General features: G+C 73.6%; 58 protein-coding genes (2 of these 58 running past the window's edge). 33 read left to right on the top strand and 25 right to left on the bottom strand.

Annotated elements, in window-relative coordinates; genetic code table 11:
- The 6 genes from AB0J24_RS15030 to AB0J24_RS15005 all read left to right on the top strand — a co-directional run.
- Positions 1–291, top strand: partial view of an 8-amino-7-oxononanoate synthase gene (locus AB0J24_RS15030; protein WP_358681017.1) — the 3' end only. It extends 870 nt beyond the left edge of the window; the window shows 291 of its 1,161 coding nt (coding positions 871–1,161); its start codon lies off the left edge, out of view; it ends in the stop codon at positions 289–291.
- Positions 288–1,001, top strand: coding sequence for a dethiobiotin synthase (bioD, locus tag AB0J24_RS15025; protein ID WP_358681015.1), 714 nt, complete (start codon positions 288–290; stop codon positions 999–1,001). Before AB0J24_RS15030 ends, bioD begins: the two co-directional genes overlap by 4 nt.
- Positions 998–2,005: a biotin synthase BioB gene (bioB, locus tag AB0J24_RS15020; protein ID WP_358681012.1), complete on the top strand. Its 1,008-nt coding sequence runs from the start codon at positions 998–1,000 to the stop codon at positions 2,003–2,005. The genes bioD and bioB overlap by 4 nt, the downstream gene beginning before the upstream one ends.
- Positions 2,002–2,220, top strand: a complete 219-nt coding sequence (locus AB0J24_RS15015) for a hypothetical protein (protein WP_358681009.1) — start codon at positions 2,002–2,004, stop codon at positions 2,218–2,220. Before bioB ends, AB0J24_RS15015 begins: the two co-directional genes overlap by 4 nt.
- A 49-nt stretch (positions 2,221–2,269) precedes the next feature.
- Complete coding sequence (locus AB0J24_RS15010) at positions 2,270–2,812, top strand: type II toxin-antitoxin system PemK/MazF family toxin (RefSeq protein WP_358681006.1); 543 nt, start codon at positions 2,270–2,272, stop codon at positions 2,810–2,812.
- A gap of 109 nt (positions 2,813–2,921) precedes the next feature.
- Positions 2,922–4,559 (top strand): ABC-F family ATP-binding cassette domain-containing protein, encoded by a 1,638-nt coding sequence (locus tag AB0J24_RS15005; protein ID WP_358681004.1) that lies wholly within the window; start codon positions 2,922–2,924, stop codon positions 4,557–4,559.
- Here the strand turns inward: AB0J24_RS15005 and AB0J24_RS15000 are convergent.
- Together AB0J24_RS15000 and AB0J24_RS14995 are read right to left on the bottom strand one after the other, a co-directional pair.
- Positions 4,552–5,235, bottom strand: a complete 684-nt coding sequence (locus tag AB0J24_RS15000) for an LON peptidase substrate-binding domain-containing protein (protein WP_358681001.1) — start codon at positions 5,233–5,235, stop codon at positions 4,552–4,554. The two genes, AB0J24_RS15005 and AB0J24_RS15000, sit on opposite strands and share 8 nt — an antisense overlap.
- 4 nt (positions 5,236–5,239) lie before the next feature.
- Positions 5,240–5,968, bottom strand: a complete 729-nt coding sequence (locus AB0J24_RS14995; protein ID WP_358680998.1) for an NUDIX domain-containing protein — start codon at positions 5,966–5,968, stop codon at positions 5,240–5,242.
- A 165-nt stretch (positions 5,969–6,133) separates the two neighbouring features.
- On the opposite strand from AB0J24_RS14995, the gene nadA reads away from it, so the two are divergent.
- The 3 genes from nadA to nadC are packed head-to-tail and all read left to right on the top strand — an operon-like array spanning position 6,134 to position 9,662.
- The gene (gene nadA, locus AB0J24_RS14990) at positions 6,134–7,132 is read left to right on the top strand and encodes a quinolinate synthase NadA (protein WP_358680995.1); all 999 of its coding nucleotides are present in this window, start codon (positions 6,134–6,136) and stop codon (positions 7,130–7,132) included.
- Complete coding sequence (locus AB0J24_RS14985; protein ID WP_358680993.1) at positions 7,129–8,715, top strand: L-aspartate oxidase; 1,587 nt, start codon at positions 7,129–7,131, stop codon at positions 8,713–8,715. Before nadA ends, AB0J24_RS14985 begins: the two co-directional genes overlap by 4 nt.
- Complete coding sequence (nadC, locus tag AB0J24_RS14980) at positions 8,712–9,662, top strand: carboxylating nicotinate-nucleotide diphosphorylase (RefSeq protein WP_358680990.1); 951 nt, start codon at positions 8,712–8,714, stop codon at positions 9,660–9,662. The genes AB0J24_RS14985 and nadC overlap by 4 nt, the downstream gene beginning before the upstream one ends.
- 34 nt (positions 9,663–9,696) lie before the next feature.
- Here nadC and AB0J24_RS14975 read toward each other — a convergent pair whose 3' ends face one another.
- Both AB0J24_RS14975 and AB0J24_RS14970 read right to left on the bottom strand, forming a co-directional pair.
- The gene (locus AB0J24_RS14975; RefSeq protein ID WP_358681088.1) at positions 9,697–10,914 is read right to left on the bottom strand and encodes a winged helix DNA-binding domain-containing protein; all 1,218 of its coding nucleotides are present in this window, start codon (positions 10,912–10,914) and stop codon (positions 9,697–9,699) included.
- 121 nt (positions 10,915–11,035) lie between these two features.
- Entirely contained in the window at positions 11,036–11,626 is a 591-nt protein-coding gene (locus AB0J24_RS14970; RefSeq protein WP_358680987.1) for a Uma2 family endonuclease, read from the bottom strand.
- Between the two features lie 204 nt (positions 11,627–11,830).
- Here AB0J24_RS14970 and hisD point away from each other — a divergent pair, with 204 nt between their 5' ends.
- From hisD to hisB, 3 genes are read left to right on the top strand one after another with little or no spacing between them, the layout of a single operon-like run.
- On the top strand, positions 11,831–13,156 hold the full coding sequence (gene hisD / locus AB0J24_RS14965; RefSeq protein ID WP_358680984.1) for a histidinol dehydrogenase: 1,326 nt from the start codon (positions 11,831–11,833) through the stop codon (positions 13,154–13,156).
- Complete coding sequence (locus AB0J24_RS14960; RefSeq protein WP_358680981.1) at positions 13,153–14,277, top strand: histidinol-phosphate transaminase; 1,125 nt, start codon at positions 13,153–13,155, stop codon at positions 14,275–14,277. The genes hisD and AB0J24_RS14960 overlap by 4 nt, the downstream gene beginning before the upstream one ends.
- On the top strand, positions 14,274–14,873 hold the full coding sequence (gene hisB / locus AB0J24_RS14955; protein ID WP_358680978.1) for an imidazoleglycerol-phosphate dehydratase HisB: 600 nt from the start codon (positions 14,274–14,276) through the stop codon (positions 14,871–14,873). The genes AB0J24_RS14960 and hisB overlap by 4 nt, the downstream gene beginning before the upstream one ends.
- 105 nt (positions 14,874–14,978) lie before the next feature.
- On the opposite strand, the gene AB0J24_RS14950 is transcribed toward hisB, so the two are convergent.
- From AB0J24_RS14950 to AB0J24_RS14925, 6 genes are all read right to left on the bottom strand, one after another.
- Complete coding sequence (locus tag AB0J24_RS14950) at positions 14,979–15,338, bottom strand: hypothetical protein (protein ID WP_358680976.1); 360 nt, start codon at positions 15,336–15,338, stop codon at positions 14,979–14,981.
- 72 nt (positions 15,339–15,410) lie between these two features.
- The gene (locus AB0J24_RS14945; RefSeq protein ID WP_358680973.1) at positions 15,411–16,280 is read right to left on the bottom strand and encodes a rhodanese-like domain-containing protein; all 870 of its coding nucleotides are present in this window, start codon (positions 16,278–16,280) and stop codon (positions 15,411–15,413) included.
- Positions 16,281–16,603: 323 nt separating this feature from the next.
- Complete coding sequence (locus AB0J24_RS14940; protein ID WP_358680971.1) at positions 16,604–17,935, bottom strand: MFS transporter; 1,332 nt, start codon at positions 17,933–17,935, stop codon at positions 16,604–16,606.
- Between the two features lie 5 nt (positions 17,936–17,940).
- Positions 17,941–19,089, bottom strand: a complete 1,149-nt coding sequence (gene dgoD / locus AB0J24_RS14935; RefSeq protein WP_358680968.1) for a galactonate dehydratase — start codon at positions 19,087–19,089, stop codon at positions 17,941–17,943.
- Between the two features lie 17 nt (positions 19,090–19,106).
- A complete protein-coding gene (locus AB0J24_RS14930) occupies positions 19,107–19,697 on the bottom strand; it encodes a 2-dehydro-3-deoxy-6-phosphogalactonate aldolase (RefSeq protein WP_358680965.1) in 591 nt (196 codons plus the stop codon).
- Positions 19,685–20,707 carry a 2-dehydro-3-deoxygalactonokinase gene (locus AB0J24_RS14925; protein ID WP_358680962.1) on the bottom strand — a complete coding sequence of 341 codons (1,023 nt, stop codon included), beginning with the start codon at positions 20,705–20,707 and terminating at the stop codon, positions 19,685–19,687. Before AB0J24_RS14925 ends, AB0J24_RS14930 begins: the two co-directional genes overlap by 13 nt.
- Positions 20,708–20,774: 67 nt before the next feature.
- Between AB0J24_RS14925 and AB0J24_RS14920 the strand changes: the two genes are divergently transcribed.
- The 5 genes from AB0J24_RS14920 (at position 20,775) to hisI (ending at position 24,283) form a co-directional block, all read left to right on the top strand.
- Positions 20,775–21,587: an IclR family transcriptional regulator gene (locus tag AB0J24_RS14920; RefSeq protein WP_358680959.1), complete on the top strand. Its 813-nt coding sequence runs from the start codon at positions 20,775–20,777 to the stop codon at positions 21,585–21,587.
- Positions 21,588–21,597: 10 nt separating this feature from the next.
- Positions 21,598–22,230: an imidazole glycerol phosphate synthase subunit HisH gene (gene hisH / locus AB0J24_RS14915; protein ID WP_358680956.1), complete on the top strand. Its 633-nt coding sequence runs from the start codon at positions 21,598–21,600 to the stop codon at positions 22,228–22,230.
- 156 nt (positions 22,231–22,386) lie between these two features.
- The gene (gene priA / locus AB0J24_RS14910; RefSeq protein ID WP_358680953.1) at positions 22,387–23,133 is read left to right on the top strand and encodes a bifunctional 1-(5-phosphoribosyl)-5-((5-phosphoribosylamino)methylideneamino)imidazole-4-carboxamide isomerase/phosphoribosylanthranilate isomerase PriA; all 747 of its coding nucleotides are present in this window, start codon (positions 22,387–22,389) and stop codon (positions 23,131–23,133) included.
- Positions 23,133–23,906: an imidazole glycerol phosphate synthase subunit HisF gene (gene hisF, locus AB0J24_RS14905; protein WP_358680950.1), complete on the top strand. Its 774-nt coding sequence runs from the start codon at positions 23,133–23,135 to the stop codon at positions 23,904–23,906. The genes priA and hisF overlap by 1 nt, the downstream gene beginning before the upstream one ends.
- 2 nt (positions 23,907–23,908) lie before the next feature.
- Complete coding sequence (gene hisI / locus AB0J24_RS14900) at positions 23,909–24,283, top strand: phosphoribosyl-AMP cyclohydrolase (RefSeq protein ID WP_358681085.1); 375 nt, start codon at positions 23,909–23,911, stop codon at positions 24,281–24,283.
- A gap of 58 nt (positions 24,284–24,341) precedes the next feature.
- On the opposite strand, the gene AB0J24_RS14895 is transcribed toward hisI, so the two are convergent.
- The 5 genes from AB0J24_RS14895 to AB0J24_RS14875 are packed head-to-tail and all read right to left on the bottom strand — an operon-like array spanning position 24,342 to position 28,703.
- On the bottom strand, positions 24,342–25,223 hold the full coding sequence (locus AB0J24_RS14895) for an oxygenase MpaB family protein (RefSeq protein WP_358680948.1): 882 nt from the start codon (positions 25,221–25,223) through the stop codon (positions 24,342–24,344).
- Positions 25,224–25,264: 41 nt separating this feature from the next.
- Entirely contained in the window at positions 25,265–26,737 is a 1,473-nt protein-coding gene (locus AB0J24_RS14890; RefSeq protein ID WP_358680946.1) for a sodium:solute symporter family protein, read from the bottom strand.
- Positions 26,734–27,027 carry a hypothetical protein gene (locus AB0J24_RS14885; protein WP_358680943.1) on the bottom strand — a complete coding sequence of 98 codons (294 nt, stop codon included), beginning with the start codon at positions 27,025–27,027 and terminating at the stop codon, positions 26,734–26,736. Before AB0J24_RS14885 ends, AB0J24_RS14890 begins: the two co-directional genes overlap by 4 nt.
- Positions 27,028–27,078: 51 nt before the next feature.
- On the bottom strand, positions 27,079–27,756 hold the full coding sequence (locus tag AB0J24_RS14880; RefSeq protein ID WP_358680940.1) for a GntR family transcriptional regulator: 678 nt from the start codon (positions 27,754–27,756) through the stop codon (positions 27,079–27,081).
- 53 nt (positions 27,757–27,809) lie between these two features.
- Positions 27,810–28,703 (bottom strand): hypothetical protein, encoded by an 894-nt coding sequence (locus tag AB0J24_RS14875; protein ID WP_358680937.1) that lies wholly within the window; start codon positions 28,701–28,703, stop codon positions 27,810–27,812.
- A gap of 107 nt (positions 28,704–28,810) precedes the next feature.
- Here AB0J24_RS14875 and AB0J24_RS14870 point away from each other — a divergent pair, with 107 nt between their 5' ends.
- The 7 genes from AB0J24_RS14870 to AB0J24_RS14840 all read left to right on the top strand — a co-directional run bounded on the left by AB0J24_RS14870 (position 28,811) and on the right by AB0J24_RS14840 (position 35,374).
- Positions 28,811–30,052: a histidine kinase gene (locus AB0J24_RS14870; protein WP_358680934.1), complete on the top strand. Its 1,242-nt coding sequence runs from the start codon at positions 28,811–28,813 to the stop codon at positions 30,050–30,052.
- Positions 30,049–30,705, top strand: a complete 657-nt coding sequence (locus AB0J24_RS14865) for a response regulator transcription factor (RefSeq protein ID WP_358680931.1) — start codon at positions 30,049–30,051, stop codon at positions 30,703–30,705. The genes AB0J24_RS14870 and AB0J24_RS14865 overlap by 4 nt, the downstream gene beginning before the upstream one ends.
- Positions 30,706–30,760: 55 nt before the next feature.
- Positions 30,761–32,335: an anthranilate synthase component I gene (locus tag AB0J24_RS14860; protein ID WP_358680928.1), complete on the top strand. Its 1,575-nt coding sequence runs from the start codon at positions 30,761–30,763 to the stop codon at positions 32,333–32,335.
- Entirely contained in the window at positions 32,332–32,952 is a 621-nt protein-coding gene (locus AB0J24_RS14855; protein ID WP_358680926.1) for a Trp biosynthesis-associated membrane protein, read from the top strand. Before AB0J24_RS14860 ends, AB0J24_RS14855 begins: the two co-directional genes overlap by 4 nt.
- Before the next feature lie 76 nt (positions 32,953–33,028).
- On the top strand, positions 33,029–33,841 hold the full coding sequence (gene trpC, locus AB0J24_RS14850) for an indole-3-glycerol phosphate synthase TrpC (protein WP_358681082.1): 813 nt from the start codon (positions 33,029–33,031) through the stop codon (positions 33,839–33,841).
- Between the two features lies 1 nt (position 33,842).
- Positions 33,843–34,739, top strand: coding sequence for a prolipoprotein diacylglyceryl transferase (gene lgt, locus AB0J24_RS14845; RefSeq protein WP_358680924.1), 897 nt, complete (start codon positions 33,843–33,845; stop codon positions 34,737–34,739).
- Positions 34,736–35,374 carry a DUF2461 domain-containing protein gene (locus tag AB0J24_RS14840; RefSeq protein ID WP_358680922.1) on the top strand — a complete coding sequence of 213 codons (639 nt, stop codon included), beginning with the start codon at positions 34,736–34,738 and terminating at the stop codon, positions 35,372–35,374. The genes lgt and AB0J24_RS14840 overlap by 4 nt, the downstream gene beginning before the upstream one ends.
- 235 nt (positions 35,375–35,609) lie before the next feature.
- Here AB0J24_RS14840 and AB0J24_RS14835 read toward each other — a convergent pair whose 3' ends face one another.
- A complete protein-coding gene (locus AB0J24_RS14835; RefSeq protein WP_358680920.1) occupies positions 35,610–35,945 on the bottom strand; it encodes a VanZ family protein in 336 nt (111 codons plus the stop codon).
- A 147-nt stretch (positions 35,946–36,092) separates the two neighbouring features.
- Here AB0J24_RS14835 and pyk point away from each other — a divergent pair, with 147 nt between their 5' ends.
- From pyk to AB0J24_RS14810, 5 genes are read left to right on the top strand one after another with little or no spacing between them, the layout of a single operon-like run.
- Positions 36,093–37,517: a pyruvate kinase gene (pyk, locus tag AB0J24_RS14830; RefSeq protein WP_358680917.1), complete on the top strand. Its 1,425-nt coding sequence runs from the start codon at positions 36,093–36,095 to the stop codon at positions 37,515–37,517.
- Positions 37,518–37,539: 22 nt separating this feature from the next.
- On the top strand, positions 37,540–38,451 hold the full coding sequence (locus AB0J24_RS14825) for an acyl-CoA thioesterase II (RefSeq protein WP_358680914.1): 912 nt from the start codon (positions 37,540–37,542) through the stop codon (positions 38,449–38,451).
- The gene (locus AB0J24_RS14820) at positions 38,451–39,164 is read left to right on the top strand and encodes a dienelactone hydrolase family protein (RefSeq protein ID WP_358680911.1); all 714 of its coding nucleotides are present in this window, start codon (positions 38,451–38,453) and stop codon (positions 39,162–39,164) included. The genes AB0J24_RS14825 and AB0J24_RS14820 overlap by 1 nt, the downstream gene beginning before the upstream one ends.
- A gap of 24 nt (positions 39,165–39,188) precedes the next feature.
- On the top strand, positions 39,189–40,529 hold the full coding sequence (locus AB0J24_RS14815) for an O-acetylhomoserine aminocarboxypropyltransferase/cysteine synthase family protein (protein ID WP_358680908.1): 1,341 nt from the start codon (positions 39,189–39,191) through the stop codon (positions 40,527–40,529).
- Positions 40,526–41,017, top strand: a complete 492-nt coding sequence (locus AB0J24_RS14810) for a CoA-binding protein (protein WP_358680906.1) — start codon at positions 40,526–40,528, stop codon at positions 41,015–41,017. Before AB0J24_RS14815 ends, AB0J24_RS14810 begins: the two co-directional genes overlap by 4 nt.
- On the opposite strand, the gene AB0J24_RS14805 is transcribed toward AB0J24_RS14810, so the two are convergent.
- Positions 40,995–42,185 (bottom strand): DUF418 domain-containing protein, encoded by a 1,191-nt coding sequence (locus tag AB0J24_RS14805; protein WP_358680904.1) that lies wholly within the window; start codon positions 42,183–42,185, stop codon positions 40,995–40,997. The two genes, AB0J24_RS14810 and AB0J24_RS14805, sit on opposite strands and share 23 nt — an antisense overlap.
- Positions 42,186–42,282: 97 nt before the next feature.
- On the opposite strand from AB0J24_RS14805, the gene AB0J24_RS14800 reads away from it, so the two are divergent.
- Positions 42,283–43,269 carry a malate dehydrogenase gene (locus AB0J24_RS14800; RefSeq protein ID WP_358680901.1) on the top strand — a complete coding sequence of 329 codons (987 nt, stop codon included), beginning with the start codon at positions 42,283–42,285 and terminating at the stop codon, positions 43,267–43,269.
- An 80-nt stretch (positions 43,270–43,349) separates the two neighbouring features.
- Here AB0J24_RS14800 and ugpC read toward each other — a convergent pair whose 3' ends face one another.
- The 5 genes from ugpC to treZ form a co-directional block, all read right to left on the bottom strand.
- Entirely contained in the window at positions 43,350–44,414 is a 1,065-nt protein-coding gene (gene ugpC / locus AB0J24_RS14795) for a sn-glycerol-3-phosphate ABC transporter ATP-binding protein UgpC (RefSeq protein ID WP_358680898.1), read from the bottom strand.
- Positions 44,414–45,748, bottom strand: a complete 1,335-nt coding sequence (locus tag AB0J24_RS14790) for an ABC transporter substrate-binding protein (RefSeq protein WP_358680895.1) — start codon at positions 45,746–45,748, stop codon at positions 44,414–44,416. The genes ugpC and AB0J24_RS14790 overlap by 1 nt, the downstream gene beginning before the upstream one ends.
- Before the next feature lie 47 nt (positions 45,749–45,795).
- Positions 45,796–46,674 (bottom strand): carbohydrate ABC transporter permease, encoded by an 879-nt coding sequence (locus AB0J24_RS14785; protein ID WP_358680892.1) that lies wholly within the window; start codon positions 46,672–46,674, stop codon positions 45,796–45,798.
- Positions 46,671–47,618, bottom strand: a complete 948-nt coding sequence (locus AB0J24_RS14780; RefSeq protein WP_358680889.1) for a sugar ABC transporter permease — start codon at positions 47,616–47,618, stop codon at positions 46,671–46,673. The genes AB0J24_RS14785 and AB0J24_RS14780 overlap by 4 nt, the downstream gene beginning before the upstream one ends.
- A 203-nt stretch (positions 47,619–47,821) precedes the next feature.
- Positions 47,822–49,579: a malto-oligosyltrehalose trehalohydrolase gene (gene treZ, locus AB0J24_RS14775; RefSeq protein ID WP_358680886.1), complete on the bottom strand. Its 1,758-nt coding sequence runs from the start codon at positions 49,577–49,579 to the stop codon at positions 47,822–47,824.
- 84 nt (positions 49,580–49,663) lie between these two features.
- Between treZ and AB0J24_RS14770 the strand changes: the two genes are divergently transcribed.
- A complete protein-coding gene (locus AB0J24_RS14770; protein ID WP_358680883.1) occupies positions 49,664–50,125 on the top strand; it encodes a DUF5709 domain-containing protein in 462 nt (153 codons plus the stop codon).
- Between the two features lie 31 nt (positions 50,126–50,156).
- Here AB0J24_RS14770 and treY read toward each other — a convergent pair whose 3' ends face one another.
- The 3 genes from treY to AB0J24_RS14755 form a co-directional block, all read right to left on the bottom strand.
- Positions 50,157–52,532 carry a malto-oligosyltrehalose synthase gene (treY, locus tag AB0J24_RS14765; RefSeq protein ID WP_358680880.1) on the bottom strand — a complete coding sequence of 792 codons (2,376 nt, stop codon included), beginning with the start codon at positions 52,530–52,532 and terminating at the stop codon, positions 50,157–50,159.
- A gap of 11 nt (positions 52,533–52,543) precedes the next feature.
- Positions 52,544–54,712, bottom strand: coding sequence for a glycogen debranching protein GlgX (gene glgX / locus AB0J24_RS14760; RefSeq protein WP_358680877.1), 2,169 nt, complete (start codon positions 54,710–54,712; stop codon positions 52,544–52,546).
- A 190-nt stretch (positions 54,713–54,902) separates the two neighbouring features.
- Positions 54,903–55,370 carry a PPOX class F420-dependent oxidoreductase gene (locus AB0J24_RS14755; RefSeq protein ID WP_358680875.1) on the bottom strand — a complete coding sequence of 156 codons (468 nt, stop codon included), beginning with the start codon at positions 55,368–55,370 and terminating at the stop codon, positions 54,903–54,905.
- A gap of 56 nt (positions 55,371–55,426) precedes the next feature.
- Here AB0J24_RS14755 and AB0J24_RS14750 point away from each other — a divergent pair, with 56 nt between their 5' ends.
- A complete protein-coding gene (locus AB0J24_RS14750; RefSeq protein WP_358680872.1) occupies positions 55,427–55,852 on the top strand; it encodes an HIT family protein in 426 nt (141 codons plus the stop codon).
- 14 nt (positions 55,853–55,866) lie between these two features.
- A protein-coding gene (locus AB0J24_RS14745; protein ID WP_358680869.1) for a histidine phosphatase family protein crosses the window boundary here: on the top strand, positions 55,867–56,179 show its 5' portion. 284 nt of this gene lie beyond the right edge of the window; the window shows 313 of its 597 coding nt (coding positions 1–313); its start codon is at positions 55,867–55,869; its stop codon lies off the right edge, out of view.

Below are 56,179 nucleotides of genomic sequence, written 5' to 3'. Positions count from 1 at the left end.
GGGGAGGTGCTGCGGGTGGCCGGGGTGCTCGCGTCGGCCACCGGTGCGCCGGTGCCGGTCTCGGCGGTGGTGCCGGTGGTGCTCGGCGAACCGGGGCCCGCCGTCGCCGCGGCCGCGGCCTGCCTCGCCAGGGGCGTGCACGTCGGGTGCTTCCGGCCGCCGTCGGTGCCGCCGGGGACCTCCCGGCTGCGGCTCACCGCGCGGGCCGGGCTGCCCGAGGCCGACCTGCGGCGGGCCGCGTCGGCGCTGACCGAGGTGCTCGACGGGGTCCGCGCCGGGAGCGACCGGTGAGCGACCGGCCGGGCGGGATCGTCGTCGTCACCGGTACCGGGACCGATGTCGGCAAGACGGTCGTGACGGCTGCGCTGGCCGCGGTCGCGCTCGCCGGCGGCGTGCGGACTGCGGTGCTGAAGCCCGCCCAGACCGGTGTCGGACCGGGCGATCCGGGCGACGCCGACACCGTCGCCGCCCTGGTTCCGGGGGTCACCGTTCGTGAACTGGCCCGCTACCCGGACCCGCTGGCCCCGGCGACGGCGGCCCGGCGGGTCGGCCGGGCGCCGGTGACACCGCACGACGCGGCCGCCGCCGCCCGCGAGCTGGCCGGTGACCACGAACTGGTACTGGTCGAGGGGGCGGGCGGGCTGCTCGTCCGGTTCGACGACGACGGCGGCACCCTCGCCGACGTCGCCGGCCTGCTCGGTGCCCCGGTCGTCGTCGTCGCCGCGGCGGGTCTCGGCACGCTCAACCACACCGCCCTGACCGTCGAGGCGCTGCACGCGCGCGGTCTGGCCTGCGCCGGTGTCGTCGTCGGGGCGTGGCCGGACACACCCGACCTGGCCGCGCAGTGCAATCTCGCCGATCTCCCGGCGGCGACCGGGGTGCCGCTGCTCGGAGCCCTGCCCGCGGGTCTCGGCGCGGCACCGCCGGAGCGGTTCGGGATCGTTGCGTGTCACACACTGGGCCCGTCACCGCTGCGGCGCTGGCAGGATGCCGGATCATGACGACCGCCCGGACCGACGTTCTCACCGCCGCGCGCGCCCAGGTCCTCGAGCAGGGGATCGGGCTGACCCCGGCCCAGGTGCGCGAGATGCTGGACCTGCCCGACGAGAGGCTCGACGACCTGCTGGAACTGGCCCACGCGGTGCGGATGCGCTGGTGCGGGCCGGACGTCGAGGTCGAGGGCATCATCTCGCTGAAGACCGGCGGGTGCCCGGAGGACTGCCACTTCTGCTCCCAGTCCGGGCTGTTCGCCTCGCCGGTCCGCTCCGCGTGGCTGGACATCCCGATGCTGGTCGAGGCGGCCAAGCAGACCGCGAAGACCGGCGCCACCGAGTTCTGCATCGTCGCGGCGGTCCGCGGGCCGGACGAGCGGCTGATGGCGCAGGTCGCGGCCGGGGTCCAGGCGATCCGCGACGAGCTCGACATCAACATCGCCTGCTCGCTGGGCATGCTCACGCAGGACCAGGTCGACCGGCTCGCCGAGATGGGCGTGCACCGCTACAACCACAACCTGGAGACCGCCCGCTCGCACTTCCCGAACGTCGTCACCACGCACACCTGGGAGGAGCGCTGGGAGACTCTGCGCATGGTGCGGGCAGCCGGGATGGAGGTCTGCTGCGGCGGCATCGTCGGGATGGGGGAGACCCTGGACCAGCGCGCCGAGTTCGCCGGGCAGCTGGCCGAGCTGGAGCCCGACGAGGTGCCGCTGAACTTCCTCAACCCGCGCCCGGGCACGCCGTTCGGCGACCTGGAGCCGATGTCCGGGCCGGACGCGCTGCGCACCGTGGCCGCGTTCCGGCTCGCGCTGCCACGCACGATCCTGCGCTTCGCCGGTGGCCGGGAGATCACGCTCGGCGACCTCGGTGCCCGCAAGGGTCTGCTCGGCGGGATCAACGCGGTGATCGTCGGCAACTACCTGACGACGCTGGGGCGCCCGGCCGAGTCCGACATCGACCTGCTCGGCGAGCTGGAGATGCCGATCAAGGCCCTGAACGAGACGCTGTGAGCGCGGCGGCCACGGCCCACCCACGGGAGGCGGGCGGGCCGTACTGCGACCAGTGCGGGGAGCCGGCGGCCGCGCCGTCGCACCCGCGCTGTGCCGCGCGTCGCGAGCTGGAGCCACCGCGGTTCTGCCCGACCTGCGCGCGGCGGATGGTGGTGCAGGTCGACCCGGTCGGCTGGAGCGCCCGCTGCTCGCGGCACGGTGAGATCAGCGCCTGACGGCGCGCCCGGCGCCGGGCCCACCGCCCGGTACGGCAGGCTGGTCGCCATGGCGACGAAGTGGGGCCCGCTGCTGCGCAAGGCAGCCGACATGGCGTTCCGGCTGCTGCAGGACTCCCAGAAGCAGCGACCGGAGCAGCAGCGCGAGCAGCACCGACCGAGACAGGACGGCCGCTCCGCGCCGGCCGCGCCGGGCCGGGTCCGTGCCGCGCCGACCGGTGAGCGGGCCCGGCAGATCGTCTACGCGCCGGAGCCGGACGGCGCTGCCGACCCGGGCGAGATCGTCTGGACCTGGGTTCCCTACGAGGAGGACCCGAACCGGGGCAAGGACCGCCCGCTGCTGGTCGTCGGGCGGTCCGGCGCGGACCTGCTCGCCCTGATGCTGTCCAGCCAGGACCGGCGGTCCGGTGACCCGGACTGGGTCTCGATCGGTTCCGGGGCCTGGGACCGTGAGGGCCGCGAGTCCTTCATCCGGCTCGACCGGGTGCTGGAGATCGACGAGCACGGCATCCGGCGCGAGGGTGCGGTGCTCGACCGCAGCCGGTTCGACCGGGTCGCCACGGAGCTGCGGTCGCGCTACGGCTGGCGCTGACACCGGGTGTAGGGTCGACGGCATCATGGAGCTCTGACGACGTCCCCGACCGCGGTTCGCGGCATCATCGCCCCCGCCGGTCGTCCTCCGTTCCCCCGGAGACGTCGTCGTGTCCTCTGCTCCCGATCCCCAGGCCCTCATCGCGCGCGGCCTGGTCCACTCCTACGCCACCCGGGCCGGTCGTCCACCGGTGCTCGACGGTGTCGACCTCACGGCCGCACCCGGCACCCGGCTCGGGTTGATCGGGGAGAACGGTGCGGGCAAGTCCACGCTGCTTCGCCTGCTCGCCGGTGTCGAACGACCGGACGCCGGGCAGGTCCGGGCACCGGCCGATCTGGTGTACCTGCCGCAGGAACCGGTGCTCGACGCCGGCAGCACCGTCGGCGACCTGCTCGACGACGCGTTGCGCCCGCTGCACGACGCGGTGTCCGCGCTGGAGCGGTTCGCCACCGCGCTGACCGAGGACCCGTCCGTCGCCGCCGACTACGACCGGACGCTCGCCTGGGCGATCGCCCACGACGCGTGGGACGCCGACCGGCGCGCCGAGGTCACCGCGGGCGCACTCGGCGTCGCCGGCCTGGATCGTGACCGTCCGGTCGGGACGCTGTCCGGGGGGCAGCGCACCCGGCTCGCGATGGCGGCGGCACTGGTCCGCCGCCCGGCCTGCCTGCTGCTCGACGAGCCCACCAACCATCTCGACGACGGCGCGCTCGACCTGCTGGAACGCTCGCTCACCGAGCTGCCGGGGGTGGTCGTCGCGGCGAGCCACGACCGCACGTTCCTGGACCGGGTCTGCACCGGGTTGCTCGATCTCGACGCCGGCGCGCTCGGCACCGACGGTGACGGAGGCCGTCTGTTCGGCGGGTCGTTCACCGAGTACCTGGATGCGCAGGCCGCGAGCCGGCAGCGCTGGGAGGAGGTGTTCGCCGCCCAGCAGGAGGAGATCGGGCGGCTCCGCGAGCGTGCCCGGGCCTCGCTGTCGGCGATCGCCCCCGGCCGCGGTCCGCGGGACAACGACAGGTTCATCCACGCGTTCAAGGGCGCAGGCGTGGAGCGCACCCGGGCCCGCCGGGTGCACGACGCGCAGCGCCGCCTGGAGATCGCCGAGCGGGAGGCGCTGCCGAAACCACCGCGGCCGTTGCGCTTCACCGGCCGGCTGACCGGCGACGCGGTGGGCGGGCTCGCCGTGCAGGTCCGCCACCTGGTCGTCGCGCATCGGCTGCGGCTCGATCGGCTGGACCTGGCCGCCGGGTCGGGGTTGCTGGTCACCGGCCCGAACGGGTCGGGGAAGTCCACGCTGCTGGCGGTGCTGAACGGGGCCCTCGCGCCGTCGTCGGGGTCGGTGCAGGTGCGCGCGCGGCGGGTCGGGCTGCTCGCCCAGGACCCGCAGGTCGGACCACCGGAGCGCACCGCCGCCGACGCCTACGTCGCGCTGCTGGGACCGGAGCTCGCCGAGCGGGTGCCGCTGCGCGAGCTCGGTCTGCTCCATCCTCGGGAGCACGGTACCCGGGTCGGCGAGCTGAGCCTGGGCCAGCGGCGCCGGTTGGCGCTGGCGGTGGCGATCGCCGGCGCGCCGGACCTGCTGCTGCTCGACGAGCCGACCAACCACATCTCGCTGCGGCTGGCCGGCGAGCTGGAGGAGGCGCTCGGCACGGCACCGGGGACGGTGCTGGTCACCTCGCACGACCGTTGGCTGCGCCGCCGGTGGGACGGGCCGGTGCTGGAACTGTCGCCGGGCGCTAGTTGAGGCTGTGCTCGTCGGCGAACGTCCCGTGCGGCGCCGGGACGGCCCGGAGCCGGTCCAGCAACCCGCGTTCCCGGGCGAGCAGCCGGCGCACCTCGCGCAACCGCTGCACCGGGTCGGTCTGTTCCAGCAGGTCCTGCCGGTCGGTGAGCGGGAGCAGGCAGTCCTCGGCGAGCAGGTGGGCGAGTTCGGCGGTGGGGGTGTCACCGCCCGGCTCGGACCAGTCGCCGGTCCGCCAGGCGGTACTGCAGTAGCTGCGGTGCGCCGCCCGCGCGGCCTGCTCCAGCATCGTCACCAGGCGTGGGTCGGTCCCGCCGGTGGGTGTCCGGTCGGGCAGGAACTCGACGGTCCCGCACATGTACGACCGGCTGTCCCGGTCGACGTCGAGCAGCCGGAACCGGCGCCCGCCGCGGGTGACGATGTCGTAGCGCCCGTCGGGCAGCCGGCGCGCGTCGAGCAGCACGGCGGTGCAACCGACCTGGTGCATCCCGGCCGCGCCGGACCGGTCGGGGGAGTGGCCCTCGCGCACCGCGACGACGCCGAACTCGTTGTCCGGCACCGTGCCGGTGATGAGATCGACGGTGAGCTGCCGGTAGCGGGGCTCGAAGATGTGCAACGGGAGCGCCGCGCCGGGCATCAGCACCGTTCCCAGCGGGAACAGCGGGATCGTCGCGGCCACCGCTTCACGGTAATACGGCTCCGGTCGGCCCGCCCGACCGCCGGTCGGCCCCACCGCGGGCGGGCGGGCGGAGCACGGCGAAGGCGTCGGTGATCCGCAGCGACCGGTCGGTGAACCGGAACAGCGCGGCCGGGCGTCCACCGGCCCGTCCCGGCGGGACCGTGTCACCGGTGGGCTCGAGCAGGTCGCGCCGGGTCAGGACGCGTTGCAGGTTGGTCGCCGACACCGGGTGGCCGAGCGCGGCGACATAGTGCTCGCGCAGCGCCGAGATGGTGAACGCGGCGGGCGCGATGGCGAACCCCAGGTTCGTATAGGACAGTTTGGCGCGCAGCCGTTCCCGGGCGGAGTCGACGATGCCGGCGTGATCGAACGCGGTCGCCGGGAGCGCGTCGATCTCGTGCCAGGCGGTGTCGTCGGGCAGCTCGGGGTCGGCGTCGGAGGGCACCAGGCCCAGGAAGGCGGTCGCGATCCTGCGGGGGCCGGGGGTGCGGTGCGGATCGGAGAAGACCGACAGCTGCTCGACGTGCGCGACCTCGCGGACGTCGACCTTCTCGGCGAGCTGCCGGCGGACCGAGGTCTCGACGTCCTCGTCGGCGGCCAACCGACCACCGGGCAACGACCACCGGCCGGCGTCGGGTTCCAGCGCGCGCTGCCACAGCAGTACCCGCAACCTGCCGTCCCGGATGCCGAGCACGGCGGCGAGGACCTCGTGCAGGGCGGGCGGGGAGGTCACGGGATGAGCCTAGGGGGCGTTGCGGGAAGCACGGGCGGGTGACGACCGGGTAGCCACAAGGTGAGGTCCCGGTCACGCCGTGGGTGCTCGGGCGGCCGGGCCGGTGCTACGATCCGGCTAGTTTCCGCTCAATAGGCGAAAACCTGACCGGCCCGGGAGGGCGAGATGACCGGAACGCTGACGGCGCCGGGATCGACGGCGGTCGACCCGGCCTGGGCCGACGAGGTCCGCACGCTGGCCCGCGAGCGGGACGCCGTGCTGCTGGCGCACAACTACCAGCTGCCCGAGATCCAGGACATCGCCGACCACGTGGGGGACTCGCTCGCGCTGTCCCGGATCGCGGCCGAGGCGGACGCGTCGACGATCGTGTTCTGCGGCGTGCACTTCATGGCCGAGACCGCGAAGATCCTCGCGCCGGACAAGACCGTGCTGATCCCCGACGCGCGGGCCGGCTGCTCGCTCGCCGACTCGATCACCGCCGAACAGCTGCGGGAGTGGAAGGCCGAGCACCCCGGCGCCGTCGTCGTCTCCTACGTGAACACGACCGCTGCGGTGAAGGCCGAGACCGACGTGTGCTGCACCTCGTCGAACGCGGTGGAGGTCGTCGACTCGATCCCGCGCGACCGCGAGGTGCTGTTCCTGCCCGACCAGTTCCTCGGCGCGCACGTGCGCCGGGTGCTCGACCGGGAGAACATGCACGTGTGGGCCGGTGAGTGCCACGTGCACGCCGGTATCAACGGTCGCCAGCTCGCCGATCAGGCGAGCGCGCACCCCGAGGCCGACCTGTTCGTGCACCCGGAGTGCGGTTGCGCGACCTCGGCGCTGTACCTGGCGGGTACCGGCGCGGTGCCGGAGAGCCAGGTCAAGATCCTCTCCACCGGCGGCATGATCGACGCCGCCCGTGCGACCGGTGCGAAGGAGGTGCTGGTGGCGACCGAGGTCGGCATGCTGCACCAGCTCCGCCGGGCCGCACCGGAGATCGATTTCCGGGCGGTCAACGACCGGGCGTCCTGCACGTACATGAAGATGATCACGCCGGAGGCGCTGCTGCGATCGGTGCGGCACGGCACCGACGAGGTGCACGTGGACCCCGATCTCGCCGCGCGCGGCCGGGCCGCGGTCCAGCGCATGATCGAGATCGGATCGCCGGGGGGTGGGGAGTGACCTGGGAGGCCGGCGCCGACCTGGTCGTCGTCGGCTCCGGGGTGGCCGGGCTGACCGCCGCCCTGGACGCGGCCGCCGCCGGGCTGCGCACCGTCGTCGTCACCAAGGACGGGATCGGCGAGGGCTCCACCCGCTGGGCCCAGGGCGGCGTCGCCGTGGTGCTCGGCGACATCGTGGGCGACAGCATCGAGGCACACGTCGCGGACACGCTCGCCGCGGGCGGCGGGCTCAACGACCGCGCCGCGGTGGAGACCGTCGTCCGGGGTGGCCCGGCCGCGGTGCGCAGGCTCCGCGAGCGCGGCGCCCTGTTCGACGCCCGCGGCGGCCGCCTGGAACGCACCCGCGAAGGCGGCCACTCCGCGCTGCGCGTGGTGCACGCCGGCGGTGACGCGACCGGTGCGGAGATCGAACGCGCGCTGGTCCGGGCCGCCCGCTGCGAGGGGTTGACCGTGCTCGACGGGCACATCGCGGTCGACGCGCTGCGCGACGCCACCGGCCGGGTCGTCGGCCTGTCGGTGCTGGACGGGGAGGGGCGTGCCGGGATGCTGCGCGCCCCCGCGGTGCTGCTGGCCTCCGGCGGCTACGGCCAGCTCTACGCCTCCACCACGAACCCGGCGACCGCCACCGGTGACGGTGTCGCGCTCGCCCTGCGGGCCGGGGCGACCGCGTCGGACCTGGAGTTCGTGCAGTTCCACCCGACGGTGCTGTGGTCCGGCCCCGGATCGGACACCGCGGGCAGGCGGCCGCTGGTCACAGAGGCCGTCCGCGGTGAGGGTGCGGTGCTGCGGGACCGGACCGGTCATGCCTTCATGGCCGCGGTGCACGAGCGCGCCGACCTCGCCCCACGCGACGTCGTCGCCGCCGCGATCACCCGGCGGATGGCCGAGACCGGCACCGACTGCGTCTACCTGGACGCGACCGGGCTGGACGGGTTCGCCCACCGGTTCCCGACCGTGCACGCCTCCTGCACGGCGGTCGGGATCGACCCGGCGACCGAGCCGATCCCGGTCACCCCGGCCGCGCACTACGCCTGCGGCGGCGTACTCGCCGACACCGACGGCCGGACCGGTGTGCCCGGGCTGTACGCGGCGGGCGAGGTGGCCCGGACCGGGCTGCACGGCGCCAACCGGCTGGCGTCGAACTCCTTGCTGGAAGGCCTCGTGGTCGGCGAACGCGCGGTCCGGGCGGTGCTCGCCGACCGCGGCCTCACCGCGCTGTCCGAACCGGTCGAGCCCGCCCCCGCACTGCCGGTGGCCGACCGGACGGTGGTGCAGCGCGCGATGAGCGCGTGCGCCGGGATCGGCCGGGACGCGACCGGCCTGGCGACCGCGTCCGACGCGATCGAGGCGGTCACCGTCACCGCGGCCCCGGTCGGGCGTGCCGGTGTCGAGGACGCCGCGCTGACCCTGCTCGCCCAGGCCCTGCTCGCCGCGGCGGGCACCCGGCGGGAGACCCGCGGATGTCACGTGCGCACCGACTTCCCGGACCGCGACGACGTCCACCAGCGGGTCTCGCTGCCGATCCGGCTGGACGGCTCCGGCCGGCCGGTGGTCGTCACCGGCACGCTGGTCGGTGTGGCGTGACGGCCCGGATCGCGGCCGGGGTGGGTGGGAACGCCGAGATCGGCGTCCCCGATCCGGACGATCTCGACCGGGTGGTGCGCACCGCGCTCGCCGAGGACCTGCGCTACGGGCCGGACGCGACGACCAGGGCCACGGTCGGGCCCGACGCCATGGCCGACGCCGCGTTCACGCCGCGCACGGACGGTGTCCTCGCCGGGCTCCCCGCGGTGCACGCGGTGCTGCGCGCCGTGCTCGGTGACGGCGCGGGACCCGGCACCGGTCAGGTGCAGTACGAGGTCGGCTACTCGGTCGTCTCCACCGCCGCCGACGGCGACCGGCTGGTGGCGGGGACACCGGCGCTGGTCGTGCACGGACCGGTGCAGGGGCTGCTCACCGCGGAACGGACCGCGCTGAACCTGCTGTGCCACCTGTCCGGGATCGCGACCGCCACCCGGGCCTGGGTGGACGCCGTCGCGGGCACCGGCGCCCGGATCCGGGACACCCGCAAGACGCTGCCCGGGCTGCGGCTGCTGGAGAAGTACGCCGTCCGCTGCGGTGGTGGGACCAACCACCGGCTCGGGCTGGGTGACGCCGTCCTGATCAAGGACAACCACGTCGCCGCTGCCGGGTCGGTGGGAGCGGCGCTCACCGCGGCCCGCAGCGCCGCCCCGGACCTGCCGTGCGAGGTGGAGGTCGACTCGTTGGAGCAGCTCGACGAGGTCCTCGGCCTGGCGGCCGAGCTGGTCCTGCTGGACAACTTCACGGTGGCCGACACCGCGACCGCCGTCCGCCTCCGGGACGCCGCCGCGGCCGCGTCCGGGCACCGCACGCTGCTGGAGTCCTCCGGCGGGCTGGCCCTGGCGAACGCGCGGGAGTACGCCGAGACCGGTGTCGACTTCCTCGCCGTGGGGGCGCTGACCCACTCGGTGACCGCGCTGGACATCGGGCTGGATCTCGGCCCGGTATGAGCGGTGTCGGCCGGCGCGCGAGCCGCCCGGCCGGTCACCGGCCCGGCGCCGGCTCCGCCCCGCCGAGCAGCTGTGGTTGGACCGGCGCCGGATAGCGGACCGAGAACCGGACGTCACCGAGCAGTTCCCGGATCCGCGTCGCGGCGGCCTCGATCCCGGCGAGCGCCGCGGTGCCCGGGCCGGGATCGACGCAGATCCGGGTGGCGATCGTGCCGTCCGGGCGCTGCACCCAGCTCCCGACGATCCGTCCGTCCACCCAGATCGCCGGGCCACCGTTGCCGTTGCGGTCGAACAGCAGCCGGGCCGCGGCCGGTTCGAGGTACCAGTCGCGGGCCTTCCAGCCCATGGTCGTCGGGTCCAGGCCGGGCAGCAGCGCCACCGACGGCCCCGGGTCGCCGACCGGGTCGGCGTCGTCGGGGAGCAGGTAACCGGTGCCGCCGCCGTCGAGCGACACGGTGACGGCACCGACGTCGGCCAGGGCGGCCTTCGTGGTCGCGACCGTCCAGCCCGCCCACCAGCGCAGGTCGTCGCGGGTCGCCGGGCCGAACGCGTGCAGGTACGCACGCGCCAGCCCGGCCGCAGCGGTGCGCCGGTCGAGCGGCCCGCCCAGCGCACCGGGCAGCCAGTCCCCGGCGGCGGCCCACCGGTACTGCCCGTTGATCCAGGTGCCGGTCGGACGGGCCCGCAGCACCCGGCCCTCGAACCCGAGGACCAGCAGCACCCTGGAGTGCGCCGGGTAGCTGCCCGGGCCGATCGGCAGCACCGTCCCGGACAGCTGCGGCAGCGCGGTGCCGATGTCCCGGGCCGTGGTCGGCCCGCGCTGCGCCAGCAGATCGAGCACGGCCCGGGCGGCCTCGTCGAACCAGGCGGCCGGATCGGCGATCCCGGCGGCCCCGAGCTGGTTCATCAGGTCGCGCCGCTGCACGGCGGCGACGTCGAGGGTGGCGGCGTGATGGGCGAGCGCGGCGTGCCGGCGGCCGAACACCCACAGCGTGCGGCGCATCGCGTGGTGGCGCAGCAGGGTGCGCTCGTCGTACAGCGCGGTCGAGACCGCATCGAGTGCGGGGGAGCGCATCCGCACCGCTGCCGAGAGGTAGACGGTGACCGGGTCGGTGGAGTGCAACGCGACCAGATCGTCGGCGACGGCGACGACGTCGTCGGTGCGGGAGTGCGGCGCCAGCCGGTGCCGGAGGGTCAGCCGGGCCCGGCGCTCGGCATCGCTGACGTGCCGGACGTGCTCAGCGACTTTCATGGTCACCGGTGTTCACGGTCGCCGACGGTCGCGGCCGTCGATCCTCGCGGTCGCCGGGGCTCGTGATCGCCGGTGCTCATGTCCGCCGACGATGCCACGGGGCACCGACAGCGTCGGCGCGTCAGCCGGGCAGGCGGCGGGCGGCCAGCAACGCCGACAGGTTCGCCGTGAGCGGCACCGGGGCGTCGAGCACGAGCTCCTCACCGGGCCGGGCCCTGGCCGTCTCGACCCAGCGGCCGTCGTGCAGCGTGTACCCGGTGGCGTCCGGCCCGGCCGCGGTGAGGTCGATCCGCAGCAGGTGCCCGATCCCTGCGGCCGCGTACAGCGCAGGCTTCACCTGGTCCTCGGTGCGCCGCCGGTTCGCCCCGTCGATCTCGACGACCAGCCGGACGTGGCGGGCCTCCCAGACGACCACGTCCGGGTCGATGCCGGGCCCGGCGTCGACCACCGCGAGATCCGGGATGAGGATCCGGTCCGGGCCGAGCCGCACGTTGACCGCCTCGAACACGTCGAGGTCGTCACCACGGGCACGCTCGAACAGGTACCAGAGCCGGGAGGACAGCTTCTGGTGCGGGCTGCCCGGGCTCGGGCTCACGAGGAGTCCCCCGTCGACCAGCTCGATCCGACGCCGGTCGTCGGGCAGCTGGAGGAAGCTCTCCTCGGTCCAGTGCTCGGGCGCGTCCGGTTGCGGATCGTAGGCGGGTGCGGCCATCGGCGGGTCACCTCCGGGGGGTCGGGGTCCATGGTGGCAGCATCGGCCGGGGGTACGACAGTTCCGACGGCTCGCACGGACTCCACGGACTCCACGGACTCCGGGGGTCCCGGTGGCTCCGCGAGCTCGTCGGCCGGTGGTTGACCCGGCGGTGAGGGCGGCGGGGTCGAGTCGCTGTCGGACCCCCGCCGTATCGTGGGGACCATGCTCCGCCGTCTCGACCTGCGATCCGACGCGCTGCCCCGCCCCGCCGCACTCCGCGGGCTGATGCCGCGCGCCGAGCTGGATGTCGACGGCGCGCTCGCCGCCGTCCGGCCGCTGGTCGAGGCCGTGCGGGAGCGCGGTGCCGAGGCCGCGCTGGAGGCCACCGAGCGGTTCGACCGGGTCCGCCCGGAGACGGTCCGGGTCCCGGCGTCCGCGTTGGCCGGCGCGCTGCGCGACCTCGACCCCGCGGTGCGCGAGGCGCTGGAGACCGCGATCGAGCGGGCCCGGGTGGTGCACACCGACCAGCGCAGAGCGGACGTGGTGACCGGGGTGGTCCCCGGTGGCACGGTCACCGAGCGGTTCGTCCCGGTCCGCCGGGTGGGGCTCTACGCGCCCGGCGGTCTGGCGGTCTACCCGTCCAGCGTGGTCATGAACGTGGTCCCGGCGCAGGCCGCGGGCGTCGAGTCGCTGGTCGTGGCGTCACCCCCGCAGGCCGAGTTCGGCGGCCTGCCGCACCCGACGATCCTGGCCGCCGCCGCGCTGCTCGGCGTCGAGGAGGTGTGGGCGCTCGGCGGGGCACAGGCCGTCGCACTGCTCGCCCACGGCGGCACCGACACCGACGGCGGCGAGCTGGAACCCGTCGACATGGTCACCGGCCCGGGCAACGTCTACCTCACCGCGGCCAAGCGGATGCTGCGCGGCGTGGTGGGGATCGACGCCGAGGCGGGCACCACCGAGATCGCGATCCTGGCCGACGAGACGGCCGACGCCGGGCACGTCGCCGCCGACCTGATCTCGCAGGCCGAGCACGACCCGAACGCGGCATCCGTGCTGGTCACCGCGTCCGAGGAGCTCCTCGCCCTGGTCGAGGCCGAGCTGGAGACCCGGGTCGCGGCGACCAAGCATGCCGAGCGGGTCCGCACCGCGCTGACCGGGGCGCAGTCCGGCGTCATCCTGGTCCGTTCGATCGACGACGGGATCGCCGTGGTCGACGCCTACGCCGCCGAGCACCTGGAGATCCAGACCGCCGACGCGGCCGCGGTCGCGGCCCGGGTGCGCAACGCCGGCGCGATCTTCGTCGGCGCCTACTCGCCGGTGTCGCTGGGCGACTACTGCGCCGGGTCGAACCACGTGCTGCCCACCGGTGGCTGCGCCCGGCACTCCGGCGGCCTGTCGACCTCGACGTTCCTGCGCGGGGTGCACGTCGTCGATTACACGGCCGACGCGCTGCGCGAGGTCGCCGACCGGGTCGTCACCCTGGCGAACGCGGAGGACCTGCCCGCGCACGGTGAGGCCGTCACGGCCCGTTTCGAGGGGGGCGCATGAGTACGCCGGGGGAGAGCGTCCGGCTCGACGACCTGCCGCTGCGCGACGACCTGCGCGGCAAGAGCCCCTACGGGGCGCCGCAGCTCGACGTCGCCGTCCGGCTCAACACGAACGAGAACCCGTACCCGCCGCCCCCCGGGCTGGTCGCCGAGGTCGGCGCCGCCTGCGAGGAGGCGGCCCGCGAGCTGCACCGCTACCCCGACCGCGACGCCCTCGCCCTGCGCGCCGATCTCGCCGCCTACCTGGCCCGGCAGACCGGCGTGGCGCTGACCGAGCGGAACCTGTGGGCCGCGAACGGGTCGAACGAGATCCTCCAGCAGCTCCTGCAGGCCTTCGGCGGGCCGGGGCGCACCGCGCTCGGGTTCGTGCCCAGCTACTCGATGCACCCGATCATCTCCGCGGGCACGCAGACCGAGTTCGTCCCGGTGCCGCGCCGGGCGGACTTCTCGATCGACGTCGACGGGGCGGCGGCGGTGCTCGCGGACCGGGCGCCCGACATCACGTTCGTCACCAGCCCGAACAACCCGACCGGGCAGTCCATCGCTCCCGCCGACCTGGCCCGGCTGGTCGACGCGGCGCCCGGGCTGGTGATCGTCGACGAGGCCTACGCCGAGTTCGCCGAGGCCACCGGGCGGCCCAGCGCCACCACGCTGCTGGCGACGCACGGGCACAAGCTCGTCGTCTCCCGCACCATGAGCAAGGCGTTCGCCTTCGCCGGTGGGCGGCTCGGCTACCTCGCCGCGGCACCGGCGGTCGTCGACGCCCTCCAGCTGGTCCGGTTGCCCTACCACTTGTCGGTGCTGGCCCAGGCCTCGGCGCGGGCGGCGCTGCGGCACGCCGGTGCCACCCTCGGCTCGGTGGCGTTGCTGGCCGCCGAGCGGGACCGGGTCTCGGCGGAGCTGGCCGCCGCCGGCTACGACGTGGTCGGGTCGGATGCGAACTTCGTACTGTTCGGCCGGTTCACCGACGCCGGGCGGGCCTGGAAGGCCTTCCTCGACCAGGGTGTGCTGATCCGCGACGTCGGTGTCCCGGAGCGGCTGCGGGTCACGATCGGCACCCCCGAGGAGAACGACGTGTTCCTGCAGGTTGCAGGCGACCTCGCCATCAAGGAGCTCACATGACACGGGTGGGACGCGTCGAGCGCGTCACCAAGGAGACGTCGATCGTCGTCGAGATCGACCTCGACGGCACCGGGACCACCGACATCGACACCACGGTGCCGTTCTACGACCACATGCTGGACGCCTTCGGCAAGCACGGCTCGTTCGACCTGTCCGTGCGTGCCGAGGGCGACGTCGAGATCGACTCCCACCACACCGTCGAGGACGTCGCGATCGTGCTCGGCCAGGCGATCCGGCAGGCGCTGGGCGACAAGAAGGGCATCCGCCGCTTCGGCGACGCCTGGATCCCGATGGACGAGGCACTGGCGCACGCCGTCGTCGACGTGTCCGGGCGGCCCTACACGGTGTGCACCGGTGAGCCGGAGATGATGCGCGGCTTCGTCGTCGGCGGGCACTACCCGACCGTGCTGAACAAGCACGTGTTCGAGTCGCTGGCCTTCCACGGGCACCTGGCCCTGCACGTGCGGGTGCTGGACGGCCGGGACCCGCACCACATCACCGAGGCGGAGTTCAAGGCGGTCGCCCGCGCGCTGCGGGCGGCGACCGAGTCCGACCCGCGGGTCAGCGGGGTGCCCTCGACCAAGGGTGCGCTGTAGCGGGCGATCGGTGGGTGCCCGACGGCGACGGCACCGACCTCTGGCAAGCCGTGCTGTCCAGACTGCCCCCGCCGCAGTGACCAGCGCGGTCGGGGCGTCGGACGGTCACGCGCGCCGGCAGGAGATCAGCTCGGTCTCGGATCCGGTCGCGAGGTGCTTGTTGACGACGTAGGTCTGCCGGATGTGGCAGACGAGCGGGTCGCCCGAGCGAGCACCGGGGATCAGCTCGATCCGGTCGGAACGGACGAAGCCGGCCGACAGGGCGTCGGGGGGCCCGGGCGGGGACAGGCGTACCGACATGGTTCCGTCGGTCCCGTTGACGTACCTGACCCGGGCGGGGAACTCGCCCTCCCAGTGCTGTTCCCGGTTCAGCACGTACAGCACCACCAGCCCGGCGAGCACGACGGCGGCCGGGAGCACCAGGACGAGCAGGACGGTCCGTGATCGCGGCGGCCGGGCAGGCATGGCCCGTATCGTCCCGGCCCGCCCCGGTGCCGGACTCCGTAGCGGTACCGACACCGGGGCCCGGCAGCCGGGTCAGCCGGTCTCGACCGGGAGTGCGGCGTCGGCGGTCCACTCCGACAGGGACCCGTCGTAGACGGCGACCTCGGCCCCGCTGACGACGTACGCGGCGAACGCGGGCAGCGTCGCGGCGATCCCGCCGCCGCAGTAGGTCACCGCCCGGTCGGCACCGAGGATGCCGGCCTCCTGCAGCTTCGCCGCCAGCGCGTCGCGGTCGAGGAACCGCCCGGTGGCCGGGTCGAGCAGCTCGAACAGCGGCAGGTTGGCGCTGCCCGGGATCCGGCCGCGCCGGGAGTACGGGCTGATCTCCTGTTCGCCCCGGTAGGTGGCCGGGTCGAGGGCGTTGACCAGCACGCCGTCACCGCCGGCGCTGAGTCGACGGACCTCGTCGGTGGTCGCGAGCAGCTCGGGCCGCCAGCGCGGGGTGAACGTGGCCGCGGTCGGCGCGGGCTCACCGGACTCGGTCGGGTGCCCGGCGGCCGTCCACGCACCGAGACCGCCGTCGAGCACGGACACCGCGTCGTGCCCGAAGGCGCGCAGCAGCCACCACAGCCGGGTCGCCCAGGCGTTGCCCGCGGTGTCGTAGGCGACGACGTGGGTGCCTTCGCCGATGCCCAGCGCCCCGGCTGCGGCGGCGAACTGCTCCGAGGTCGGGACGGCGAGCGAGAACGGTGCCCCCGGGTCGGAGAACGCGTTGGGGATGTCGGCGAACACCGCGCCCGGGATGTGCGCGGTGCGGAAATCGTCGATGGCGGGTTCGACCTGGTAGGGCTCACCCTCGGCGGTGTTGGTCAGGCGGGTGGTGGCATCGACGACGAGGACGTCGGGCCCGGCGGCAGCGGCGAGGTCGTCCGCGGAGACGAGCGGGGGCAGGACGGGTGTCACGAGTGCTCCTTCGGTGTGCCGGCCCGCCGGTCCGCGCAGGTGCGTGGCCGGGTACCGGGCCGGTGCTGATGGTGTGCGGGGACGTTCTCCGGCGGCGCGGTCGCGGCGGTCGCGGCGTGCCGGCTCAGCGCGGACAGGCGGAGCCGGCGTGGACACGCATCAGGTCGACCCAGCGCCGCCGGGTGTGACCCGGGTGCCGGCACCGGCCGCGCCGCGGCGCGCGGCGGGAAGGCTGGAGGACGGCCACACGGCGAGGCTATGCCCTGCCGCGCAACACCCGCCAACCCGCGTGACGGCGTTCACGGACGGTCACCGACTCCGGTTCAGGAGACGCCCGCCTTCTCCTCGACCCGTTCCACCGAACCGACCAGCACCACGTAGGAGACGATGCCGGCCAGCGTCACCACGGTCATGTAGACGAACGCCGGGGCGAAGCTCGCGCCGTCCACCAGCAGGCCGATGACGATCGGTGTCGCGATCGACGACAGGTTGCCGATGAAGTTGAACATCCCACCGGTCAGTCCGATCAGCCGCTTTGGGGCCAGCGCGGAGACCAGCGACCAGGTGATCGACGCGAGCCCGTTGCCGAAGAAGGCGACCGACAGGAAGACGATCACCCAGGCCGTCGAGTCGGTGAAGTTCGCGCCGATCATCGCGGTGGTGAGCAGCAGACCGGTCACGATCGGTCCCTTGCGGGCGACCCCGAGCGATCGGCCGCGGCGGAGCAGGGCGTCGGACAGGAACCCGGAGAACAGCACGCCCACCAGGGCCGCGACGAACGGCAGTGCGGCCAGGAAGCCCGACTCGATGTAGTCCATCCCCCGGTAGTCCACCAGGTAGGTGGGGAACCAGGTGAGGAAGAACCACAGGGTCGAGGTCAGGCAGAACTGACCCAGGTAGATCCCCCAGAGCTTCCGGCGCCCGAGCACGGTCGACAGGTCGGCGCGGGTGATCCGGGCCCGCTCGGGCCGCTCGCGTTCCAGGTCGACCAGGCCGCCACCGGAGGAGATGAGCTCCAGCTCGGCGTCGTTCGCCCGGGAACCGCGCGGCTCCCGGTACCAGGCGTACCACGCCAGGCCCCACACGATGCCGATCAGACCGGTCACGATGAACACCCAGTGCCAGGTGAGCACGGCCTGCAGCCAGGACAGGAACGGCGTCAGCATCGCCAGGCCGATGAACTGGCCCGAGGTGTAGAAGCCGACGACGGAGCCGCGCTCCCGTTCCGGGAACCACGCCGTCGCCACCCGGTTGTTGATCGGGTAGGCGGGCGCCTCGAAGACCCCGACCAGCAGTCGCAGCGCGATCAGCGCGACGAAACCGCCGACCACTCCCATCAGCAGGGTGGCCAGCGACCAGAGGATCAGGCAGGCGGCGTACAGCACCCGGGGCGGGACCCGGTCGATCAGCCAGCCACCGGGGATCTGCAGGGCGGCGTAGGTCCAGCCGAAGGCCGACAGCAGCAGACCCTGCTGGGCGGGCGAGAGCTGCAGCTCCTCGGCGATCGCGGGCATCGCGATCGAGAGGTTGGCACGGTCCATGTAGTTGATGACGACGGTGACGAACAGCATCACCGCGATCGCCCACCTGGCCCGGGTGGCGGTGCGGGTCAGGCCGGCCCGGGACGACCCCGGTGTCGTCGTGGCGTCGGTCATGTCGCTCACCACTCGGCCACGGAGCCGTCGGCGTGCCGCCACACCGGGTTGCGCCACCGGTGCCCGACCTCGCTGCGCTGCCGCACGACCTCCTCGTCGACCTCGATGCCCAGACCGGGCCCGGACGGGATGGTGACGAAACCGTCGTCGTAGCGGAAGACCGAGGGATCGGCCACGTAGTCGAGCAGGTCGTTCGTGGTGTTGTAGTGGATGCCCAGGCTCTGCTCCTGGATGGTGGCGTTGTAGCAGCCCGCGTCGATCTGCAGGCACGCCGCGAGCGCGATCGGCCCGAGCGGGCAGTGCAGTGCCAGTGCCACGTCGTAGGCCTCGGCCAGGTGGGCGATCTTGCGCGCCTCGGTGATCCCGCCGCAGTGCGACGGGTCCGGCTGGATCACGTCGACCACCCCGGACGCGAGCACCTGCTTGACGTCCCAGCGGGAGTAGAGCCGCTCGCCGAGCGCGATCGGGATGGGGGAGTTGCGGAGCACGTCGGCGACCGCGTCCACGTGCTCGGACAGCACCGGCTCCTCGACGAACATCAGCCGGTACGGCTCCAGCTCGCGGAGCAGGACCTTCGCCATCGGCTTGTGCACCCGCCCGTGGAAGTCGACGCCGATCCGGACGTCCGGCCCGACCGCGTCGCGGACCGCGGCCACGTTCTCCAGGCAGCGGTCGATCTTGGCGAAGCTGTCCAGGTACTGCAGCTCCTCGGTGCCGTTCATCTTCACGGCCCGGAAGCCGCGGGCCACGACGTCCTTCGCGGCCTGTGCGGTCTGCGCGGGGCGGTCCCCGCCGATCCAGGAGTACACCTCGATCCGGTCGCGGACCCGGCCGCCGAGCAGCTCGTGCACCGGGACCCCGAACGACCGGCCGGTAATGTCCCACAGCGCCTGGTCGATCCCGGCGAGCGCGCTCATGTGGATGCCGCCGCCGCGGTAGAACCCGCCGCGGTACAGGACGGTCCAGATGTCCTCGATCTGCCGGGGATCGCGACCGACGAGGTAGTCGGCGAGCTCGGCGACACAGGCCCGGACGGACTCGGCGCGCCCCTCCAGGACGGGTTCGCCCCAGCCGACGGTGCCGTCGTCGGTCTCGATCCGGACGAACGCCCAGCGTGGCGGGACGGCGAACGTCGTCACTGACGTGATCTTCATGTGTTCCTCTTTCGCACTCAGCGGGTTGCGGCGACCAGGGTGCGCGCGCGGTCGCGGACCTGGACCGCGGTGTCTCCGGGGCGGTACAGGCAGGTGCCCAGCCCGGCGCCGGCCGCGCCGGCGGCCAGCCAGTCGGCGATGTCGGAGGCGTCCACGCCGCCGACCGGCAGCAGCGCGGTGCCGGCCGGCAGCACGGCGCGCCAGGCACGCAGTCCGGCGACGCCGACAGCGCCCGCCGGGAAGATCTTCAGCCGGTGGGCGCCCGCGGCCAGCGCGGTGAAGGCCTCGGACGGGGTGGCGACGCCCGGGTAGGACCTCAGGCCGAGCCGTACGGTCTCCTCGATGACGTCCGGGTCGGTGTTCGGGGAGACGACGATCCCGGCCCCGGCGTCGCGGGCCCGGACGACCTCGTCCGTGGTGAGGACCGTGCCGGCGCCCACCGGCACCGTGTCGCCGACGGCGTCCGCCAGCCGGGCGATGGAGGTGAACGGGTCCGGTGAGTTGAGCGGAACCTCGATCGCGTCGATCCCCTCCTCGACCAGCACGCGTGCGACGTCGACGACCTCGGGCGGGGTGATCCCGCGCAGGATCGCGATCAGTTCGGGCATCGGACCTCCTCGGTCGGGGTGAGCAGCCCGGCCGCGGCGGCGACCGACAGCAGGCCGCGGACGACGACGTCGTCGGGCACCTCCCGGACCCGCACCCCTCGGGTGGCGAGCGCGGTGCGGTAACGGCGGGACAGCCCGGGTGAGCCGCAGACGACGACCTCTCCGCCGTCCGGTGCGTACTCCGGGAGCAGCCCGGTGATCTCGTGGCCGATCAGGACGCCGGAGACGTAGTCGGGCAGTGCGGCGGGGGTGAGGTGCCCGTCGAGGACCAATGCCCGGGCGCCGAACAGGTCCACCATCAGGCCGCGGGACCCGGCCGCCGCGTCGAGCCCGCGCAGGAACGCGTCGTCGTCGCGGATGCGGTGGTCGTCGTGCGGGCCGTGACCGGCGGTCCGCCCCAGGATGCCGTGCGCCATCTCCAGCCCGAACAGCTCGCCGGTCAGGGTGGTGGTGAAACCGGTGACCGTGGAGCCGGTGACCCGGACCCATTTCGTGTGCGTGCCGGGGAGCAGGACGGTCCGCTCGGCGTTCAGGTGGGGGAGTTCGTCGAGGACCCCGAGCACCTGGGTCTCCTCTCCCCGCAGCACGTCGCCGGGACGCCCGCCGTCGGCTGCGACCCGCAGCCCGGGAACGACCCAGACCGCGGTGCCGGGGTGCGGGGCGCGGACCAGATCACCGGGTTCGGGGGCGAGCGCGGCGGGCGTCGTCCGGTAGCCGGCGTCGACCCAGCCCTGAGCGCTGCCGACCATGCCGCAGGCGAGGGCCGGCAGGTCCGGGCGTCCGGCGACCCAGTCGCCGCAGATGGTGCCGAAGGAGTCGGCGTAGGCGCGCGCCCGGGCCGAGGGGTCCGCCGGGTCGAGGTCGGCGGTGGTGTTCAGCAGACCGCCGACGGAGCTGCGGGTGTCGAGCACGCGTCCGGTGCGGTCGAGCAGCCAGGCGCGCTGGTTGGTCGTGCCCCAGTCGAGGGCGACGAGACCCGGCTCGGACGGGCGGTGGTCGGTCGTCGGCACGGCGGACACTCTGCGTACGGCATCCCGATAAAGCGAACACCATCCCGATATGTGCGACACTTCGCCGATGGACGGCACCGAACCCCCTCCCGGCACCCGGACCCTCGCCCGCGGGCTCGCCGTGCTCCGGGCGGTCGCCGCCGGTGCGGGTGACCTGCGTGCCGTCGTCGAGCACACCGGTCTCGGGCGCAGCACCGCGCACCGGCTCCTCCAGCTGCTGACGAGCGAGGGTTTCGTCCGCGGGGGAGGGGCGGCGCCGTACGGCCTCGGCCCGGCGCTGATCGAGCTCGGGTTCACCGCGCTGCACCGCAACCCGCTGCCGGTCGTGGCCCGGCCGGTGCTCGAAGAGCTGTCCGGGCGCGTGCTCGACACGGTCCATCTCGCGGTGGAGGACGGCGGTACCGCGCTCTATCTCGACAAGCTCCCCGGTTCCCGGGGCGCCGAGATGCGGTCCCGGGTCGGACACCGGATGCCGTTGACCCGCACCGGCATCGGCAAGGCGCTGCTGCTCGACACCCCGGACCGCTGGGAGGCGCTCTACGCGGCCGAGTCCGCCGTCGTACCGCAGGCGGCGCGGCTCCCGGAACCGGCGGCGTTCCGGGAGCGGATGAGCGGCTACGCCGAGCAGGACGCGGCGTTCGATCTCGAGGAGAACGAGCCGGGCATCCGGTGCGTCGCCTCCCCGGTCCGGGACGCCACCGGGCGGATCGCCGGTGCCGTCAGCGTGTCGGCGACCAGCCCGTACATGCCCGCCCGGCGGATGCGCGGGCTGGTGCCCGTGGTCCGGGCGGCGGCGGGCCGGATCTCGGCGGGCCTGGGCGGTCCCGGCCCGGCGGGCGGGCGCCCCCGGACCGGCCGGGGCGGCGGGCCTGCCGACTAGGCTGGGGGGCGTGGCACGGATCGTCGTCCTCGACTACGGCTCGGGAAATCTCCGCTCCGCCGAGCGGGCACTGGAACGCGTCGGTGCCGAGGTGACGGTGAGCTCCGACTACGACGCCGCGACCGAGGCCGACGGCCTGGTCGTCCCCGGGGTCGGTGCGTTCGCGGCCTGCATGCGCGGACTGCACGAGGTGCGCGGCCCCCAGATCATCGGCCGCCGGCTCGCCGGTGCCCGCCCGGTGCTCGGCATCTGCGTCGGGATGCAGGTGATGTTCGAGCGGGGCGTCGAGTTCGGCGAGGACACCGCGGGTTGCGGCGAGTGGCCGGGCACCGTCGAGCGGATCCAGGCCGACGTGCTGCCGCACATGGGATGGAACACCGTCCGGGCGCCGCAGGACAGCACCCTGTTCGCCGGTCTCGACGCCGACACCCGGTTCTACTTCGTGCACTCGTTCGGCGTCCGGCGCTGGGAGCTGGAGCCCTCGCACGCGATCGCGGCGCCGAAGGTCACCTGGACCCACCACGGCGAGGACGTGGTCGCCGCGGTGGAGAACGGCGCGCTCGCCGCGACCCAGTTCCACCCGGAGAAGTCCGGCGACGCCGGGGCCACGGTCCTCGAGAACTGGCTGAAGTCGGTCGCCTGACCCCGCTCCGGGCCCGGTCCGCGCGGTTCCGCGCCGTTCGCACGGGATCCGGTCCGGTGCGGACACGCCGGTCCCGTGCGAACGGGACGGCCCGCTCGGGTACCCGCGTCCGACGCCGCCCGACCGGGGCCGGGAGGTCGCTCGTAGGGTGGACCGGTGAGCTTCACGTTGCTTCCCGCGGTGGACGTGGCCGACGGCGCAGCCGTCCGGCTGGTACAGGGCGAAGCCGGTACCGAGACCGGCTACGGCGAGGCCCTGGAGGCCGCCCTGACCTGGCAGCGCGACGGCGCCGAGTGGATCCATCTGGTCGACCTGGACGCCGCGTTCGGCCGCGGCTCGAACGCTGAGCTGCTCGCCGAGGTGGTCGGCAGGCTCGACGTGAAGGTCGAGCTGTCCGGTGGCATCCGGGACGACGCGTCCCTCGACCGGGCGCTGTCCACCGGCGCCGCCCGGCTCAACCTGGGCACCGCCGCGCTGGAGCAGCCGCAGTGGTGCGCGAAGGTCCTCGCCGAGCACGGGGACCGGATCGCGATCGGGCTGGACGTCAAGCTGATCGACGGCAGGCGCCGGGTCGCCTCCCGCGGCTGGACCGCCGACGGGGGGGACCTGTGGGAGACCCTCGCCCGCCTCGACGCAGACGGCGCCGCCCGCTACGTCGTCACCGACGTGTCCAAGGACGGCACCCTCACCGGCCCGAACGTCGAGCTGCTCACCGAGGTCGCGAACGCCACGAGCGCCCCGGTCGTCGCCTCCGGCGGCATCTCCGAGGTGGCCGACCTGGTCCGGCTGGCCGAGGTCGCCGCGAGCGGGGTGAACATCGAGGGCTCGATCATCGGCAAGGCGCTCTACGCCGGCCGGTTCACGCTGCCCGAGGCCCTCGAGGCCGTGCGGAAGGTGGGTTGATGGGCGTCGCGGTCCGCGTCATCCCGTGCCTGGACGTCGACGCCGGGCGCGTCGTGAAGGGCGTCAACTTCAAGGAGCTGCGCGACGCGGGCGACCCGGTCGAGATGGCCAGGGTGTACGACGCCGAGGGCGCCGACGAGCTGACCTTCCTCGACGTCACGGCGTCGTCGGGGGAGCGCGCGACGATGATCGACGTGGTGCGGCGCACCGCGGAGCAGGTGTTCATCCCGCTGACCGTCGGCGGCGGCATCCGCACCCCGGACGACGTCGACCGGATGCTCCGCGCCGGTGCCGACAAGGTCGGGGTGAACACCGCCGCGATCGCCCGCCCCGAGCTGCTGCACGAGATGTCGCGCCGGTTCGGCTCGCAGTGCATCGTGCTCTCGGTCGACGCCCGGCGGGTCCCCGATGGCGAGAAGCCGCAGCCCTCGGGCTACGAGGTGACCACGCACGGCGGGCGCCGCTCCGCCGGGGTCGACGCGGTGGAGTGGGCGGCCCGCGGTCAGGAGCTGGGGGTCGGGGAGATCCTGCTGAACTCGATGGACGCCGACGGCACCCGCGCCGGTTTCGACCTGGAGATGATCGAGGCCGTCCGGAAGGTGGTGGACGTGCCGGTGATCGCCTCCGGCGGCGCCGGGTCGGTGGACCACTTCACCCCCGCGGTCCGGGCCGGTGCGGACGCGGTGCTCGCCGCGAGCGTCTTCCACTTCGGGCAGCTGAGGATCGGCGAGGTGAAGGACGCGATGCGGTCCGAGGGAGTGGAGGTCAGGTGAGCCTGTCCGAGCGCGTGCCGGTGAGCGACTCGAAGCTCGATCCGGCGATCGCGGCCCGGCTCAAGCGCGACGCCGACGGCCTGGTGTGCGCGGTCGTCCAGTCCCGGGCCGGTGAGGTGCTGATGGTCGGCTGGATGGACGACGAGGCCCTGTACCGGACGTTGACCACCGGTCGCGGCACCTACTGGTCGCGGTCCCGCCAGGAGTACTGGGTCAAGGGCGACACGTCCGGGCACGTCCAGCACGTGCACGAGGTCCGGCTGGACTGCGACGGGGATGCGCTGCTGGTGGTCGTGGACCAGGAGGGCCCGGCCTGCCACACGGGGACCAGGACCTGTTTCGACACCGACGTCCTGCTGGTCAGGGACGGCGCATGAGCACGACGTCCTGCTTGCCAGGGGCGGCGCATGAGCACGACGTCCTGCTTGCTCGTGCTCACCCGGTGGTCACCCAGCGGATCCCGGCGGTGATCAGCGTCCCGCCGGCCCGGACGACGGTGGCCTCGGTGACCGGCAGCCAGGGCAGCCGCAGCGGCAGCCGGGCCCAGCGCGGCAGCAGCCCGACCGACGCCGCGGCCAGCACCCCGTAGGGGACCCGGGCTGCGTGCGGCAGCGGCGGGTGCAGCAGCAGGAACCGGGCGGTGTCCCGGGCCTCGGGGGTGCCTGCCAGCTCGGGTCGGTAGTCGGCCAGCTGCTCGGCCAGTTCGGCGACGCTGCGCGGCGGGTCCGGTATCCCGAGCGCCCGGGCGACCCGGGCGGTGTCGGCGACGTAGCTGTCGCGGCCCGCCGCGTCGAGGGGGTCCCGCCCGTAGCGGTCGTGTGCGGCGAGGAAGCTGTCGATCTCCGCGACGTGCACCCAGCGCAGCAGGTGCGGATCGGACGCCGAGTAGCGGCGCCCGTCCGGGGCGACACCCTGCACCGTCGCGTGCACCCGTCTGATCCGCTCGATCACCCGCTGCGCCTCCAGGGCGGGGCCGAACGTGGTGGCGGCGAGGAAGTAGGAGGTGCGCTGCAGCCGTCCCCACGGGTCGCCGCGGAACCCGGAGTGCCCGGCGACACCGGCCATCGCGAGCGGGTGCAGCGACTGCAGCAGCAGCGCCCGGAGCCCGCCGACGAACATCGACGCGTCGCCGTGCACCCGGCGGACCGGGGCGTCCTCGGCGAACCAGCGCGGCCCCTGGGCACCGAGGATCCGGGCCCGCCTGGCGGAGCCCTCGTCTCCGGCGACCCGGGAGAAGACCGCCGCACCGGCCCGCGACCGCAGGGTCGCGAGCCGGTCGGTGACGGCCCCCGGGAGCCGTGGCGTGAGATCGACCATCCGTCCAGTGTGCGTGCCCGGCGCAGGTCCGGCCATGCGGATCAGGCGGCCACCTCGTCGCGGGTGCGGCCGCGGGTGAGCAGCAATGATCCGGCGACCACGATCGTGACGTTCGCGGCCAGTCCGACGAGCCCGGCCGGTACCCCGTAGAACGGGCCCCACCCGATCAGCGTCGCACCACCGGCGACGACGGCGCCCACGAGCATCCCCCAGAACGTCGGTCCGGCGCACATCCGCTTCCAGTACAGACCGAGGATGAACACCGGCGCCAGCTGGACGATCAGCTCGAACTTCAGCACGAAGATGCTGAACAGGGTCCCCGGCGGGTTCCAGGCGATCGCCAGCAGGCCGAACACCATCGCGACCCCGACCAGCTTGCCGACCACCACCTTGCGCCGATCGGAGGCGTCGGGGGCGATGTAGCGGCCGTAGAGGTCGCTCGACACCACCGAGGAGAACGCCAGCACCGCCGAGTCCGCGGTCGAGACGATCGCGCACACGATGCCACCGAACAGCAACACCATCAGCAGGTAGAACAGCACGTTGGTGGCGGCGACCTCGTTGGCGATGAGACCGACGAGCTGCTCGGACGCCGCGGTGTCCAGGCCGGGGAACAGCTGCAGGCCCGCGATGCCGACGACGAACACCACGCCGGTGGTGACCAGCGGCATCCACGCCATCAACGCGAGCGAGCGCTTGAGCGTCCGCTCGCTGCGGGCCGAGTACACGCGCTGGATCGCGTGCGGGTACACGGCGGCACCGAAACCGATCATGACGATCATCGCGAACCAGTTGACCGCGTCCGAGGTCTCCGGCACACCGACCAGCTCCGGTGAGGTCTCGGCCAGGTAGGTCGTCAGCGTCCCGAGCCCGCCGGTCAGGTACACCGCGCCGGCCAGCAGCGCACCGATACCGACGAGCATCGCGATGCCCTGCATGACGTCGGTCATCGCGATCGCCCGCATCCCGCCGGTCCACGAGTACGCCAGCATGACGACGATGAACCCGACCACGCCGACCTCGTAGGGGATCGTCTCCCCGGTCAGTCCCGCGATCCCGTGCCCCATCGCGACCAGCTGTTCGAGGACGTAGTTGCCGAGCCCCCACAGCATCAGCGCGATGGTCAGCAGGCTGAGCCGGGTGCTGCCGAACCGGTCGCGCACGAAGTCGGTCGGGGTGACGAAGCCCTTCTGCTTGGCGAGCACGTAGAGCCGCGGCGCGAAGAGCAGGTAGACCGCGATGACCGCGATCATGAACGGCACCGACTGCCACCAGAGGAAGCCCTCGCGGTAGGCCTGCGGCGGGTAACCGACGACCGAGTTGCCGCTGTACTGGGTGGCGTAGAGGGTGAAGAACAGGGTCACCATGCCCAGGCCGCCACCGGCGGTGAAGTAGCCGCGTGCGGTGCCGGTGCTGCCGCTGCGCCCGGCGTACCAGCCGATCCCCAGCATGATGACGGCGTAGGCGCAGAGGATCGCGATGCCGCTGGGACCGGCGAAGATCAGGTCGTTCACCGGCCCTCACCCGCCTTGCGGGCCGCGTCCGCCGCCGATTCGGCGGGTTCGGCGATGTTCCACCGCCGCATGCAGATCCAGGACACGAACCCGGCGAACGCCAGGGTGCTGGCGACCGAGATCGCGAACCAGAACGGCACTCCGAACACGAGTGGCTCGATCAACCCGGTCGGGTACCAGACCGGTGTCCCGGCGAGCACGATCACCAGCAGGACGGCGAACAGCCACGGTGACCGGACGGGTTCACGTTCCCCGGGCGGGGGCGTCGGTGCGGATCGGCGATGGTCCACGTCAGGTACTCCTCGGCGTCGTCGTCGGGGACTGGGTTGAGGGGGCAGGGTTCAGGGGGAAGGGTGTGCGTTGGTGACTGCGTCCCGGACGACCTCGCGGGCGGCCCGCAGGTGGGCGGTCATGACGGCGCGGGCCCAGTCGGCGTCGCCCGCCTCGATCGCCGCGACCAGGTCGCGGTGCTGGGCGAAGCTGCGGTCGAGCCGGTCGGGGGTGTAGCGCCGGATGGTGCTCTGCACGAGCGGTGCCTCGACGACGCGTGCGACGAGCTCCGGGAGCACCCGCCGACCGCCCGCGCGGTGCACCTCCCGGTGGAACTCCAGGTTGAGCCGGGTGATCGCGGGATAGTCGGGCGGCGTGCGCAGCGCCTCCATCCGGTCGCAGAGCGCGCGCAGGCGGTCGAGATCTGCGCGACCGGAGACGGCGGCACGGGCGGCGGCGTGCCCCTCGAGCACGACCCGCAGGTCGAACAGCTCGTCGAGGTCGTCGGCGTCCCACGCGACGACGACGGCGCCGCGCCGCGGGGCGATCTCGGCGAGGCCGTCGGCGGCGAGCCGGCGGATCGCCTCCCGGACCGGGGTCCTGCTGGTGCCCTGGGCGGCGGCGATCTCCTCCTCGCGCAGCCGGGATCCCGCGGTACGGACCCCGTCGAGGATCTCGGCCCGCAGCGTGGCGTGCACCCGGTCCGCCGCCTGCTCCCCGGCGTTCGGGACGTCGTCGTCCCCGGTCACGCGACCACCTCCATCGTGATTGTGCACAAAGTAAGGTGGCCGGTACCGACTTTTCAACCGTTGACGGCTGGATTACGGTGTGCAGGGGTAGAGATTGTGTACGAAAGTGTGGTGAGTAGCGCGGCAACCGCCAGCGCGAACCCGCCGAGCAGCCCGGTCAGGTCGGCGAACCCACGCAACGCCGCAGCGTTCCCGGCGCCGGCGATGCCCACCGCAGACGCGGTCGCCCACAGCCCGCCGGCGAACGGCACCGCGGTCCCGGTCCAGGCGGCGATCACGGCCACCGGTCCCGACCGGCCGACGGCGAGCGCGAGCACCCCGGCGACTCCGGCCGCGACCAGCACGGCCTGGACCGCCCCCACCACGACCCCGGTGAGCGAGGCCGACCCGGCCGCGTCGGCCAGGTGCAACAGCGCCGACAGCGTCCCGGCGGCGGCGCCGCCACCCGTGGTCGCACCCAGCAGCGGTCGTACCTGCTCCGGCACCGGCCCGGCCGTCACCGCCGCCGTCCACCAACGGTCCCGCGCGAACAGCGCGAACGCGGCGAGCAGGAAGAACCCCTGCCAGGCGAACCCGCCGTAGACCATCGGCGTGACCCAGCCGGCGAGTCCACCGCCCGGGGCGGCGGGGGTGAGCAGGGCGAGCGGGGCCACCACCGCGGCGGGCACCAGCAGCCCGGTCGCGATCCACGCCGGCAGCAGGACGACCACGGCCGGCGCACGTCGGGCCCACCGGGAGCCGAACACGGCGGCCAGCCCGGCCACGCACAGCGCGAGCAGCAGGGTGACGGTGTTGGCGGCCACCCAGGCGTCCTGCTGCAACAGGCCCGGGTCGTCGATCCCGACCGGGTTCCCGGTCAGCCAGGCGATCTTCAGGAACAGGTAGGGCAGCGTGCCCGCCGCGGCGGCGACGCCGAGGGCGCGCCGGACGGTGATCGTGTCGGTCATGCCGTCGAGCCTGCGCGGCACGCGCCCCGGGTGGATCCCGCCTGCGAGGGGATCGGCTCCCTCGCGGGAGGGAGCCCGCGCGGCGGTCGATCTGCCACGATCCTCGGGTGAGAGCTGGACGGGCCGCGCGTCGGGCACTGCACGTCCTGCTCGGCGCGGTGGTGCTGCTGCCCTACGCCGGGCTCGGCCTGCTGCTGGCCGGGATCGCCGATCAGGACTCCGGCGCCGGTCCGGTCGCAGCGGCCCTGCTGACCGTGCCCGCGGTGCTGGTCGGCGCGGGGGTGCTGGTGTTGCCGGGGGTGCGGGAGCTGGCGACGGTCGCCGCCCGCACGCTGCTCGACCCGGCACCGGGCGGGCTGCCCGACCCGGGGCCCGCACCGGGGGCCGCGGGGCGGCTGCGCGCCGCGGCGTGGCTGCTGACCTGCATCGCCTGCGGAGCGGTCGGGGCCGCGACAGTGCTCTTCGTCATCCCGCAGGCGGTCGGCCTGCTGCTCGCCCCCTGGCAGCCCCTCCCGGGCCTGCCGACGGGAGCGGCGGCCTGGTGGACGCCGGTCGCCGGCCTGGCGGTCCTGCCGGTCGCCGCCGTCGTCCCGGTGCTGCTGGGTGGCCTGCAGGCCCGGCTCGCACCGTGGTTCCTCGGCCCCACCCCGGCCGAGCGGCTCACCGCCGAGCTGGAACGCACCCGGCGGCGCGCCGACCGGCAGGCGGCTCAGGCCCGTCTGGCACGCGAGCTGCACGACTCGGTGGGGCACGCGCTGACCGTCACCACCCTGCAGGCCGGTGCCGCGGCGACCGTGCTGGAGACCGACCCGGCGTTCGTCCGGCGGGCCCTGGAGGCCATCGAGCGGACCGGTCGTGCCGCGCTCGACGACCTCGACCACGTCCTCGGCGTGCTCCGCGACAGCACCGACAGCACCGACGGCACCGACAGCACCGACGGCAGCGGGGGCCTGCGCACCCGCCCGGTGCACGATCTGGATGCGCTGGACGGCCTGCTCGCCGACACCCGGACCGCAGGGCTGGACCTGACCGCCGAGGTGGACGGCACCGCGGGGCTCCCGGCCACCGTGTCCCGGGAGCTGTACCGGGTGGCCCAAGAAGGCCTGACCAACGCCCTGCGCCACACCGGCCCGGGACCGGCGAGCCTGCGGCTGGCCCGCACCGGGGACGCGGTGGAGCTCCGGATCGTCAACCCGGTGGGTGACGCGCGGCCCGGTGGCCGGGCAGGGAGCGGGCTGGCCGGTGCCGCGGAGCGGATCACGCTGCTCGGCGGCACGTTCGCCGCCGGGCCCGACGACGGGTGGTGGGTGCTGCACGTGCGCCTGCCCACGAGCCGGGGAGGGACATGACGACCGGGGTGCTGCTGGTCGACGACGAGGAGCTGGTCCGCACCGGCCTGCGGGCCGTCATCGAGGCCGAGCCCGGTCTCGAGGTCCTCGGCGAGGCCGCTGACGGCGCCGAGGTCCCCGGCCTGGTCGGCCGGCTGCGGCCGGACGTCGTGCTGATGGACGTGCGGATGCCCGCGGTGGACGGCATCACCGCCACCCGCGAGCTGCTGCGCCGGCCGGACCCGCCGCGGGTGCTGGTGCTGACCACGTTCGGCCACGACCGCCACGTCTACGACGCGCTGCGCGCCGGGGCCACCGGCTTCCTGCTGAAGCGGACCCCGCCGCGGGACATCGTGCGGGCCGTGCACACCGTCGTGACGGGGGAGTCGTTGCTGTTCCCGGCCGCGGTCCGCGAGCTGGTCGCCGGTTTCGTGAGCGGCGGGGGCGACCGGCTCGCCGGTGCCGGTCTCACCGCCCGCGAGGGTGACGTGCTGCGGCTGGTGGCCAGGGGCCTGTCCAACGCCGAGATCGCCGCCGAACTCCACCTGGGCGTCGAGACGGTGAAGACGCACGTCGCCGGTGTGCTGGCGAAGACCGGTTCGCGGGACCGCACCCAGGCCGTCGTCGCCGCCTACGAGTCGGGCTTCGTCGACCCGCGGTTCCCGGCCGGGTAGCGGCCGGGCCTCACCCCGCCGTGGGCGCCCGGCGGGCTCGGGGACAATGAGGTGCATGACCGCGAGCCCCGCCACCACGTCCGTCCCCGTGGCCGCGTTGGGCGAGGTGAGCCCGAGCCGCGAGGAGTTCCGCGCGCTCGCCCGCGAGCACCGGGTGATCCCGGTCAGCCGCCGGCTGCTCGCCGACGACGAGACCCCGGTCGGGGTCTACCGCAAGCTGGCCCAGGGGGCAGCCGGGACGTTCCTGCTCGAGTCCGCCGAGAACGGGCGGTCCTGGTCGCGCTGGTCGTTCGTCGGGGCCCGCAGCGCCGCCGCGCTGACCGCCGTCGACGGCGAGCTGCGCTGGACCGGTGAGGTCCCGGACGGGCTCCCCACGACCGGTGACCCGCTGGACGCGCTCCGCTCGGTGGTCACCGAGCTGCACTCCGAGCCGCTGCCCGGGTTGCCGCCGCTGACCGGGGGGATGGTCGGCTACCTGGGCTACGACATCGTCCGCCGGGTGGAGCGGATCGCCGACCCGGACGATCCGGCGCTCGACGACCTGCAGCTCCCGGAACTGGTCATGCTGCTGGCCACCGACCTGGCCGCGCTCGACCACCACGAGGGCACGATCACGCTGATCGCGAACGCGATCAACTGGGACGCCACCGACGCCCGGGTCGACCAGGCCTACGACGACGCGGTCGCCCGGCTCGACCGGATGACCGGTGAGCTGGCGGCTCCGGCGGCGAGCACGGTGGCGGTGTACCGGCCCGGTGAGCCGGAGTTCACCCGGCGACGCACGCCGGAGCAGCATCACGCCGCGATCGAGGACGCGAAGGAGCAGATCCGGGCCGGCGAGGCCTTCCAGATCGTGCTGTCCCAGCGGTTCGAGATGCCGTGCCCGGCCGATCCGCTCGAGGTGTACCGGGTGCTGCGGACGACGAACCCGAGCCCGTACATGTACCTGCTGCAGCTGGAGGACGCGTCCGGCGGCGAGCCGTTCTCGATCGTCGGGTCCAGCCCGGAGGCCCTGGTCACGGTGCTCGACGGGCGGGCGACGACGCACCCGATCGCCGGCACCCGCTGGCGCGGGGCCACCGAGGAGGAGGACCGGCAGCTGGAGAAGGACCTGCGCGGCGACGAGAAGGAACGCGCCGAGCACCTCATGCTGGTCGACCTGGGCCGCAACGATCTGGGCCGGGTCTGCGAGCCGGGCACGGTGACCGTCCGGAACTTCTTCGAGATCGAGCGCTACAGCCACGTGATGCACCTGGTGTCGACGGTGACCGGACTGCTGCGCGGGGACCGGACCGCCTTCGACGCCGTTCTCGCCTGTTTCCCCGCGGGGACCCTGTCCGGCGCGCCGAAGGTGCGGGCGATGCAGGTCATCGACCGGCTGGAGCCGACCCGGCGCGGGCAGTACGGCGGCATCGTCGGCTATCTCGACTTCGCGGGCAACGCCGACACCGCGATCGCCATCCGCACCGCGATGATCCGCAGCGGGACGGCGTACGTGCAGGCGGGTGGCGGGATCGTCGCCGACTCGGACCCGGCCGCCGAGGACGCCGAGTGCCTGAACAAGGCCAGGGCGGTGCTCTCGGCCGTCGCGGCCGCGGGCTCGCTGCGGCCGCCCGGGGGCACCCCATGACGGCCGCGCCCGCGGCCCGCGACGACCGCCGCGCACTCGGGACCGTGGTGCTCGGCCTGCTCGCCGGGGCCGCGGCCCTGTGGGGATCCGGTACCGCGCCGTGGTTCACCGTCGACGTGCCCACCGCGACCCGCGGCACGGTCGTGGCGTCGGCGACCGGCGCGCAGCTGCAGCCCGCCGTGACCGCGGTGGCCGCGCTGCTGGTCGCCGCGGTCGCCGCGCTCGTCGCGCTGTCCGGGATCGCCCGCCGCCTGCTGGGGGTGCTCATCGGGCTCGGCGCGGTCGCCGCGGTCGTGCTGACCGTGCGGCTGCTGGCCGTCCCGCCGACCCCGGCCGAGCTGGCCTCCGCGCGCGCCGGCCTGAACACCGGCGGTGCGCCGGAGGGCATCGGTGCGGTGCAGGCGACGCCCTGGCCGTGGCTGGCGGTCGCCGGGGGAGCGGTCGCGATCGTCGTGGCGGCGCTGCTCGTGCTCCGGGAGCGCCGGCTGCCGCGGCTCGGCGCGCGCTACGCCGCACCGGGGGCGAAGCCGCCCGAGACGGACCCGGACCGGGCGGCCTGGGAACGGCTCGACGCGGGCGGCGACCCGACCGTCGGACCTCGTGAGAGCGACAACTAGCATGACGCCGACGACCGGGCGGAGCGCCGGTGGAGGAGGAATCGACGCGGTGGGCCAGAACGAGGACGGCGGGCGCGTGCCGAGCGTACTGGAGTCCATCGTGGACGGGGTCCGCGCGGACCTCGCCGAGCGGGAGCGTGCCGTCGACCTGGCGGAGATCAAGCGCCGGGCCGCCGCGGCCGTGCCGCCGCGGGACGCGATGGCCGCGATGCGCGAGCCGGGCGTCGGGGTGATCGCCGAGGTCAAGCGGGCCAGCCCGTCGAAGGGGGTGCTCGCCGACATCGCGGACCCCGCGGAGCTGGCCGAGGCGTACGCCTCCAACGGCGCCCGGATGATCAGCGTGCTCACCGAGCAGCGCCGGTTCGGCGGATCGCTCGCCGATCTCGACGCGGTCCGCGCCCGGGTGGACGTCCCGGTGCTGCGCAAGGACTTCATCGTGACGCCGTACCAGGTGCACGAGGCCAGGGCGCACGGCGCGGACGTGGTGCTGCTGATCGTCGCGGCGCTGGAGCAGCCGGTGCTCGAGTCGCTGCTCGACCGGGTCGAGTCGCTCGGCATGACCGCTCTGGTCGAGGTGCACACCGAGGAGGAGTGCGACCGCGCGCTGGAGGCCGGGGCGAAGCTGATCGGTGTGAACTCGCGCAACCTGCACACGCTCGAGGTGAACCGCTCGGTCTTCGGCCAGATCGCGCCCGGCCTGCCGTCCCACGTGATCAAGGTGGCCGAGTCCGGGGTCCGCGGCCCGGGCGATCTGCTCACCTACGCCGGATGGGGTGCCGACGCGGTGCTCGTCGGCGAGGGGCTGGTCACCAGCGGTGACCCGGCGGCCGCGGTCCGCGGGCTGGTCGCGGCGGGTTTCCACCCGTCCTGCAGCCGCACCGGAGCCTGAGATGCTGACCGCCGCCCTCGCGTCCATCCCCAGCCCGGACCGCGGGGTGTGGCATCTCGGCCCGATCCCGATCCGGGCGTACGCGCTCTGCATCATCGCCGGTATCGCGGTCGCCCTGTGGTGGGGCGAGCGGAGGCTGGTGGCCCGTGGCGGGCGACCGGGCACCGTGCTCGACGTCGCGGTGTGGGCGGTCCCGTTCGGCCTGCTCGGCGGGCGCCTCTACCACGTCGCCACCGACTGGCACGTCTACTTCGGACCCGGTGGCGACCCCTGGGGCGCGCTGGCGATCTGGAACGGCGGGCTCGGTATCTGGGGTGCGATCGCCCTCGGTGGTGTCGGGGCCTGGATCGGCTGCCGCCGGCACGGCGTGCCACTGCCGGTGTTCGCCGACGCCGTCGCGCCGGGCATCGTGGTGGCGCAGGCGATCGGGCGGCTCGGGAACTGGTTCAACCAGGAGCTCTACGGCGGCCCGACCACGCTGCCGTGGGGCCTGGAGATCTACCGCCGGGTCGATCCGGCGACCGGCCTGGAGGACCCGCTCGCCGGTGTCGCGCTGGACCCGACGCCGATCGCGGTCGTGCACCCGACCTTCCTCTACGAGCTGCTGTGGAATCTCGCCGTCGCGGCGCTCGTCGTGTACGCGGACCGGCGCTTCCGGCTCGGCCACGGCCGTGCGTTCGCCGTCTACGTCGCCGGATACACCTTCGGCCGGTTCTTCATCGAGATGATGCGCACCGACCCGGCCACCCGGGTCCTCGGCGACCTGCGGATCAACGTGGTCGTGTCCGCGGTGCTGTTCGCCGGGGCGATCGCCTACATCGTGCTCGCGCCGAAGGGCCGCGAGGAGTTCTCCCAGGCGGATCCGGAGGAGAGGCCCGCGACCCGGGAGGACGCGTGAACGCCTTCGAGGGCTTCGGTGAGGGCGCCGTCGAGTTCTACGACGGGCTGCTCGCCGACAACTCGAAGGCGTACTGGACCGACCAGCGCGCGATCTACGAGGCGGACGTCCGCGGCCCGATGAACGCGCTGCTCGCCGACCTGGAGCCCGAGTTCGGCCCCGGCAAGGTGTTCCGCCCGCACCGCGACGTCCGGTTCTCGGCCGACAAGACGCCCTACAAGACACACTGCGGCGGTTATGCAGCCCCGTTCTACGTGGAGGTCTCCTCGGAAGGGCTGTTCGCCGCGGGCGGTTACTACCGGATGGCGGCCGACCAGCTCGCCCGGTTCCGGACCGCGGTCGACGACGAGCGCCGCGGCGAGGACCTCCGGGCCCGGCTGATCGCCGCCGAGCGCGACGGCCTGACCCTCGGCGGGGAGACCCTCGCGACCCGCCCGCGCGGCACCGATCCGGCGCACCCACGACTGGACCTGTTGCGGCACAAGGGGATCTTCGTGTTCCGCCGCTGGCCTCCGGACGATGTGCTGCACGGGCCCCGGGCCCGTGACCGGGTTCGGAAGGTCTGGTGCGCCGCGCGACCGGTCACCGAGTGGCTCGACGACCACGTCGGGCCGACGGAGCAGCCGCGCCGCTGAGCGCCGGACGGTCGCTCGGCCCGGACACCACCGGCGGAAAGCCCCCGGGCCGGGCTCCCGGGGTGTGCGTCCGGACGTTTCCGCTCACCTGGTGAGCGGAAACGCGCCGACCGACATTCCCGTCCCGGCCTCGCCGGCTGTCCGGCTCGTCCGCCGGAGCGCCCCCCGTCCGCCGGAGCGCCCCCCCGTCCGCCGGAGCGGCCCGTCCGTGCGCCCGGAGCGCCCGCCCGGGCACTCAGCCGGCTCGTGTCCTGGACCGGTCGAACAGGGCGTACAGGCCGATGCCGAGGACGGCGCCCGCGACGTCGGCGAGCCCGTCCAGCAGGTCCCCGCTGCGGCCCAGCGGCAGCAGCGCCTGCAGCACCTCGGAGGCAGCGGCGTAGACCACCAGACCGGCCAGCAGCGGCCACGCGCGGATGCCCGCCATCCGCCCGGTGACCGCGAGCAGGGCGAACACCGCGAGATGGACGACCTTGTCGGTGCCCGGGGGCGCGGCCGGGACTCCGGCGGCCGGGGTGAACAGCACCACCAGGCTCAGCAGCAGCGCGAGGACGAAGGGCTGGACACGCACCGGCCCAGTCTGCCGGTCGTCCCGGCGGGGCACGCCGACCGGCCCGTTCACCGGCCCGGACACCGTCGGCGCCACGGCCCGCACCGGACACCGACAGGCCGCGTCGAGAGAACCTGATCGTTCCAGAACGGCGCTAGGGTGGGCGCCGTGACACGTCGAACCAAGATCGTCTGCACCATCGGTCCGGCCACCGCGACACCGGACCGGATCCGCGACCTCGTCGACGCCGGGATGGACGTGGCTCGGCTCAACTTCAGCCACGGTGACCGCGAGGACCACAAGCAGGTCTACGACATGGTCCGCGCCGCGGCCGACGCCACCGGTCGTGCGGTGGGGATCCTGGCCGACCTGCAGGGGCCGAAGATCCGCCTCGGCAGGTTCGCCGACGGACCCACCGAGTGGCGCACCGGGGAGGAGGTCCGGATCACCGTCGACGACGTCGCCGGCACCCACGACCGTGTCTCCACCACCTACAAGGGCCTCGCACAGGACGCGAAGGTCGACGACCGGCTGCTGGTCGACGACGGCAAGGTCGGCCTGCGGGTCGTCGCGATCGAGGGCAACGACGTGGTCTGCCGGGTCACCGAGGGCGGCCCCGTCTCGGACAACAAGGGCCTGAACCTGCCGGGGATGAACGTCACCGTGCCCGCGCTGTCGGAGAAGGACATCTCCGACCTGGAGTTCGCGCTCTCGCTGCGGGTCGACGTCGTCGCGCTGTCCTTCGTGCGCAGCCCCGCGGACATCGACCTGGTCCACAAGATCATGGACAACTCCGGCCGCGGCCGGGTCCCGGTGATCGCCAAGCTGGAGAAGCCCGAGGCCGTCGACAACCTGGAGGCCGTCGTCCTGGCCTTCGACGGGATCATGGTCGCCCGCGGCGACCTCGGTGTCGAGCTCCCGCTGCAGAACGTCCCGCTGGTGCAGAAGCGGGCCATCCAGATCGCCCGGGAGAACGCCAAGCCGGTCATCGTCGCCACCCAGATGCTGGACTCGATGATCGCCAACTCGCGCCCGACCCGGGCCGAGGCGTCGGACGTGGCGAACGCGGTGCTCGACGGGACCGACGCGGTGATGCTCTCCGGCGAGACCAGCGTCGGGCGGTACCCGATCAAGACCGTCCGGACGATGGCCGAGATCGTCGAGGCCGTCGAGGCAGGCCCGGCGACGGTGCCACCGCTGAACCACGTGCCGCGGACGAAGCGCGGCGTGCTGTCCTACGCCGCCCGGGACATCGGCGAGCGGCTCTCCGCACGGGCGCTCGTCGCGTTCTCCCAGTCCGGCGACACCGTGCGCCGGCTCGCCCGGTTGCACACCCGGCTGCCGCTGCTCGCCTTCACCCCGGAGCCCGCGGTGCGCAGCCAGCTCGCGATGACCTGGGGGGTCGAGACCTTCCTGGTCGACAAGGTCGACTCCACCGACGCGATGGTCCGCCAGGTCGACCACGCGATCCTGTCCATCGGCCGGTTCAAGCCGGGTGACCTGGTGGTGATCGTGGCCGGTTCGCCGCCCGCCACCGTCGGCTCGACCAACCTGATCCGGGTGCACCGTCTCGGCGAGGACGACCACGCCTGAGGAACCGGCATACTCCGTCCCCGTGAGTGCCGATCCCGGATCCCTGCCCGGACCGACCGCCGTCGACGGTGTCCCGCGTGGCCAGGCCGTGCTCGACGACCTGGTAGCGCTGCTCGACCTGGAACGTCTGGAGGAGAACCTCTTCCGCGGGGTCAGCCCACCGGTCTCGCTGCCCAGGGTGTTCGGCGGTCAGGTGGCGGGGCAGGCGCTCGTCGCGGCCGGCCGCACGGTCCCCGACGACCGCGGGGTGCACTCGCTGCACGCCTACTTCATCCGGCCGGGGGACCCGAGCATCCCGATCGTCTACGAGACCGAGCGGGTGCGCGACGGCCGCTCCTTCACCACCCGGCGGGTGCTGGCCGTGCAGCGTGGTGAGGCGATCTTCGCGCTGTCCGCGTCGTTCCAGCTGGAGCAGCACGGGCTGGTGCACTCCGAGCCGATGCCGGCCGGTGTGCCCGCCCCGGACGAGGTGGACGACCTGGGGGCCCGTGCGCTGCGCGGCGACGGCGGCTGGATGGCCGGCCTGCCCCGGCCGCTGGACATCCGGCTGATCGACGAGCCGCCCGCGTCACACTCCACCGGGCCGACCGAGGAACCGACCCGGCTCTGGCTGCGCGCCGACGGTGAGCTGCCCGACGACCGGCTGCTGCACGTCTGCCTGCTCACCTACGCCAGCGACCTGACGCTGCTCGGCTCCGTCCTCGCCCGCCACGCGAAGCCCACCGGTGAGGTGCAGATGGCCAGCCTGGACCACGCCATGTGGTTCCACGAGCCGTTCCGGGCCGACGAGTGGCTGCTCTACGAGTGCTACTCACCCGCCGCCTCGGGCGGCCGGGGACTGGCCAGGGGGCGGTTCTTCACCGAGGACGGCCGGATGGTCGCGACCACCATGCAGGAGGGCCTGGTCCGGGTCCGGGGCCCGAGGGGACAGTGATGATCACCGAGGCGGACGTGTCGGTCCCCAGCGTCAACGGCGGGCGGCTGCCCGGGTTCCTGGCCCGGCCGGAGGGCGGCGACACGCCCGGGCCGGCCCTGGTGATGATCTACGAGATGCTCGGGATGACCCCGGAGATGCGCCGGATCGCCCGGGACCTCGCCCGTGAGGGCTACACCGTGCTGATCCCCGACCTGTTCGCGCGTGGCCGGGTCAAGCCGCTGTGCGTGGCCTCCACGATGACGACGATGGCGACCGGCCGGGGCGCCGCGCTGGGTGAGTGCGAGTCGGCCCGGCGCTGGCTCGCCGGTCAACCCACCGTGGACGCCGACCGGATCGGCGTCATCGGGTTCTGCATGGGCGGCGGGTTCGCGCTGCTGCTGTCGGGTACCGGGCTGTACCGGGTCGCCGTGCCGTTCTACGGCCGCACCGCCGCCCGGGTGGAGCCGCTGTGCCCGGTGGTGGCCAGCTTCGGCGGCCGCGACCTGGAGTTCGCCGACGGCTATCCGCAGCGGTTGGCGGCCGATCTCGCCGAGCGCGGGATCCCGCACGACGTGAAGGTCTATCCCGAGGCCGGCCACTCCTTCATGACCCGGACACCGGGTGTCACCGGGTCGCTCGCCGCACGGACGCCGATGCACCTGGAGTACCACGAGCCGTCCGCGACGGACGCGACCGCGCGGGTGCTGGCCTTCCTGGGCGAGCACCTGTGACGCGGCCCCGGTGGTGCGGGCAGGATGGGCCGGGTGAGTGAGAGCCAGCAGCAGGACCGCGCCTGGGGGTTCCGCACCCGGGCCGTGCACGCCGGGACGGTGCCGGACGGGGCGACCGGTTCGCGGGCCGTCCCGATCCACCAGACCACCAGCTACGTCTTCCGGGACACCGACGACGCGGCGTCGCTGTTCGCGCTGCAGAAGTACGGCCTGATCTACTCCCGGATCGCGAACCCGACCGTCTCCGCGCTGGAGGAACGCCTCGCCAGCCTGGAGGGCGGCATCGGTGCGGTGTGCACGGCCAGCGGCCAGTCCGCCGAGTTCCTGACCTTCGCGGCGCTCGCCGGTGCGGGGGACCACGTCGTCGCCGCGGCCGGGTTGTACGGCGGGACGATCACCCAGCTCGACGTGACGCTGCGCCGGTTCGGTGTGGACACGACCTTCGTCCCGGGCACCGACCCGGCCGACTACGCCGCCGCGATCCGGCCGCAGACCAAGCTCGTGTTCGCCGAGGTCGTCTCCAACCCCGGTGGTGAGGTGGCCGACATCACCGGGCTGGCGCAGGTCGCGCACGCCGCCGGGCTGCCGCTGATCGTCGACGCGACGCTGGCCACGCCCTACCTGTGCCGGCCGATCGAGCACGGCGCCGACATCGTCATCCACTCGGTCACGAAGTTCCTCGGCGGGCACGGCACCACCCTCGGCGGTGTCGTCGTGGAGGCGGGCACGTTCGACTGGGGCAACGGCAACTTCCCCGGGATGACCGAGCCGGTCCCGTCCTACGGTGGGCTGACCTGGTGGGGCAACTTCCAGGAGCTCGGTTTCCTGACCAAGCTGCGCGCCGAGCAGCTGCGTGACGTCGGTGCGACGCTGTCGGCGCACTCGGCGTTCCTGCTGCTGCAGGGGGTCGAGACGCTGCCGCAGCGGATGGCGGCGCACGTCGCGAACGCGCAGCGGGTCGCCGAGTGGCTGGAGGCCGATCCGCGGGTGTCCTACGTCACCTACCCGGGCCTGGCATCGCACCCGCACCACGGGCGGGCCGCGCGCTACCTGCCGGACGGGCCCGGCGCGGTGTTCTCCTTCGGGGTCGCCGCACCGGCCGGGGGCACGCAGGGGAGCCGGGCCGCCGGTGCCCGGTTCATCGAGGCGGTGCAGCTGTGCAGCCATCTCGCCAACGTCGGCGACGCCCGCACGCTGGTGCTGCACCCGGCGTCGACGACCCACCAGCAGCTCACCCCGCAGCAGCTGGAGCAGGCCGGGGTGCCGGGGGACATGATCCGCATCTCGGTCGGCCTGGAGGATCCCGAGGACATCCTCTGGGACCTCGACCAGGCCCTCACCGCGGCGATCAAGGAGACCACGTGAGCTCGGAGCCGACCTGGGAGAACCCGCCCGCCGTCCGGCGACAGCAGATCCTGCACGAGACCCGCACGGTCGCGGTCGTCGGTGCCTCGGCCAACCCGGCGCGGGCGAGCAACTTCGTCGCGACCTATCTGCTCGCCTCCACCGGGTACGAGGTCCACTTCGTGAACCCGAACGCGACCGAGATCCTCGGCAGGCCGGTGCATCGCTCGCTGGCCGAGCTACCGGTCGTCCCGGACCTGGTCGACGTGTTCCGCAGGCCCGCCGACCTGGCGGGCGTGCTGGACGAGGTGCTGGCCCTCGACCCGCTCCCGCGCACCTTCTGGTTGCAGTTCGGCCTGTTCGACGCCGATCTCGCCCGCCGGGCTGAGGCGGCCGGGCTGGAGGTGGTGATGGACCGCTGCCTCAAGGTCGAGCACGCCCGGTTCGCCGGTGGGCTGCACCTCGCCGGGTTCAACACCGGGGTGATCAGCTCCCGGCGCCGGGGCTGACCGGGCCCGGCCCGGCCCGGCGGCCGTAGGTGAGCGTGCGCAGCAGGGTCTCGGCCGGTCCACGCCGGCCTGCCCGTCCTGACGCGGCCGCGACCAGCACCGTCACCGACCACACCCCGATCCCGCACAGGGTGGCCGCCCACACCGGCAGCCCCGCGCCGAGGCCCAGCGTCCACGCCGGGAACAGGGCGACGAACGCGACCGACTGGGCGAGGTAGGCCGACAGCGACCGCTGCCCGGTGGCCAGCAGCGCCGTGCCCAGCGGCCCCGGCCCGCCCCGCCCGGCCCAGCGGGCCGCGACGAGCCCGGCGGCGGCCGCGTACCCGATCCCGGCGGCGTATCCGGACAACGCCTGGATCGGCCCGGCCAGCAGGCCCCCGAGCGTGCCCGGCTCCCACACCCCGGCCGCGACCAGGGCGAGCGGCAGCCCGCCCAGGAGCCCGGCCGTGATCCCCGCGGTGGCGGCGCCGGCCAGCTTCCGGCGGTACCGGACCGGGTCGTCCCACCACCCGGCGCGGGCCAGCAGGACCCCGATCGCGACCGCTCCGGCGAGCGCGAGCGCGTTGATCGGCAGGAACCCGAAGAGCCATTCGCCGAACCGGGCGGAGAGCGCCGCCGCGGCCGAGTCGGTGACGTTCGACGGGGTGCCCGACGCGACGTCGGCGCTCGTCGTCGCGACCGGCAGGTAGAGCAGGCAGCTGACCGCGATCGTCGCGGCGGCGGTGGCCGCCAGCGCGGCCGTGCTGCCGCGCACCAGCAGCCCGGCGAGCACCATCGCCAGCAGCCCGTACGCGGCGACGATGTCGCCGGACCACAGCAGGATCGCGTGCGCCGCCCCGATCCCGAACAGCGCGGCACCCCGGCGGCGGACCAGAGCGACGACCGGGGCGCCGGCGGGCCGCCCGGGCTCGGTCCGGCGCCGCGCCAGCATCGCGATCCCGTAGCCGAACAGCATGCCGAACAGCGGGTAGGCGCGGCCGTCGACCACCATCAGCTGCACGGCGGCGAGCACGGCGTCCGCGCCGGCCAGGTCCTGCGGGTAGCCGCGCACCCCGATCCCGCGGTCGTGCACGAAGGTGTGGGCGTTCGCCACCGCGATCAGCAGCAGCGCCGCCCCGCGGGCCAGGTCCGGGGCCGCGGAACGCCTCGACACCGGGAGTGCACGCACCGCGCGGACGCTACCGGGTGTGGTTCCGGCCACCTGGAGCGCTCCGGTGTGCTCCCCGTCGCGGCGATCCGGGGCGCACCGGGCTAGGGTCCGGCACGTGTCTGCTACCCCAGTTACCGTCACCGTCACCGGAGCCGCTGGCCAGATCGGTTACGCGCTGCTCTTCCGGATCGCCTCCGGGCAGCTACTGGGGTCCGACACCCCGGTGAAGCTGAACCTGCTGGAGATCCCGCAGGCCGTCAAGGCCGCCGAGGGCACCGCCATGGAGCTCGACGACTGCGCCTTCCGGCTGCTGCGCGGCATCGACATCTACGACGACGCGAAGGCCGCCTTCGACGGCGCCAACGTCGCCCTGCTGGTGGGCGCCCGCCCGCGTACCAAGGGCATGGAGCGGGGCGACCTGCTCGAGGCCAACGGCGGGATCTTCGGCCCGCAGGGCAAGGCCATCAACGACGGCGCCGCCGACGACATCCGTGTCCTGGCCGTCGGCAACCCGGCCAACACCAACGCCCTGATCGCCCAGGCCGCCGCACCGGACGTCCCGGCCGAGCGGTTCACCGCGATGACCCGCCTGGACCACAACCGTGCGCTGGCCCAGCTCGCGAAGAAGCTCGGGGTCGAGCTCGACGAGATCCGCAAGCTCACGATCTGGGGCAACCACTCGGCCACCCAGTACCCGGACCTGTTCCACGCCGAGGTCGGCGGCAAGATCGCCGCCGAGCAGGTCGAGCGGGACTGGCTGGAGAACGAGTTCATCCCGACCGTCGCCAAGCGCGGTGCCGCGATCATCGAGGCCCGGGGCGCGTCCTCGGCGGCGTCGGCCGCGAACGCCGCCATCGACCACGTCTACGACTGGGTCAACGGCACCCCGGCCGGCGACTGGACCTCCGCAGCGATCCCCTCGGACGGCTCCTACGGCGTCCCGGAGGGGCTGATCTCCTCGTTCCCGGTCACCTCCGAGAACGGCGAGTGGAAGATCGTCCAGGGCCTGGAGATCGACGAGTTCTCCCGCGCGAAGATCGACGCGAGCGTCGCCGAGCTCGGCGAGGAGCGCGACGCGGTGCGCAAGCTCGGCCTGCTCTGACCCGTCCGGCCCGGGACCTCCGTTCGCCCCGGCCCGCACCCGCTGCAGCAGGTGCGGACCGGGGCGCTCTGGTGTGCGGCTCAGCCGATCCGGTCGCCGGTCGCCCCGTCGAACAGGTGGGTGCGGGCCGGGTCGGGGACCAGGTGCAGCGTCTCGCCCGGCGCGGGCGGGGTGCGCGGGTCCACCCGCACGACCAGCGGCGTGTCCGAGCCGGTGAGGGTCCCGTAGACGTAGGCGTCCGCGCCCAGTTCCTCGACGACGCCGACGGTGACCGCCAGACCGTCCTCGCCCGAGGAGGTGGGGGCCAGGTGCTCCGGGCGCACTCCGACGGTCACGGTCGGACCGGGGACCGATCGCGGCAGCGGGATCCGGACCCCGCCGAGCGACACCGCGTCCCCGTCCACCGGCGCGGTCACCAGGTTCATCGCCGGTGAGCCGACGAACCCGGCGACGAAGGCGTTCGCCGGGCGGTCGTAGAGCTCGCGGGGTGCCGCACACTGTTGCAGCACGCCGCGATCGAGCACCGCCACCCGGTCGCCCATCGTCATCGCCTCCACCTGGTCGTGGGTGACGTAGACGGTGGTGACGCCGAGCCTGCGCTGCAGCCCGGCGATCTGCGTACGCGTGGACACCCGCAGCTTGGCGTCCAGGTTGGACAACGGCTCGTCCATGCAGAACACCGCGGGCTCGCGGACGATGGCCCGGCCCATCGCGACCCGCTGCCGCTGCCCGCCGGACAGCGCCCGCGGCTTGCGGTCCAGCAGCGGGACCAGATCCAGGATCTCCGCGGCCTGCCGTACCCGCCGGTCGATCTCGGCGCGCGGCCGGCCGGCGTTGGTGAGCGCGAAGCCCATGTTCGCGGCGACCGTCATGTGCGGGTACAGCGCGTAGTTCTGGAACACCATCGCGATGTCGCGGTCCTTCGGGCGGACGTCGGTCACGTCGCGGTCACCGATCCGGATCGCGCCGTCGTCGACGTCCTCCAGGCCGGCGAGCATCCGCAGCGAGGTCGACTTGCCGCAGCCCGAGGGGCCCACGAGCACCAGGAACTCGCCGTCGGCGATCTCCAGGTCGAGCGCGTCGACCGCCGGGGCCGGGGCGCCGGGGTAGATCCGGGTCGCCGACGCGAAGGTGACCGCGGCCATCAGATGTTCGGCTCGACGTCGGCGGCGTAGATGCCTTCCAGCGTGCCCTTGAGGGCGGTCAGCTCGGTCTGCACGTCGGCCCGCTGGTTCAGGATGTTCGCGCAGGTCCGGGCGATCTCCTGGTCGGCACCGGGGAAGAAGGCGCGGGCCCGGTCCTGGGTGCGGGTCACCTCCAGCTGGTCGATCGCGACCTGCCGCAGCGGCGACTCCGCCAGCAGCGACGAGACGTCCGAGGAGTTGCGGATCGGCAGGTAGCCGGTCGCCTGCGACAGCAGCACCGCGTTCTCCGGTGAGGTGAGGAACTTGACGAAGGTGGCCGCCGCGAGCTGGCGCTCCGGTTCGATCCCGGCCGGGATGCCGAGCCCGGCGCCGCCGGTCGGGCAGACCGGGCCGTCGACCGGGCCGGCCGGCAGGAAGCCGGCGCCCAGCTCGAAGTCGGCAGCATTGAGGATGGTGACCAGGCTGCCGGTGGAACCGACGGTGGCCGACGCCGCCCCGGCCGCGAGGTCGGTGGTGCTCTCGGTCCCGGCGACGCCGGCCCACCCGCCGGTGTAGACGGCGTCGGCGAGGAACCCGATCGCGCGGACCGCCTCCGGGGAGTCGCAGGTGACGGTCCAGTCCTCGCTGAACGCACCTCCCTCGCCCCAGAGGTTGTTCTGGAAGGTCCAGCCCGCGTAGTCGGCCAGTGCCGGCAGCTGGAACGCCTTCTGCACCCCCGTTCCGGCGGCCTGCAGCCGCGGCCCCCATTCGCCGAACTCGGCCCAGGTCTCCGGGGCGCGATCGGGGAGTCCGGCGGCGGCCCAGTGCGCCTTGTTGTAGTAGAACAGCGGCGTCGAGCGGGCCCACGGGAGCGCCCAGAGCTGGCCGTCGTAGCGGTAGTCCTCGATCAGCTGCTGGCGGTAGTCGGCGGTGTCGATGCCGACGGCAGAGATCAGCGGGTCCATCGGCACGATGGAGCGCTGCATGTAGTAGCGGAACCACCAGACGTCGGAGAGCACCACCAGGTCGGGCAGCGTGCCACCGGCCTGCGCGGTCTGGAAGCGCTGCGCGATCTCCTCGTAGTTGCTGCCCGCGGTCACCAGGTTGACCCGGATGTCCGGGTTCTCCTGGTGGAACGCTTCGATGATCTGCCGGGACACCGCCTCGGAACCGCCCGGGTTGTTCGACCACCAGGTGATCTCGCTCGCCGGCTGCACCCCGGAGTAGTCGATCTCCGCGGCGGCGCCACCGGCGTCGTCGGAGGTGGAGGGGCCACCACAGGCGGCAAGCGCGGCGGCGGCACCGGCGATGCCGGCGAACTTCAGGAAGCCGCGCCGGTCGACGGACAGGTTCATGACGGGTGTCCTCTCGGATGGATGTGTGGTGCGGGGAGCGGGTGCGCTCAGTCCTTGACGGCGCCCTGGGTCAGACCGGCGATCACGTACCGTTGCAGGGCGACGAAGACGATCAGTACGGGGATGATCACGGCGACCGATCCGGCCATCAGCTGGCCGTACGCGGCGGCCTTGTTGTCCACGTTGGCGAGCAGGGTGAGGCCGACCGGGAGCGTCATCATGTCCGGCTGGGAGATGATCACCAGCGGCCAGAGGTAGTCGTTCCACTCGGAGACGATCGTGATCAGCGCGACGGTGGCCACGGTGGGCGCCGACACCGGCAGCACCACCCGGGTCAGCCGCCGCCAGTGCCCGGCACCGTCCAGCTCGGCGGCCTCGGTCAGGCTCGGCGGGATCGTCCGGAAGTGCTGACGGAGCAGGAACGTCCCGAACGCGGTCCCGAGGCCCGGGACGATGATCCCCCAGTAGGTGTCCGCCCCGCCCAGCGAGGTGATCAGCGTGTAGTTCGGCAGCAGCGCGACCTGCGGCGGAACCATTAGGGTCACCAGCAGCCCGGCGAAGATGATGTTCTTGCCGGGGAACCGGACGTAGACCAGCCCGTAGGCGGTGCACACGGCCAGCACCACCTTGATCACGGCGCCGACCACGGTGACCAGCACCGAGTTGGCGAACACCCGGGCGAAGGGCAGCCGCTCGGCCGCGGTCGCGTAGTTCTCCCAGGTCGGGTCGACGGGCAGCAGGGTCGGGGTCTGTGTGATGATCTCCGGCAACGGCTTGACCGAGGTCAGGATCATCCACAGCAGCGGGAAGACCACGACCAGCACGGCCAGTACCAGCGGGACGTAGGCCGAGAGCACGGCGTCGAGCAGGCTGCGCGCGGACAGCGCCTCGCGGGCCGTTCTCCGGGGTGTCGTGCGGGTGCTCATGCGTAGTGCACCCGCCGTTCCATCCAGCGCAGCTGCACCAGGGTGAACACGACCAGCAGCACGAACAGCACCGTCGACACGGCCGCGGAGTAACCGGCCCGGTTGTAGGAGCCGAAGGCCTGCAGGTACGCCTCGTAGATCAGGGTGGTGGTGCCGTTGCCCAGCGGGGTCATGATCCGGATCAGGTCGAACGCCTGCAGCGAGTTCAGCACGCTGGTGACCAGCAGGAAGAACGTCGTCGGTGACAGCAGCGGCAGCACCACCCGGACGAACGACCGGATCGGGCCGGCGCCGTCGAGCGCGGCGGCCTCCAGCAGGTCGCGCGGGATCGACTGCAGCCCGGCCAGGTAGATGACGGCCGCGTAGCCCATGTTCTTCCAGACGTAGACCACGCAGATCATGACCAGCGAGAGCGTGGGGTCGTTGAAGAAGTCCGGTGCGGTCCCGCCGAACCCGCGCAGCACCGCCCCCAGCACGCCGATCGTCGGGTCGAACACGAACAGCCACACCAGGCCGACACCGACCCCGGACAGCACGTAGGGGGAGAACACCGCGGCCCGGGCGATCCCGGTGCCGGGCACCCGCCGGTTCAGCGCCAGCGCGATCAGCAGACCGAGCACCATCGAGCCGCCGACGGTCACCACGGTGAACACCAGCGTGGTCCAGAGGATCCCCCAGGACGCCGGCGAGGTGAAGAACCGCACGTAGTTGTCGATCCCGGCCCAGCTCGCGCTGGGGGAGCCGAGGGTCCAGTCCAGCATCGAGTACCGGAGGTTCTCGATCACCGGGCGGTAGGCGAAGACGATGATCAGCGCGACGTTCGGCAGCACCAGGGCGAGGAAGACCCAGAAGTCGTGCCGGTCACGCGCGGTGAACCGGCGCCGGCGCCGCCCGGGTGGTCGCTCCCGGACGGGCACGTCGGGGCGGGTGGCGGTAGACGTCATCGGACCTCGAGGGAGCAGGGGGACACGGTGGTGGACCGCGCCCTTGCGACCCCGCAGACCCTCGCAGCCCGGGCTGACGCGGACGTGGAGAGATACCCACGATCAGGTGAACGGCAAGCAGCTTGCGGTGTAGCGGAGCTGCGTCCGAACGCGTCAGCATGTCGCTTCGTTCCCGGTCGGCCGAGGCGGCCGCCGGAGCCGGGTCAGACCGTGACGCGGCAGATCGCGAACGCCTCCGCCGGAACGGTGAACGAATCGTTCTCGCTCCGCGTCGGCTCCGAGGCGAGCAGGATCCGGGTGATGGTCGCGCCGAGCGAGAGCGTCACCGGTTCCGGGCCCAGGTTGACCACCACCCGCATCGCGCCGCGGTTCACCACCAGCGTCCTGGCCTGCGCGTGCACGTCGACGCCGACCGAGTCCAGCCACGGGTCGGACAGTTCCGGCCAGGTCTTGCGCAACGCGATCAGCTCGCGGTGCATCCGCAGCAGGGTGGCGTGCGGCTCCTGCTCGGGCTCGCTCCAGTCCAGCTTCGAGTCGGTGAACGTCGACTCGGCGTTCGGGTCCGGCACCTCGGCCGCGGCGTCCCAGCCGTGCTCGGCGAACTCCCTGCGACGGCCGTCACGGACCGCCTGCTGCAGGCCGGGATCGGGGAAACGGGAGAAGAACTGCCACGGCGTGCGCGCACCCCACTCCTCGCCCATGAACAGCATCGGGGTGAAGGCGGAGGTGAACAGCAGCGCCGCACCGCAGGCCAGCAGCCCGGGGGACAGGGTGTGGGTCAACCGGTCCCCGGCCGCCCGGTTGCCGATCTGGTCGTGGTTCTGCAGGTAGGTGACCAGCCGGCTGCCCGGGACGCGGGCGGTGTCGATCGGTGCGCCGTGGCTGCGCCCGCGGAACGACGACCACGTGCCCTCGTGCAGGAAGCCGCGGGCGAGCACGTGGGCCAGCCCGTCCAGGCCGGCGTCGGCGAAGTCGCCGTAGTAGCCCTGGCGATCCCCGGTGAGCACGCAGTGCAGGCTGTGGTGGACGTCGTCGGCCCACTGGGCGTGCAGGCCGTAACCGCCGCCCTCCCGTGCGGTGATCATCCGCGGGTCGTTGAGGTCGGACTCGGCGATCAGCGACAGCGGCCGCCCGACGTGCGCCTCCAGCGCGGTCACCTCGACGGCCAGCTGCTCCAGGACGTGCTGGGCGCGGGTGTCGCGCAGCGCGTGCACCGCGTCGATCCGCAGCCCGTCGACGTGGAAGTCGCGCAGCCACATCAGCGCGTTGTCGATCACGTAGCGGCGTACCTCGTCGGAGCCGGGACCGTCCAGGTTGAGCGAGGGGCCCCAGATGTTCGATCCGGCGAAGTAGGGGCCGAAGCGGTCCAGGTAGGCCCCGGACGGGCCGAGGTGGTTGTAGACGACGTCGAGGACCACGCCGAGGCCGCGGGCGTGACAGGCGTCGACGAACCGCTTGAAGGCGTCCGGGCCGCCGTAGTTCTCGGTGACGGCGTACCAGCCGACGCCGTCGTAACCCCAGTTCACCGGGCCGTCGACGGCGTTCACCGGCAGGACCTCGACCAGGTCGATCCCGAGCGAGACCAGGTGGTCGAGCCGGGAGATCGCCGAGTCGAACGTGCCGTCGTCGGTGAACGTGCCGATGTGGCACTCGTAGAGCACCGACCCGGCCAGCGCCCGCCCGGTCCAGCGGTCGTCGGTCCACCAGAACGTGTCGTGCTCGACGACCCGGGAGCGCCCGTGCACCCCGGCAGGCTGCCAGGCGGATCGTGGGTCGGGCAGCGGCTGTGACCACCCGCCCGCACCGTCGTCGACGACGAACGCGTAGTCCGTGCCGTGTCCGTGGTCGGGCAGGTCGACGCGCCACCAGCCGCCCGGGGCCGGAGCCATGGCGATCTGCTCGTCGCCGATCACGACGCTGACGCGGCTTCTGTCGGGGGCCCACACGGCGAACTCCGTCACCCCCTGATCCTCGCGCACCGGTCGGCGCGTCCGCGCGCCCGGGATCACGTGGGACATTTCACCCGGGCCCAGTAGCCTGCCCCGATGAGCGACCCGGACACCGGTGACGACACCGACCAGTACGCACAGCTGCAGCCGGGGGACACCCTGGACGACGGCGACCTCACCGACGTCCTCGACGAGGGCTACTCGCCCCCGGACCGGCCGTGGAACTCCCGTGAACACGAGTCCCTCGACGAGCGTCTCGCCGACGAGGTACCCGACCCGTGGAACGTCGAGGACCCGGCCCGGGCGGGCGCGCGCGGCGGCACCGACCTCGACGACGCGACCGGGGAGAGCCTCGGCGACAGCACCGACACCGACGGGGAACTGCGCGACGCCGAGGTCGGCCGCCGGCGCGCCGGCCGGCTCACCGTCGACGACGGCACCTTCGACGGTTCCGGTGGCGGGACCAAGGACCTGACCGCCGGTGACGCCGGCATCGACGGCGCGGGGGCCTCCGCCGAGGAGGCCGCGGTGCACGTGGTCGACGACGAACGGCCCTGATCCCCGGCGCCCGGGCCGGGGACCGGGCCGGTCAGGCCGGGCGGACCAGCAGGGCCACCGGGTAGCGGCTCAGCAGGTCCCCGAGCCGCGGCGCGGCGCTGCCGACCGGTCGGTTCCCGATCATGTCGTGCCAGTCGTCGAACCCGCCGGGCAGCGGCAGGGTCGTGTCCGCCCATCCGCCGCGGCGCTCGAGCCCTTCGGGCAGCCGGGTCGCGACGGCCACCAGCGCGCCGCCGCCGCGGGAGAACGCGACGGCGTGCCCGGCCGCCGGGCCCTGCGCCGGCAGCGGGCCGTACCCGGTGAACAGCTCCGGCCGGTACCGGCGCAGCCGCGCCGCGGCGGCCGTGACCAGCAGTTTCGCCGCACCGTCGGCGTCCACCGGTGGCTGCCAGCCGGCGTCGATCCGCTCCAGGAGCCGCTCCCGGGCGGCGAAGTCGACCGGGCGCCGGTTGTCCGGGTCGACCAGCGAGTACTCGAACAGCTCGGTGCCCTGGTAGACGTCGGGGACCCCGGGGCCGGCGAGCTGGAGCAGCTTCTGGCCCAGCGAGTTCGACCAGCCGGGCCCGGCGATCCCGGAGACGAACGCCTCGATCTCCTCGACCAGCTCGATGTCGGCGAGCACCGCCGCAGGCCAGTCGGCGATCGCGGCGTCGACCTGGGCGACCGCGTCGACGTGCGAGGTGACGAGCTTCGCCTCCTTCGCGGCCTTGCCCAGGTAGGCGGCGAGCCGGTCGGCCGGGATCGGCCACGCGCCGACCAGCGACTGCCAGGCCAGCAGCTCCAGCGACCGGTCCGGCAACGGATGGCGCACCGACCAGCGGCGGACCCGCTCCGCCCAGTCGGCGGGGCGCTCGGCGAGCACGGCGAGCCGGGCCCGGACGTCCTCGGAACGCTTCGTGTCGTGGGTGGACAGTGTGGTCATGGTGCGCGACCGGCCGGCCTCCCGGTGCGCCATCCCGGCGTGGAACTCGCGCACGGAGACACCGAAGCGGGCCGGATCACCGCCGACCTCGTTCAGTGCGACGAGCCGGTTGTACCGGTAGAACGCGGTGTCCTCGACGCCCTTCGCGGTGACCATGCCGGAGGTCTGCTGCAGCCGGGTCGCGTACTCCGAACCGGGATCGCCCACCAGGCCGCGGTAGAGCCCGGTGAGCAGCGGACCGAGCTCGGGTCGCCGGGTGCGGGCGACCGAGACGGCGACGTCGGCCGCCGCCCGGCCCTCGGCGATCCGCGGGGTCAGGTACGAGCGGTACACGGGGAACCCGCAGAGCAGCTCGGCGACGGCGTCGTGCAGGTCGGTGGCCGTCACGGAGGTCAGGTCGACACCGGTGAGCCCGGCGTCGGCACCGGGGCCGGCCCGGAACGCGTCGGCGATCCGCCGTACCTCGGCGAGGAGGATCTGCTCGACGACCAGGTGCCTGCCGTCGTCCTCGACGGCGTGCGCCGAGCGCTTCTCCCCGGTGTGCTCGGCGGCGAACTGGGTGAGCAGCCCGGCGCCGTCCGGGTCGACGAACACCCCGCACACCTCGCGCAGCGCCTCGTAGCCGGTGGTGCCGTCGACCGGCCAGGACGCCGGGAGGTCCTCACCCACGCCGAGGATCTTCTCCACCAGCAGCCACTTCCACGGGCCGATCTCCGAGCGGAGCCGCCGCAGGTAGCCGCCGGGGTCGGACAGCCCGTCCGGGTGGTCGACCCGCAGCCCGACGATCGTGTCGTGCTCGCGGATCAGCCGCAGCACCGTCGCGTGGGTGTCGGCGAAGACCTGCGGGTCCTCGACCCGGACCGCGGCGAGATCGGAGACGTCGAAGAACCGCCGGTAGGTCAGCTCGGCGGCGCCGCGCCGCCAGGAGACGAGCCGGTAGTGCTGCCGCTCGTGCACCTGCTGGGCGGTGCCCTCGCCGGTGCCGGGCGCGATCGGGAACCGGTGCTCGAAGTAGTGCAGCTCCGGGCTCGGGCCGTCGACCACGGTGAGCTTCTCCAGCGCGCCCTGCTCGTCGGCGTCGAGCACCGGCAGCAGCAGCGGCCCGGCACCCCAGTCGATGTCGAAGTGGCCGGCCCACCGCGACGCGGGCCCGTGCGTGAGCACGTCCCACCACCAGGGGTTCTCGGCGGGCGTCGCGACGCCCACGTGGTTGGGCACGATGTCGAGCAGGAGCGTCAGGCCGCGCTCGCGCAGCGTGTCGAGCAGCGCGCGCAACCCGTCCTCCCCACCGCGCTCGGCGGACACCCTGGTCGGGTCCACGACGTCGTAGCCGTGGTCGGAGCCGGTGCCCGACGCGAGCAGCGGTGACGCGTACAGCGCGCCGACACCGAGCCGGTCCAGATACCCGGTCAGTGCCCTGGCGTCGCTGAACGTGTGGCGGTGGGAGAACTGCAGCCGGTAGGTGGAACCCGGAAGGCGGTTCATGCTGGTGCGCCTCAGCCCTTCGATCGCAGGACGAGCAGGGAACGGGCGGGCAGGGTCAGTACCGAGCCCGCGGAGACCGGGTCGACGTCGGTCCCGTTGTGACCGGCGCCGGCCGGCGGACGGACCTCGCCCGAGTGGGTGTCGACGACGGTCTCCCAGGCCGAGCCGAACTCGGCGGGCGGCAGCGTCGCGTCGATGTCCTCCCAGTAGGAGTTGAAGCAGAGCAGGAACGAGTCGTCGGTGATCCGCTGCCCGCGCTGGTCGACGTCGGCGATCTGCTCGCCGTTGAGGAACACGATGACGGCGCGGCCGAGCTCGTTGTCCCAGTCCTCCTCGCGCATCTCCCGCCCGGCCGGGGTGAACCAGCCGATGTCGGCGACGGCGTCCTCGGCCGACGAGCGGCCGATCGGCTTGCCCGCGAAGAACCGGCGCCGCCGGAACAACGGGTGGGCGTGGCGCAGCGCGGCCACCCCGGAGACGAAGGTGACCAGGTCGTCGTGCTTGTCGCCGAGCTCCCAGTCCTGCCAGGAGATCTCGTTGTCCTGGCAGTAGACGTTGTTGTTGCCCTGCTGGGTGCGGCCCAGCTCGTCGCCGTGCAGCAGCATCGGCGTCCCCTGCGAGAGCAGCAGGGTGGCGAGGAAGTTGCGCTGCTGGCGGGCGCGCAGCGCGAGCACGGCCTCGTCGTCGGTGGGGCCCTCGACGCCGCAGTTCCAGGACCGGTTGTGGCTCTCGCCGTCGTTGCCGCCCTCGCCGTTGGCCTCGTTGTGCTTCTCGTTGTAGGAGACGAGATCGGCGAGGGTGAACCCGTCGTGCGCGGTCACGAAGTTGATCGATGCGTAGGGCCGCCGGCCGTCGGCCTGGTAGAGGTCGGAGCTGCCGGTGATGCGCGAGGCGAACTCGCCCAGGGTGCCCGCCTCGCCGCGCCAGAAGTCGCGGACGGTGTCGCGGTACTTGCCGTTCCACTCGGTCCACAGCGGCGGGAAGTTCCCGACCTGGTAGCCGCCGGGCCCGACGTCCCACGGCTCGGCGATCAGCTTGACCTGCGAGATCACCGGATCCTGCTGGACCAGGTCGAAGAAGGTCGACAGTCGGTCCACGTCGTAGAACTCGCGGGCCAGGGTGGAGGCGAGGTCGAAGCGGAACCCGTCGACGTGCATCTCGGTCACCCAGTACCGCAACGAGTCCATGATCAGCTGCAGGGTGTGCGGGTTGCGCACGTTGAGCGAGTTGCCGGTGCCGGTGTAGTCCATGTAGTAGCGCGGGTCGTCGTCGACCAGCCGGTAGTAGGCATGGTTGTCGATGCCCCGCATGGACAGCGTCGGGCCCATGTCCGAGCCCTCGGCGGTGTGGTTGTAGACGACGTCGAGGATCACCTCGATGCCCGCGTCGTGCAGGTCGCGCACCATGGCCTTGAACTCGGGCACCTGGGACCCGGTGCGGGCGGCGCCGCTGGCGTAGTCGTGATGGGGCGCGAGGAACCCGATGGTGTTGTAGCCCCAGTAGTTCGACAGGCCCTTCTCCTGCAGGTGGTGGTCCTGCACGAACTGGTGCACCGGCATGAGCTCGACCGCGGTCACCCCCAGTCGCTTGTAGTGCTCGATCATCGCCGGATGGGCGATGCCGGAGTAGGTGCCGCGCAGCTCCGGCTCGACCTCGGGGTGCAGCACCGTCAGCCCGCGGACGTGGGCCTCGTAGACGACGGTCTCGTTGTAGGGGATCTTCGGCGGGCGGTCCGAGCCCCAGTCGAAGTAGGGGTTCACCACGACCGACTTCGGCACGAACGGCGCGGAGTCGGTGTCGTTGCGCGAGTCGGGATCGCCGAAGTTGTAGCCGAACACCGCCTCGTCCCAGTCCACCGGACCGTCGAGGGCCTTGGCGTACGGGTCGATGAGCAGCTTGTTGGGGTTGCAGCGCAGGCCCTGTACCGGGTCGTAGGGGCCGTGCACCCGGTAGCCGTAGCGCCTGCCGGGCTCGACCCCGGGGAGGTAGCCGTGCCAGACGAAGCCGTCCACCTCACTCAGCCGCACGCGGGTCTCGGCCAGCCCGCCGGGCGCGTCCGGGTCGGGATCGAACAGGCAGAGCTCGACCGCCTCGGCAGCTTCGGAGAACAGGGCGAAGTTGGTGCCGGTGCCGTCGTAACTGGCGCCCAGCGGGTAGGCGTGCCCGGGCCAGGGCTGCATGCTGCGGTCCTTTCCTCGCGCCCGGCCGACGGCCGTGCAGGCGCTCAAACCTATCGGGGCGGGCACTGCTGCCACAGAGACGCGTCGGTCGTTCGTGACCGCCGGACGCGTGTGCCACAGCACACCTCGCGGGCCGGCACCGCTCACGGACCGGACGCGCGACCGGCCCGCCGAGTGTCCCAGTAGCGGATCAGGCCTGGGCGAGCCGGGCCGGGAAGCCGCCGGTCGCGACCGGGCCCCATCGGGTCGGGGTGATCCGGATCAGGGCCTTGCCCTGGTCGGCCATCGCGCGGCGGTAGGCGTCCCAGTCGGGATGTTCGCCCGAGATCGTGCGGAAGTAGTCCACCAGCGGCTCCAGCGCCTCGGGGAGGGTGAGCAGCTCGGCGGCACCGTCGACCTGGACCCAGGCGCCGCCGAAGTCGTCGGAGAGCACGACCACCGAGGCGGTCCCGCTCCGCGCGACGTTGGTGGCCTTGGCCCGCTCCGGGTAGGTGGAGATCACGATCCGGCCCGCGTCGTCGACGCCGCCGGTGACCGGGGACCCCTGCACGCCGCCGTCGGAACGGGTGGTCAGCAGCACCATGTGGTGGCGTGGGCGGACGAACTCGAGCAGCTCGTCGAGCTCGACGCGGGTGGTCGTGGCGATGGTGCGCGGCATGGGGCCAGCGTATGTGCGCCACCGGACCGCTGCCCGGCGTACTAGGGTCCGGACCCGTGAGCAGCGTCTTCACCAAGATCATCGACGGTGACATCCCCGGCCGCTTCGTCTTCGCCGACGAGCGGTGCGTGGCCTTCCTCTCGATCAACCCCCTCGGCCCGGGGCACACCCTCGTCGTACCGCGGACCGAGGTCGACCGGTGGGTGGACGCCGACGTGGAACTGATGGCGCACCTCACCCGGGTGGCGCACGCGGTCGGCGGCGCGGTGCGCGAGGTCTGGGACCCGCCGCGGGTGGGGCTGATGGTGGCCGGGTTCGAGGTCCCGCACCTGCACGTGCACGTGTTCCCGGCCTGGGACATGGCGGCGTTCGACTTCGCGAACGCCGCGGCGACCGTGGACGGCGCCGAACAGGACGGCCACGCCGAGTCCCTGCGGGCCGCGTTGCGTGCCGCCGGTCACGGCGACCACGTGCCGGCCTGATCCGGGGCCGGGCGGTGCATCTCGTCCTGGTCCGGCACGCCCTCCCGCAGCGGGTCGAACACCGTGACGGCGCGTTCGCCGATCCGGGGCTGACCCCGCAGGGACACGACCAGGCCCGGCGCCTGGTGTCGGCGCTGGCCGAGGACCCGGTCGACGCGCTCTACACCAGCACCATGCGACGTGCGATCGAGACGGCGGCACCACTGGCCGCCGCCCGCGGGATCGTCCCGGCCACCCGCGCCGACCTGCGCGAGTTCGACGCCGAACGAACCGAGTACGTCCCGATCGCGCAGATGGCGGAGGCCGACCCGCAGACCTGGGAGCGGA

This window comes from Pseudonocardia sp. NPDC049635 (assembly GCF_040659795.1).
In the GTDB taxonomy this organism is placed as follows: Bacteria; Actinomycetota; Actinomycetes; order Mycobacteriales; family Pseudonocardiaceae; genus Pseudonocardia.
The sequence above is the reverse complement of the archived record's forward strand: the minus strand, read 5'-3'. Positions and strand labels throughout refer to the sequence as shown.

Coding starts and splice junctions, on each gene's coding strand:
- AB0J24_RS14930 (WP_358680965.1), bottom strand. CDS start 19,697: ATGCCCGAACTGATCGCGATCCTGCGCGGGATCACCCCGCCCGAGGTC.
- AB0J24_RS14860 (WP_358680928.1), top strand. CDS start 30,761: ATGACCGCGAGCCCCGCCACCACGTCCGTCCCCGTGGCCGCGTTGGGC.
- AB0J24_RS14875 (WP_358680937.1), bottom strand. CDS start 28,703: ATGACCGACACGATCACCGTCCGGCGCGCCCTCGGCGTCGCCGCCGCG.
- AB0J24_RS14920 (WP_358680959.1), top strand. CDS start 20,775: ATGGACGGCACCGAACCCCCTCCCGGCACCCGGACCCTCGCCCGCGGG.
- AB0J24_RS14815 (WP_358680908.1), top strand. CDS start 39,189: ATGGGCCGGGTGAGTGAGAGCCAGCAGCAGGACCGCGCCTGGGGGTTC.
- hisF (WP_358680950.1), top strand. CDS start 23,133: ATGGGCGTCGCGGTCCGCGTCATCCCGTGCCTGGACGTCGACGCCGGG.
- AB0J24_RS14770 (WP_358680883.1), top strand. CDS start 49,664: ATGAGCGACCCGGACACCGGTGACGACACCGACCAGTACGCACAGCTG.
- lgt (WP_358680924.1), top strand. CDS start 33,843: ATGCTGACCGCCGCCCTCGCGTCCATCCCCAGCCCGGACCGCGGGGTG.
- AB0J24_RS14975 (WP_358681088.1), bottom strand. CDS start 10,914: ATGAAAGTCGCTGAGCACGTCCGGCACGTCAGCGATGCCGAGCGCCGG.
- AB0J24_RS14855 (WP_358680926.1), top strand. CDS start 32,332: ATGACGGCCGCGCCCGCGGCCCGCGACGACCGCCGCGCACTCGGGACC.
- AB0J24_RS14940 (WP_358680971.1), bottom strand. CDS start 17,935: ATGACCGACGCCACGACGACACCGGGGTCGTCCCGGGCCGGCCTGACC.
- nadA (WP_358680995.1), top strand. CDS start 6,134: ATGACCGGAACGCTGACGGCGCCGGGATCGACGGCGGTCGACCCGGCC.
- bioB (WP_358681012.1), top strand. CDS start 998: ATGACGACCGCCCGGACCGACGTTCTCACCGCCGCGCGCGCCCAGGTC.
- treY (WP_358680880.1), bottom strand. CDS start 52,532: ATGAACCGCCTTCCGGGTTCCACCTACCGGCTGCAGTTCTCCCACCGC.
- hisD (WP_358680984.1), top strand. CDS start 11,831: ATGCTCCGCCGTCTCGACCTGCGATCCGACGCGCTGCCCCGCCCCGCC.
- AB0J24_RS14970 (WP_358680987.1), bottom strand. CDS start 11,626: ATGGCCGCACCCGCCTACGATCCGCAACCGGACGCGCCCGAGCACTGG.
- dgoD (WP_358680968.1), bottom strand. CDS start 19,089: ATGAAGATCACGTCAGTGACGACGTTCGCCGTCCCGCCACGCTGGGCG.
- AB0J24_RS14755 (WP_358680875.1), bottom strand. CDS start 55,370: ATGCCGCGCACCATCGCCACGACCACCCGCGTCGAGCTCGACGAGCTG.
- AB0J24_RS14895 (WP_358680948.1), bottom strand. CDS start 25,223: ATGGTCGATCTCACGCCACGGCTCCCGGGGGCCGTCACCGACCGGCTC.
- AB0J24_RS14960 (WP_358680981.1), top strand. CDS start 13,153: ATGAGTACGCCGGGGGAGAGCGTCCGGCTCGACGACCTGCCGCTGCGC.
- AB0J24_RS14780 (WP_358680889.1), bottom strand. CDS start 47,618: ATGACGTCTACCGCCACCCGCCCCGACGTGCCCGTCCGGGAGCGACCA.
- AB0J24_RS14950 (WP_358680976.1), bottom strand. CDS start 15,338: ATGCCTGCCCGGCCGCCGCGATCACGGACCGTCCTGCTCGTCCTGGTG.
- glgX (WP_358680877.1), bottom strand. CDS start 54,712: ATGCAGCCCTGGCCCGGGCACGCCTACCCGCTGGGCGCCAGTTACGAC.
- AB0J24_RS14865 (WP_358680931.1), top strand. CDS start 30,049: ATGACGACCGGGGTGCTGCTGGTCGACGACGAGGAGCTGGTCCGCACC.
- hisB (WP_358680978.1), top strand. CDS start 14,274: ATGACACGGGTGGGACGCGTCGAGCGCGTCACCAAGGAGACGTCGATC.
- AB0J24_RS14790 (WP_358680895.1), bottom strand. CDS start 45,748: ATGAACCTGTCCGTCGACCGGCGCGGCTTCCTGAAGTTCGCCGGCATC.
- AB0J24_RS14785 (WP_358680892.1), bottom strand. CDS start 46,674: ATGAGCACCCGCACGACACCCCGGAGAACGGCCCGCGAGGCGCTGTCC.
- AB0J24_RS15010 (WP_358681006.1), top strand. CDS start 2,270: ATGGCGACGAAGTGGGGCCCGCTGCTGCGCAAGGCAGCCGACATGGCG.
- ugpC (WP_358680898.1), bottom strand. CDS start 44,414: ATGGCCGCGGTCACCTTCGCGTCGGCGACCCGGATCTACCCCGGCGCC.
- AB0J24_RS14820 (WP_358680911.1), top strand. CDS start 38,451: ATGATCACCGAGGCGGACGTGTCGGTCCCCAGCGTCAACGGCGGGCGG.